This window comes from Erwinia sp. E_sp_B01_1 (assembly GCF_036865545.1).
In the GTDB taxonomy this organism is placed as follows: Bacteria; Pseudomonadota; Gammaproteobacteria; order Enterobacterales; family Enterobacteriaceae; genus Erwinia.
Genome location: NZ_CP142208.1, coordinates 1720982 through 1777739, shown reverse-complemented (window position 1 = coordinate 1777739; position 56758 = coordinate 1720982). Strand labels below are relative to the sequence as shown.

Below are 56758 nucleotides of genomic sequence, written 5' to 3'. Positions count from 1 at the left end.
TCACCGGCTTTCAGATAACCGCCGACATCGCTGGCATCAAAAGTTTCATCGGTAATCCCGTCGGCCACAATGCGCTCACGCACTTTCAGCCGCAGTACCCAGAATGATTTCCCGTCGTCATCCAGCGCGATATTCATGCGCAGGTTGTCCAGAGCCGGGTGGAAGGCATAGAGCATCGCCTTCATCGCTTCATACTGGCTGGCTGGCACGCTGATTTGGGCGTTGATCCCTTCGGTTGCAACATAGACGCGGCCAAAGACCTTGAGCTTAGTCAGCGCTACATAAAGCACATCCCTGAAGGCTTTAGGATCGTCGAGGGTAAAATATTTATAGAAAGAGACTGTAGTACGCGGTTCTGGCTCGGCCAGCATCTTCGCCTTCAGCTCTTCATTGGAAACAAGGTTATGTAACACTGGCATGGTGTACGTTCCTGCGTTCAAGAGAGAAATTTTGCGGGCGCTATCATACCTGAATGGTGATGAAATCAAACCGGGATCCGACAAAAAATAACCGGGAAGTCTGATTATTGCTGGAAAAACAAGCGCAAATTCCGGAAAAGCATGTGCTGACCATCTTCCCCCGAAAATCCGCCTATAGTTAGCCTTTGTACTTTGATATTTATAGCCGGAGAAAATACATGAGCCAGCTCTTCACCCCTGTTACGTTGGGGAAGTTGACCCTTGAGAACAGAATCGCAGTAGCCCCAATGTGCCAGTATTCCGCCGATCGGGGAAAAGCCACGGCCTGGCACCGTATCCATCTGGGACATCTGGCACTTTCAGGAGCAGGCTTGTTGATTATTGAAGCTGCGGCAGTAGAAGCTACCGGGCGCATCACTCCTCAGGATTTGGGCCTCTGGGACGAAGAGACCGCGCAGGCCCTAAGAGAAGTGCTGAAGGATGTGCGCACCTACTCCTCCATGCCAATGGGCATTCAGTTATCCCATGCCGGGCGCAAGGCCTCTACCGATACCCCCTGGCGTGGCGGCGGATTTTTACAGCCGGAACAGGGCGGCTGGCAGACCTCCGGCCCCTCAGCCGAGCCTTTTAATGACACGGATGGCACTCCTCTGGCGCTGACTAAAGATCGTATCAATGAGATCAAACAGGCGTTTGTTGACAGTGCTGTTCGCGCCGATGCCCTGGGTCTGGACCTGGTTGAGGTCCATGCCGCTCACGGTTATCTGCTGCATCAGTTCCTCTCCCCGCTTTCAAACCACCGTGAGGATGAGTACGGCGGCTCGCTGGAAAACCGTATGCGCCTGACGCTGGAAATTTTCCGCGAAGTCCGCCGCGCCTTCCCGGCAGACAAGCCTGTTGGCGTGCGAATTTCGGCAACTGACTGGGTTGAAGGAGGCTGGGATCTGCAACAGTCCATCGCTTTGAGCAAGGCGCTCGCGGCGGAAGGCTGTGCTTATATTCACGTCTCCAGCGGCGGGCTTGCTCCACAGCAGAAAATCAAAGTCGGGCCGAACTATCAGGTGCCTTTCGCTGCCGCGATTAAAGAGGTTGTTGCTGTCCCGGTGATTGCTGTCGGCATGATTACCGAACCGGAACAGGCTGAGGCTTTACTGGTGGATCAGCAGGCGGATATGGTCGCTCTGGCCCGTGGCATGCTTTATAACCCTCGCTGGCCCTGGCATGCCGCCGCAAAACTCGGTGCAAAAGTGCAGGCCCCTGAACAGTACTGGCGTTGTGAGCCTCATGAAGTGAAGGGGCTGTTTAAGCAATAGTGCTGCATGTCGCGGATGAATTTTACGCAATCCGCGACAAAATCTTGCTTAATCACAACAGATATTTCAGGTTAGTAACTGAAAAATGGCACAATAGGCCATAAATAAAAAAACACGGGCAGCATAATGATGCCCCTTTTTTACGGTCTGGACACTCATGACTCAGTTGCCTCAATTTACGCGTGCATTATTGCATCCCCGTTATTGGTTTACCTGGTTGGGGATAGGATTTCTCTATCTTCTTGTCCTGCTCCCCTACCCGGTGCTTTATCACCTGGGCTGTGGACTGGGCCGTCTGTCGATGCGTTTTATTAAGCGACGGGTAGAGGTTGCGCGGCGCAATCTGGAGCTTTGTTTCCCGACAATGCCAGAAGCCGAGCGTGAGGCTATGGTCGTGCGTAACTTCGAATCCGTGGGCATGGGCCTGATTGAAACCGGCATGGCCTGGTTCTGGCCCGACTGGCGCATCAGCAAGTGGTTTCATGTCCAGGGGTTGGAGCATATCGACAAAGCACACCAGGATGGCAAAGGCGTGCTGCTGATCGGCATGCATTTTTTAACCCTGGAGCTGGGCGCACGTATTTTTGGCATTCACAACCCCGGCATTGGTGTGTACCGCCCCAATGACAATGCCCTGCTGAACTGGCTGCAAACCTGGGGGCGGATGCGCTCCAATAAAAGCATGCTGGATCGCAAAGATCTCAAAGGGATGATCCGTGCTTTGAAGAAAGGCGACATTATCTGGTACGCGCCCGATCATGATTACGGGCCCCGGAGCAGCGTGTTTGTGCCCTTTTTTGGCGTGGATAAAGCGGCTTCCACCAAAGGCAGCTATCTGCTTATCCGCAGTGGGCAGCCCGCGGTGATCCCTTTTGTGCCGCGCCGTTTGCCTCATGGCAGAGGATACGAAATGGTGATCCTGCCTGAGGAAAAAGAGATGCCGCTTGATGATGAAGCCGCCACGGCAGCCCGTATGAATAAGGTGGTGGAACACGGCGTGCTGATGGCGCCTGAGCAATATATGTGGCTGCACCGCCGGTTCAAAACTCGCCCCGCAGGCGAGCCTTCTCTTTACTGAATCTCACTGATGGCAGGCCGCTTACGCGCCTGCCACCCGCCTGAAGTCCCTGAACATTTTCTCAACACCCCGCTGTTCAGCGTGCGGTTTTGGGCGCATACTTAGCCTGCTAATAACCTCCTTCCCCACAGGTCACCCACTGCGCTATGGCTAATGCTGACGTTACGGTTACTTCGATCAACTGGCAAAAAAATCTGTTTGTGGCCTGGTGCGGCTGTTTTCTTACGGGTATTGCCTTCAGTCTGGTGATGCCGTTCCTGCCGCTGTATGTTGAACTGCTTGGCGTTACCGATCCTCAGTCACTGAATATGTGGTCAGGGCTGGTTTTCAGCATTACCTTCCTGTTTTCCGCCATTGCTTCACCGTTCTGGGGCGGTCTGGCCGACCGTAAAGGCCGGAAAATTATGCTGTTACGCTCCGCGCTGGGTATGGCCATTGTGATGATGCTGATGGGAGTGGCCACCTCAATCTGGCAATTTCTGGCGCTGCGGGCCGTGCTGGGGCTGCTGGGGGGATTTGTGCCCAACGCCAATGCGCTGATTGCTACTCAGGTGCCCCGCAATAAAAGCGGCTGGGCGCTGGGCTGGCTCTCTACCGGGGCGGTCAGCGGCGCGCTGATTGGCCCACTGATTGGTGGCCTGCTGGCGGACAGTTTCGGTCTGCGTCCTGTGTTCTTTATCACTGCTGGCGTGCTGTTTATCTGTTTTGTGATGACGCTGTTTGCGGTGCGGGAAGAGTTCATTCCGGTACAGAAAAAGGACATGCTTCGCGCCCATCAGGTGTTTGTCACGCTTAAGAAGCCAAAACTGGTGATGGCGCTCTTTGTCACCACGCTGATTATTCAGGTAGCCACAGGATCGATAGCCCCCATCCTGACGCTGTATGTCCGGGAGCTGGCGGGTGAGATCCAGAATCTGGCTTTTGTCAGCGGGCTGATCGCCTCCGTGCCCGGCGTGGCTGCGTTGATGAGTGCTCCCCGGCTGGGAAAACTGGGCGACCGTATCGGGCCAGAACGTATTCTTATCGCCATGCTGCTGGTTTCCGTGCTGCTGCTGATCCCGATGTCCTTTGTGCAGAATCCTCTGCAGCTGGGTATTCTGCGTTTTCTGCTTGGGGCCGCTGATGGCGCCCTGCTTCCGGCGGTGCAGACTCTGCTGATTTATAACGCCAGCAATCAGGTGGCGGGCAGAATATTCAGCTATAACCAGTCCTTCAGGGATATTGGCAACGTTACCGGCCCGTTGATGGGTGCCGCTGTCTCTGCCCACTGGGGATTCCGTGCCGTTTTCATCGTCACCGCCTGCGTGGTGTTCTGCAATTTTATCTATAGCTGGACGACCCTGCGCCGTCGGCCGCCTCCTCAGTAACTTACTGAAACGCCTTTATAAACTTGTTTTCATCTTTTTTAGCTGCCGGGCTTTATCATGGCGGATCTTCGACTATCCTTTTTAAATCTGAAAATGTTGTAAGGAGATACCCATGAGCATGTTTGCGACCCTGGAAGAAGCGATTGATGCCGCGCGTGAAGAGTTCCTGGCTGCTAACCCGGAGATGGAAGAATCGGAAGCGTCCGTGGGCCAGTTCAATCTGCAAAAGTACGTGATGCAGGATGGCGATATTATGTGGCAGGCGGAGTTCTTTGCCGAGGAAGGGGATGAAGGCGAATGCCTGTCGCTGCGTGGTGGTCTGGCCGCTCAGGCTATTTTTGATGACGATTTCGATGAAATTGAGTTACGTCAGGAGTGGCTGCCAGAGAATACGCTGCATGAGTGGGATGAGGGCGAATTCCAGCTTGAGCCACCGACGGATACCGAAGAGGGTAAAGCTGCCGCTGACGAATGGGAAGATGATAACAGTGACTCCGATCGCTACCAGTAAATTCTGAGGCGTGCGTGGCGGGTTCAGCCCCATCGTCCTGAAAGAGACTGTACTGCCCGGAAAGCAGCACCCTGGCTTTCCTGTCCGGCACAACAGTTTCGCATTTTACTCCAGCCCGGTTTCAGCCGGGCTGCTCATTCATAAGGCCCGTGATTCGCATCCACCGGCAGTAACAATGTATCGACCACCAGCGACAGCGGCAGATCGATAATGGTCAGAAAACGCCAGGGCGTATCCCTGACATCCCACTGTACGCCCGGATAATACTGATTCCCATGCCCCTGCCCTGGAAAGGTGCGACTGATAATGCTGCCACAGCCGCTAAGCAGCATCACCACCAGACCGGCCATCACACCCCGTAAAATCATCTTAATCATCATTTACCAGTCAATATCATAAATCGAGCCATTGTAGAGTAACTGTCCGCTGCCCGTGTGGCAAAGAAAGCAAAATTTTCGTAAGGATTCAGCAAAGCCGCGTTTATTACAGGCAAAAAAAACCGGGAGACTGTAGTTCCCCCGGTCTTGTGCGGTTCAGCCTGAATGTCAGATTCAGGCATTCCCCTGGTTAATTTCCCACGGGCTTAGCTTTGAAGTTTGCCTTTCTGAATCGCCTGAGGATTCATATTCAGCGACTTATAATAGTCAAACCAGTCGTGGTACTTGTCGGCATGTTGCCACAGGCGGTAATGCATCCTGGACAGGGTGACCGGGTCACTCATCAGCGCCAGGCGGCGATCGCGATCCAGCTTCGCTGGAGACTCACTCAGCGCCTGATCAACCATACGGTCGCGGGCAAACTCCAGCACATCACTTTTCAGGTGGCGGGAGGTAGCCATAGCACTGGCCAGGGCGTTGAAGGAGGGATTAAACACGGCATGCATAAAGCCATCTTTCAGCGCGCGCTCACGGTTCAGCGCCACATAGCGGTCGGTATCGACCAGCTCTTTCGGCGGCTCAAACTCTTCCGGGATCAGGAACAGCTTAGCGCGCTTGGAAGCATTACCCATAGTTGAGCGGCTTGAGAAGACCGAGACAAAAGGCGACAGGATCAGTGAGAAGACGATCGGAGCCAGCCACCACAGGAAGTTCAGGTCAAGCCAGCCCATGCCCACAGCCCAGACGATACCCAGCGCCATCTGTGAACCATGACGCTTGAAAGCCTCGCTCCACGGCGTGGCATCATCGTCACGCTGAGGTGAATTCCAGACCACTTCCCAGCCCAGGAACGCGCTGACCACAAACACGGTGTGGAACAGCATACGGACCGGTGCCAGCAGCACTGAGAACAGCATCTCCAGGAACAGGGAAACCGTTACCCGCACGAAGCCACCGTAAGGTTTGGCTCCCTTAAACCAGATCAGCATGATGCTGAGCAGTTTTGGCAGGAACAGCAGTACCATGGTGGTGGAGAAAAGCGCTATCGCCAGTTCAGGACGCCATTGCGGCCAGACCGGGAACAGCTGCCGGGGCTGCAGGAAGTATTGCGGCTCCATCAGCGTATGCACCACCTGCAACGCCGTCGACAGGGCCAGGAACATAAACCACAGCGGCGCAGAGAGATAGGACATCACGCCGGTCAGGAACACGGCACGGTGAACCGGGTGCATTCCTTTGACCAGGAACAGACGGAAGTTCATCAGGTTACCGTGACACCAGCGGCGGTCGCGTTTCAGCTCATCCAGCAGGTTAGGTGGCAACTCTTCATAGGAGCCCGGCAAGTCATAGGCAATCCATACGCCCCAGCCCGCACGACGCATCAGCGCAGCTTCCACGAAGTCGTGGGAGAGAATGGAACCGGCAAACGACCCTTCACCTGGCAGCGGTGCTAAAGCACAGTGCTCGATAAAAGGTGCCACGCGGATGATGGCGTTATGCCCCCAGTAGTGGGATTCACCCAACTGCCAGAAGTGCAGGCCTGCGGTAAACAATGGCCCGTAGACGCGGGTCGCAAACTGCTGACAGCGGGCATACAGCGTATCCATACCAGACGCTTTAGGCGAAGACTGGATAATACCGGCGTTAGGGTTGGCTTCCATCATGCGCACCAGACCGGTCAGACACTCACCGCTCATCACGCTGTCTGCATCCAGCACTACCATGTAGCTGTACTGGCTGCCCCAGCGGCGGCAGAAGTCATCAATATTACCGCTTTTACGCTTCACGCGGCGACGACGACGACGATAGAAAATGCGCCCTTCCCCGCCTACATCACGAACCAGCTCCATCCAGGCTTTCTGTTCCGCTAACGCAATGTCAGGGTTGTAACTGTCGCTGAGGATATAGACGTCAAAGTTTTGCTGTTCACCCGTTCTTACCACGGATTCCCAGGTTGCACGCAGGCCGGCAAAGACGCGTTCCACATCTTCATTACAGATTGGCATAATCAGCGCAGTACGGTGCTCCGGATTGATCGGCTCGTCGCCGTTCAGACCATAGGAGATGCTGTACTTGTCTTTGCCGATCATCAGCTGCAGGAAGCCCATCAAGGCGGTCCAGAAGCCCGCCGAGACCCAGCAGAACAGCACCGCGAACAGGAACAGGATCCCTGTTTGCAGCACATAAGGCAGGATCTGCAGCACCGACTGCTGCCAGTTCTGGTTGATCATATCCATAGGATCGATCAGCGCCCAGCCCTGGTAAGGCAGAATGGTTTTCATGTACCACGTCGCCACGACCGTCTGGGCAATGGTCAGCAGCAACAGGATGTAGCGGCGAATCGAGCCAACATGACGCCACTTATCTTCCTGCCGCTGCTCTTCTGGATCGCTGTAGCGCGGCTTAGACTTACGGCCACGCAGAGAATCCCAGGCACGACCAACAGGGTTGGTGCGCCAGGCTTCCGGATACATGGAAGAGCGGGTGTGGCGAGGCATAGCCTTCAGCGTGGTACGGTCGAGTTCATCAGTGTCGAACTGCTCTCCCTCCGCCACGGAATCCGGCCAGCTCATTGCAATACGCGATTTGACCGACTCCAGCGGGGCATCGTCAGGGCGACACTCTACCGGGCCGCCGTCTGCCAGCGACTGGTGAAGCTGGCTGAAAGCCCGATCGGGCTCCGCAGGCAGCGACTCACGCAGCGCCCCTTTCCGCTCGGCGGGAAGGGGCAGCGCATCGATATAATCAGTGGGTATAACAGTAGGCTTATTCATTGGCAGGCAACTGATAGCTCCAGGTTTCTGTCAGCGTCTTGTCACCGTTCATCAGCGCAGCACGCATCTCGGTTGGCTGTTTGTTGTCTTTGACGCGTAAACGCATCACCAGACGCCAGCCTTTGGTCACTGGATTATAGCGCACGCTGTTCTCCACCAACTCACCGTTGTTGCCGATACTGACCTGAGGCGTGACCGGGGTGTTATCCGGCAGCTTGCTCATCTCTTTACCGGTGAAGTCAACCACAAAGGCTACCGTGCCGTCAGGCTGGCGCACCAGGTTGGACTGCTTCACATCGCCTGTGGAACGCAGCGTACTCTTAACATAGGCCATCTCTGGCGAATGCAGCTGATCTTCGTCACTGGTGAAGTGCAGACGATATTTAAAGTTCATCTCTTTGCCAGGATCTGGCAGGTTTTCCGGCGTCCAGAAGGCAACGATGTTGTCGTTGGTTTCGTCCGCAGTCGGGATTTCAACCAGCTCTATGCGGCCTTTACCCCAGTCACCCTGCGGTTCGATCCAGCCGCTTGGGCGGAGATCGTAACGATCGTCCAGATCCTGATACTGATCGAAGTCACGACCACGCTGCAGCAATCCAAAGCCTTTCGGATTCTCGACGGTGAAAGTGCTGACCGCCAGGTGTTTCGGATTGTTGAGCGGACGCCAGATCCATTCGCCGTTACCGGCATGGATAGAGAGACCGTTGGAATCATGTAACTGCGGACGGAAGTTGGTGTTTGGCGAAGGCTGGTTCGGCCCAAACAGGAACATGCTGGTCAATGGTGCCACGCCCAGCTTGCCAACTTTATCGCGCAGGTAAACTTTAGACTGCACGTCTACGGTGCTCTCTTTGCCCGGTGTAATAGTGAAACGGTAGGCGCCAGTGGCTCGCGGGGAATCCAGCAAAGCATAGATCACCAGATGCTTATCAGCAGGTTTTGGACGTTCAATCCAGAACTCTTTAAAGCGTGGGAACTCTTCACCTGAAGGCAGTGCGGTATCAATAGCCAGGCCACGAGAAGAGAGCCCATAGACCTGACCACCGCCGATAACACGGAAGTAGCTGGCGCCCAGGAAGCTGGAAATCTCGTCGTCTTTCTTGTTTTTGCTGTTCAGCGGGTAGAGCACTTTAAACCCGGCAAAGCCGAGGTTCTTAACCGTTTCCGGATCGTGCTTAACGTTGCCGAAGTTAAAATAGTCAGGCGAATATTTAATCTGTCGAACCGTTGATGCGGTGACTTCATTAATCTGCACCGGCGTGTCGAAGTACATCCCCTGATGATAGAACTCAAGTTTGAATGGGGTCTTCAGCTTACTCCAGTAAGCTTTGTCACGATTGAACTGAATCTGCTGATAATCAGCATATTTCATATCGCGCAATTGAGAAGGCAAATTGCTTTTCGGCGCTTCATATCCCTTCCCTGCCAAATCTTTAGCCTGCTTTGCCACATCATCAATGTTGAAAGCCCAGCTTGAGCTGGCATACATCGACAGCAAAACCGCCACGCTACACCAGCGCAATTTATTCAGTTCCGGCTTATTTTTCATTTTAGTCAGCACATCCCCCCTTTCGTGTGCTTAAATCAATTCGATCCATCTTAATGGATTATTCAGCATTCTGACAGTACGACCGTGATTTAGTTCTCAGTAATGAGGCCGCTTAGCGCCTGTTTCTCAAGCGTTTAGCCGATCCAGATTACCCTGATAGTAACCTTGTGATTTCTCACTTACAGTGAGCGCAAAGCTTTAGCGTGGCTCAGGGCGAGCCAAGGTAATAACGTGTTGAATACTGGATGAATATGACGACCAAAACACAGGAACGAGAGTATTTTTTTGATTCAATCAGGGCCTATTTAATGTTGTTGGGCGTTCCCTTCCACGTTTCCCTGATTTATTCCACACAGCCCTGGGCGGTAAACAGCCCGGCACCTTCAGAATGGCTGACGCTGTTTAATGATTTCATTCACGCCTTCCGTATGCAGGTGTTTTTTGTCATTTCCGGCTACTTTTCTTACATGCTTTATCTGCGCTATAACTCTCAGCACTGGCTTAAGGTCAGGGTGGAAAGGGTAGGTATTCCTATGCTGGCAGCGATTCCGCTGCTCACCGTACCGCAGTTCTTTATGATAAAAGCCTGGACCAATAAAATCGGTGACTGGCACACCTTCAGTTTCTATCAAAAATTTAATGCCCTTTCCTGGGATCTGATTTCTCATTTATGGTTCCTTCTGGTCCTGGTCGTGCTCACGGCTGCTGGCTTTTGGGTATTTAAGTGGCTGCGTGACGGCAAGGGATCAAAAACAGATTATTCCGAACTGACCTGGTTTAAATTAACCTTCGCTATTCTGCTTTGCAGCCTTGGCTGGGGAGCCGTTCGCCGTCTGTTGTTTATTTTTGCTCCGGAAGTGCTTAGCGATGGCCTGTTTAATTATGCCGTGATGCAGTCTCTGTTCTATCTGCCGTTTTTCGTACTGGGCGCAATGTCATGGAAATATCCGGCAATTAAAGCGCTGTTTATCAAGCCCGTTCCCTGGACATTCATTGGGTCGGTGCTGGCGTTTATCGCCTATGTGGCCAATCAGACCTGGAGCAAAGGCGAAGGCTGGCTGTATGAGATTGATGCCGTGGTGTCGATGATGATGGGGCTGTGGATGGTGAACGTGGTGTTCTCGCTGGGACATCGTCTGCTTAACTCACACTCTCCGCGCGTCACTTATCTGGTTAATGCCTCGCTGTTTATCTATCTGGTGCACCATCCTCTGACCATTCTCTTCGGGATTTTTCTGGTGCCAAAAATCAGCAATGATACTTTGGGCTTCTTTACCGGCCTGATGTTTGTATTTGGTATCGCCTTTATTCTCTACGAGATCCATCTGCGGATCCCTCTCCTGCGCTTCCTCTTCTCCGGTAAAACGCAGCGTAAGAGCTGAATATCTGCCCGCTCAGATTGCTGAGCGGGCGGTTTTTACCCTAGAGTAACCATTCAATCGGCAGTCGCCAGACCAGACGAACCAGCAGACGTTGCATAAAGCGGGTGCGGGGTTCATGTTTGTGAACAATCTCCTTTTCACCCTCTCCCGGATACTCAATCCAGTTTACCCTGCCCCATTTATCCAGACGCAGCGTCCAGGCGCGCTCCTGAATATGTTTAACAAAGCGTTGGTGGATGGTGGTGGCCAGAGATTCACTCTCAATAACGAAGCCCATTTCCGTGTTGAGCATTGCCGAGCGCGGATCAAAGTTAAAAGAGCCAATAAACACTTTTTCGTTATCCACACTGAAGGTTTTAGCATGCAAACTGGAGCCAGAATTACCGGTCAGGCCTCTGTCGTGTGGCGTTTCGCGGGTATCGTTATGGGGTTTCAGTTCATAAAGAGTGATGCCGTGCCGCAACAGTTTTTTCCGCCACTTGGCATAACCAGCATGCACAATTGAGACATCATTCGCCGCCAGTGAGTTGGTCAGAATAGCGATTTTAACCCCTTTCCTCACCAGCGACAGCAGCTGCGCCACCCCGGCTCGCGTGGGGACAAAATAGGCGGAAATGATATCAAACTGCGACTGCGGCCTGCCTATCACCTCCAGCATACGCTGGGGTAGTAAGGAACCGGCTCTGGCCCGGCCCAGACCTTTGCGGGGATCGTCACTCAGCAGGCGGGTTTTTGCCCATACCAGCGGCAGATCGCCAGCTTCAAGCTGATTCACAAAGGATGAGGCATGAATACGTTCGAGATAGCGTTTTACCTGGGGATTACTGTGCCAGGCTTCCGGCAGTGAGACGGCGGAATCCGCCAGGGCTTCATCCGCTTCCACCACTTTAGTGAAGGGCTCCACCGCCCGGCTTATCCAGTAGCGGTCAAAGTCTCTGGTTACCTCATCGACCACCGGGCCGAGGGCGAGGACATCCAGATCGGAAAACAGCGGCTCTTCTCCCGCGCCAAAATACTCATCGCCAACGTTCCTTCCGCCGACGATGGTGACCAGACCATCCACGGTAAAGCTTTTGTTGTGCATCCGCCGGTTGAGTCGCGCAAAGTCGGTGAGGTAGCCCAGCGCTCGCAGGGTCCGGAACGAAAAGGGATTAAACAGACGTATTTCAATATTGGGATGCGCGCTAAGCTGGCTCAGCGTCTCATCCAGCCCCATGGTGTTGTTGTCATCAAGCAGCAGGCGCACCTTTACACCTCGCCGTGCTGCCTGCAGTACCGCGCTGAACAGCAACCGGCCAGACATATCGTTCTGCCAGATGTAGTACTGAATATCGAGGCTGTGCTCCGCCATTGTCATCAGCAGATAACGGGCGGCAAAAGCATCCAGACCATCTTCCAGCGGATGAATGCCGCTGTGGTCGGGATGGTTTTGCACCAGTGGTGATACGGCGCGGGTCAGACGGTTCTGTGTAAAGGCCGGCTCTTCAGGTTCCGGGGTAAAGGCTTCGGCCATTCTTGATCCTTAGTTCGAAGAAAAGAGGCTACCGGATGCATTATCAGTCCAGTCGGGTCAGATTGTCATGCGACTGTTCTGAATGCGGCCGGCATGAGCAATTAGTCTAAACTTAGCCCAACGCGTTCGACTCTTTGCGATGAGGAAGATCCCATGAACAGCGAAACGCCGGACAACCCGGTGATGCGGCACACCCCCCAGTTGTTCAGAAGTTTTTATCAGGGCAGTTTTGCCTGCTCTACTGCCTGTCGTGGAGCAGGCAAGCGGCTGGATCTGGTGATCAACAGCGGGCACGATATTCTGCTGGAGAGAGATTATAGCCAACTGGCGCAGGAACGGATACTCACCGCCCGGGATGGCGCACGCTGGTATCTGATTGAGAAAACGCCCGGCGAGTATGACTGGTCAACTTTTCTGCCGATGTTGCAGGCGGCAAAAAATCAGGGGATGGAGATGATCTGGGAGCTGGCCCATTTTGGCTGGCCGGACGGGCTGGATATCTGGCAGCCAGCTTTTGTTGACCGCTTTACCGCCTTTGCCAGGGCTGCCGCCACCCTGATGCGTGATGAAGGAGAGACGGCCCCCTTCTTCACCCCGATGAACCAGATTTCATTCTGGTCATGGGCCGGGGCGGACGTGGCGTTTTTTAATCCCAACGTCACAGGCCGTGGCCGCGAGTTAAAACAGCAGCTGGTAAGGGCCTCGGTAGCGGCCATGCATGCCATTCGTGAGGTGCTGCCAGAGGCGAGGTTTGTGCTGACCGATCCTTTAGTCAATGTCGCGGGGCACGCGGAGTATCCAGCCAGCCGCCAGGAAGCGCGCGCTCAGCATGAGGCGCAGTTTGAAGCCTGGGATATGCTGGGTGGCCGTCTTAACCCGGAACTGGGTGGCGATCCGTCGCTGCTGGATATCATAGGGCTGACTTATTACCCGGATAACCAGTGGTTTGTTGATGGCGAGCCGCTTGCGGCCCATCAGCCTGAATACCGCCCTCTCTCGTCTCAGCTTGCCGAAGTCTGGCAGCGCTATCAACGGCCACTGCTGATTGCCGAAACCGGTGCAGAAGGCGAGATGCGTATTCCCTGGTTAAAAGGGGTGGCTGAGCAGGTGGGTGTAGCGATGGACAAGGGCGTGGCCGTAGAGGGCATTTCGCTGTTCCCGGCGGTGGATTACCCCTCCTGGGCCGACGATCGGCGCTCTCCCGGCGGCCTGTTTGGTTTGCCGGATGCCAACGGTAACCGGACGATTTATGAGCCCTACGCGCTGGAGATCAGGAGCCAGATAATCAAGTTGAAGCAGAAGGGATAACTGTCAGGTCATCCACAGCGTTACTGAAAGCACAAAGCCTATCAGCGTGAACGACGTCAGAGCCAGCACCACAATAGCAAACTGCGCGTCATCAAGGGGAAGACGGGGTTCTTTGGGGTAATCGTTTTCAGGGTGTGAGTTCATTTTTATCTTCTTTATTATGCTTTGACGCTTCCCTGTCATGCTTTCTGCCACGGGTGGCAGAAGGACTATACTATAGCACAGTAATGCCCTGGTAAAATGGTCAGTCGCATTTAAAGATCTTCTGTATCACTCCACTGTAAGCTGATCTTTCCACATCCGTTTACTTAAGCTAAACCCGCTGATTTTTATTCTGTTTCCGATATTAAAACGGACCACATAAGTGGCCCGCCTGAATTTAAAAACAAAGTGCAGGCTCAGGGAGCCTGTGCCTTTCACAAAGACGCCAAAAGCGCCATCCCTGGCAGCTCAGCACGGGCCGTCCGGATTAGAAATCGTAAGAGAGGGAGAGTTTCAACTCTCGCGGATCGCCCTGATAGATGTAAGTGCCATAGCTTTCCACCCCCGACCAGTATTTCTCATTGGTGACGTTCTCCACCGCCAGCCGCCAGGTCAGATCGTTCTGCTGCACTTTCATGCGGTAACGCATACCCAGATCGAGCGTGGTGTAACTGTCGAGTTTTTTGGTGTTAGCCTGGTCAGCATACTGTGAACCAGAGTGCGTAAGGCGAGCGGTAGCTGTCAGCCCATCCACCGGCTTGATGTCATATTCCGCACTCAGCACGCTATAAAAATTCGCCACGCCAATCGCGTCTTTACCATCGTAAGTCCCGTTTTCGGTTTTGCTCATCTTCGCATCCAGCCAGGTCGCACTGCCGTTCAGACGCAGGCCGTAGACAGGTTCACCAAAGATGTTCAGTTCCACTCCCCGGTTGCGCTGCTCGCCATTCAGACCAAACATGCCGGTTTGCTGATTGATGATGCCGGTAGGCTTTTTGATTTCAAACAGCGCCAGCGTACCGCCGACGTTGCCGTAATCTACTTTCATGCCCACTTCATTCTGTTTGGAAAGGGAAATGCCCGTGACCTGCCCTACGTTCAGCGCGCCCGTAGAGGCCGTTTCGCCAGGCTGTAATGCCTCAATGTGATTGGCATAGAAAGAGACAGTCTCCCAGGGTTTGACCACCAGGCCGTAGCCCGGCGTCCAGCGGGATTTGGTGAAGCGGGCATCGGTATCTTCGGCTGCCGTGCCGTAGGCATAGTTACGCACCACGACTTTCTGATGACGGGCACCCACGGTCAGTAAAATTTTGTCATCCACAAAGCCCAGCGTATCGGAAAGCAGCAGCCCCTCGGTACGGATGCGGCTGGTGGGACGCGGGTCATCCAGATCGCCACCAAAGTAGGTATTTTCAGGTGCTGCAACAGCAGTGGTGTCGTAGATATTGGTAGCCGATGAGGTCAGCGCCATGCCATAGGAGGTTTTTTCACGCTTAGTTTGCGCAGCATAGCCCAGGTTCACACTGTGGCTCACCACGCCGGTGTCAAATTTGCCCCGAACGCCAGCCTGGCCGCTAAAGGCATCGACAATTTTATTGGTGTCCATGCGCCCAATGGTGGCAGCCCCCTCTGCATCAGTGAGCTTTGGCGAGGCGTAAGCCCCCGTTTCATGCGAGTGCTGTCCGCCCATTGCGCCGTACAGCGTCCAGTCCGGCGCGATATCATATTCCGCTCTGGCCATGCCAAATTCGCTTTCCAGATCGCTGTAAACCCAGTCCTGACTGTAGTTGCTGGTGGCACGGGGCACTTCAGGAATGAAGTCCACGCCGCTGATGTTCACCCCCAGACGTCCGCCATGATAAGCCTGTTTCTGGTAGCCCAGATCCAGCGACGTCCGCAGATTGTCACCGCGATAATCCAGTCCCACAGAGGCGACAGTGGTCCGGCGTTTTTCATTATCCACCGCCGTTTCCCCTTCGCGGTGCAGCAGGTTTACCCTGGCCCCCCACTGATTCTCATCGCCAAAACGACGACCGGCATCCAGCGTAGTCCCCACCTGTGATGAAGAGGTGTAATCCACGCCAATGCGCGTCAGAGGGGTATCGTCAGCATGTTTGGGTTCGAGATTAATCATCCCACCCACGCCAGAAGAGGCTGAACCGTTGATCAGCGCATTCGAACCTTTGAACACTTCCACACGGTCAATCATCTGGGTGGAGACAACCTGACGTGGCATCACGCCAGGCAGACCACCCAGCGTCATATCATCGCCATCCAGATCAAACCCACGGATACGGTAAGTTTCCGCAAAGTTGCCATAACCCTGAACATTCTGCACGGAAGCGTCGTTGGCAACGACATCTTTCAGCGTGGTGGCCTGCTGATCCTGGATCATTTTGGCGGTATAGCCGATCACGTTGAAAGGAACGTTTTTAGCTTCCTGCTCGCCCAACATCCCCAGGCGTCCACCATTCGCTATCTGACCATCCAGATAAGCTGGCACCAGTTGATCGCCGCCAGCCTTAAAATTGTCATCCGGTTTTGCCACTACCGTCATAGTGTCGTCGGTTGCCGGGCTTTTTTTAGTGCTCTCTGCGGCAAAGGCTGGGGAAGTCACCGAACCTATAACTGCAGCCAGCAGAGTTAATCTGAAACGAGCGTGTGATGAAGAGAGAGAGGCCATTACGATTCCCTGACAATTAATGCGAGTGATAATAGTTATTATTCGGCTTGCGATTATCGTCAGAAGAATCTTAATTGCAAGCTGAAAATGTAGCCAGCAGAACTCAAGACTATTTTGGTACAGGCGGGTAAAATTCAGACAGTTATAGTTCAGATAGCGGACTATTAAAGAGAGGTTAAGTATGAGGGCGCGATCGGATGATGACAGAACTGAGACTGGGCTGGTAATCCCTGCGGATCCGGCAGCACCGCCTGACAGAGGTCAGCACCGACAGGGAGCTGACCTTTACGACAAATTTACGCCTGATCCTTCCAGCGACGGAATATCAACGAAGTATTGATGCCGCCAAAAGCAAAATTATTGGACTGGACGTAATCCGTGGTTATTTCGCGCGGCTGATGCATGATGTAATCCAGCTCGCCACACTCTTCAGAAGGCTCAGTCAGATTCAGCGTCGGCGCAAACCACCCTTCCCGCATCATCTCGATGCTCAGCCAGGCTTCCAGCGCCCCACAGGCTCCCAGCGTGTGACCGAAGTAACTTTTAAAGGATGAGATCGGCGTGCGCCTGCCAAAAATGGCCGCTGTGGCCTGGCTCTCCGCCACATCTCCCCGTTCCGTTGCCGTACCGTGCGCGTTGAGATAGCCAATATCTTCCGCTCTCAGCCCGGCCATTTTCAATGCGCCTTCAATACAGACCTGCATGGTCTCACGCTGGGGCTGGGTAATGTGCGCCGCATCGCAGTTAGTGTAAAACCCGACAATTTCGGCGTAGACAGTGGCACCGCGAGCCTTTGCGTGCTCCAGCTCTTCCAGCACCAGCGTGCCCGCACCTTCACCAATCACCAGCCCGTCACGCATTTTATCAAAGGGAGAAGGCGTGCTCTCTGGCGAATCGTTGCGCTGGCTGGTGGCAAACAGCGTGTCAAACACTGCGGCTTCTGACGGACACAACTCCTCTGCGCCGCCCGCCACCATCACCGTCTGATAACCATGACGGATAGCTTCCCACGCATACCCTATAGCCTGACTGCCGGAAGTGCAGGCGCTGGAGGTCGGGATTACCCTGCCCCGCAGCCCAAAGAACAGACCGGCATTCACCGCCGCCGTATGCGGCATCATCTGTACATAAGTGGTGCCGGTGATGTTATTGGTGTGCTTTTCGGTCAGCATCGTGGCGAACTCACTGACCGGCCCCGTGCTGCCGGTTGACGAGCCGTAGGCAATACCGGTTTCGCCACTGGTCAGCACCGGATTGCCCAGCAAGCCCGCCTGTTCCAGCGCCAGTTCACTGGCTCTGGTGGCCATCAGCGAGACTCTTCCCATCGAGCGGATACGCTTTCGGGTATAGTGCTCCGGCAGTGTGAAATCATCGACCGGTGCGCCCAGCAGCGTATTGAGCCCCTCGTACACCTGCCACTCCGGCATCTTACGCACCGCATTGCGGCCCGCCCTGATCCGTGCCGAAATCTCCGGCCAGCTGTTACCAAAAGCAGTGACGCCGCCCATACCGGTTACCACTACGCGGCGCATCACAGCATGCCACCGTTGATCGAAATTACCTGGCGGGTCACGTAACCGGCAATATCTGACATCAGATAGCTCGCCAGCCCCGCCACTTCTTCTGCCTGCCCCATGCGCTTCATCGGGATCATCTTCATCGCCTCTTCCACTGCCACTGGCTCCATCTGGATCATGCCGGTATCAATCAGGCCCGGGGCTATACAGTTAACGGTAATTTTGCGCTTCGCCAGCTCAATCGCCAGGGCTTTGGTCGCCCCAATGATCCCCGCTTTGGCCGCGCTGTAATTGACCTGCCCGCGATTGCCCATCAGCCCGGAAACAGAAGAAAGCGTAATGATACGCCCCCCTTTACGCAGCCCGATCATTGGCATAATGCACGGATGGATCACATTGTAAAAACTGTCCAGATTGGTATGAATAACGCTGTCCCAGTCATCTTCGCTCAGAGCCGGAAAAGCACCATCGCGCGTAATCCCGGCATTGCTGACCACGCCGTAATAGGCTCCGTGATCGGTAATGTCCTGCTCAATCAGCGTGCGACATTGCTCTCTGTTGGCAATATCAAATCCCAGACAGCGGCCATTGCCCCCCGCCTGTTGCAGTTGACTCAGGGTCTCTTCTGCCCCGGCGCGGTCGCTGTGATAATGCACAACGACGGTGAAACCTTCGGTGGCAAGGCGCAGAGCTATCGCCCTGCCAATGCCTTTACTGCCACCTGTGACCAGTACAGAACGCGTCATCCGTTATTACCCTGTTGCAAAAGTTGGTGTAGTTCATGGCGATCGGGCTGATAAGTGTTCAGCCTGCCGCTGGCATAAAGTTCGCCATCAAGGGTAATCAGCCCTTCGAAACTGCCAATTTTCTCATCGCGCATCAGCAGCGTTACCGTCACCTCAAGCGTGGCACCGGCCGGAAAAACAGCCGCCTTGCAGCGGTATCCACGGCCCCCCAGCAGCATTCCGGGTGCAGGTTTATTGTCGTGAAGCTGGCGGCCATGCCAGCCAGACCAGACACCGATAGTCTGGGCGATAATCTCAATGCCAAACCAGGCGGGAAGCGCCCCCTGCGGGTTAAGAAACGGGCTTAAGATGCCCTCTTCTATCTTAACCTGACAGCAGGCGCGCTCTTCGCTGACTGAAATCACCTTATCCACCAGCACCATTGGCGCTTCATGCGGCAGATACTCTGCCGCCGTGCTGTATTCAACCATCAGTCTTTCCTAAAATCAGGCAGGTATTGTTGCCGCCAAAGGCGAAAGAGTTACTCATCACCGCAGTACCTGTTAAAGGTTGCGGCTGCACTAACAGCCCACAATCTGCCAGCGTATCATCCTGCTCTGCCAGGGTGAAATCCTGCGGCGGCAATGAAATGGGCTGCGTCAGTAACAGCCAGCTCAGTGCCGCTTCACAGATACCGGCCGCGCCCAGCGTATGGCCGGTCAGATGTTTGGTCGAGCTGCAAGGTACGCTGTTACCAAAAATTTTGTTCACCACGTCCGCCTCAATCTGATCGTTCAGCCGGGTAGCGGTGCCATGCAGATTGATATATCCCAGCGCACCGGCAGGCAGCTGCGCCTGTTTCAGCGCCATCGTGATGGCCCGAATCGCCCCCTCGCCCTGAGGATGCGGAGCAGACATGTGCCAGGCATCTGAGGATTCTCCCGTGCCCAGCACGGCGATGGCCTGAGGCTCTTTTGTCAGCAGCATCAGCGCAGCGCCTTCACCGATAGTGATGCCGTCGCGCTGTTTGCTGAAAGGGGCGCAGCGTACCGGAGAGAGCGACTCCAGGCTGTCAAAGCCGTTGATCGGCATCCGGCTGAGGGTATCGGCACCGCCGACAATCGCCACATCGGCGAGGCCTGATTCTATCAATCGCTGCCCGCTGATTATCGCTCTGGCACTGGAAGAACAGGCGGTGGACAGAGTATAAGCCGGGCCGGTCAACGCCAGATGATAAGCCAGGAAGCGGGAAGGATCGCCAAGCTCCTGTTGAGAGTAGTGATAACCAGCAGCCTGCCCACTCACCAGCTTGTCCGATTCATCCAGTCCTGAGGTGCTGGTTCCCAACACCACAGCAACGCGCTCCCGGCCAAATTTCGCGACAGCTTCATCAACCTGAGGCTGAATCTGGCGCAGTGCGGCCAGCAGCAGCTGATTATTGCGGCTGCGGTGCGCGGCCAGTGAATCAGGGATGGCTGGCAACTCTGCGTCCACCCGTCCGGTCCAGCAGGGTTTACCGTGCAGAAGCCAGCCCTCGTCAGGCCGCATACCCGGCGCTACTCCACGGGCAAGATTTTCTGCCGTTGCTGCGAGATCCTTGCCCAGGGCGCTGAGCATACCAACCGCCGAAATGTAGATCATTGTGAGTCCAGATGTTGAATAAGTATCTGATAACCGAAAGCAAACTGCTGAATGCTGACCGGCTCACGTTGCGATCCGCGTTGCATATAGCGGATCTCAGCGATTAGCTGGCCTTTATTGTCGCGCAGCTGACGGCGATCGCCGCTCTCTTTTAACGTCCAGCCCGCGGGTAAATGCCCCTGCCATGCCGCAACCGGCCAGTGGCTGAGCATAATATCAGCCAGTACCTGGCTCGCCGGAGGCATTTCCGGCAGCACAATAGATTGCTCAGTATGGATGCCGGACTGATTGTAGGTCACTCTGAACAACCGGATCCCCAGCGACGACAGCCCGGCCAGCGTCAGTTGTTGATCATCAGCGCTTAACAGCACCAGCAGTGACTGCTTTTTACCTTTAAAGGTGCCGGTCAGTAACTGCTGCTGATTGAAGGCAGGATCGATGCCTGGTGCAGGCAACGTCACCTTCACGCCGGGCTTCAGCCAGGCCTCAGGCTTAGCCCTGTCGGGTTTGCTGGCACACCCGGCCAGCAGCAGAGCCAGTAAGGCCGCAACAATCACTCTCATCTTTTTTCCTTTTGGGCGGCATGGCCAGCGGTGCCAGCAGAAAAGCGGTAAATATGCCGCTGCACAGCACAATACCGAAGCTGGCAATAGCCTGTGTACTGCTGAATACCAGCATCCCGAGCGTCAGTAAGGTCGTGGCCATCGCCAGCGTGACCGCCAGTAAAGAGGTTATCGGCGTGCCACGGGGATTACTGAAGAACAACGTGTAATTAATGCCGATCCCCAGCACCAGCACCAGCGCCAGCAGAGAAAACAGGTTCAGCGAATGCCCGGAGAGGGCCAGGGCTGACAGCCCGCCTCCCAGAGAGAGAACGGAGGGGAGTACGCTGACTGCCCCCCGGCGCATGCCAAGCCGTACCATATAGCTCAGCGCAATTGCCACCAGCGCGGCGGCCAGCAGCCAGCCCAGCAGCGTCCGGTAGAAGGCAAACAGCTGGTCAAAAGTGGACTTACGGTCAATCCAGCTCACGCCCGGCAGTTTTTCCGCCACGCCGGCTAAAGCGGCGCTGTTACTCACCCCTTCTACCGGCACCAGCACACCGCTGCGGCCAGCCGAAACGGAGAGCCACAACAGACGCCAGCCCTCGCTGTTCGGGCTGGACAGCCACTGCTGTGGCGTCAACGTCATGGCAGACAAATCCGGATCGGCCACCTGAACGCCCGCCTCTTTTAACGCCTTCATCACCCCTGGTGCTGCACTCTGCAACAGCTTATGGTCACGCTGCTGTTGTGCCTGCGAAGCCAGCGGCAGCAGGCGATAATTTTTCAGCCAGTGATCATCTTTAGCCTTCGCCAGCTCAGGTGCCAGGGCTTCGAGGCGCTGCAACGTCTGCTCTGGGGTCGTGCCGTAAACCACCATCCAGGTCTGATCGGCACCCTGGCCGGTGAGGGCGGCAATCTGCTTTTCCTGGGCCAGCAAAGCGGGCGGCAGGGTCTGTAACTGCGAAATATCATCATCGACGTGCAGTTTTGCCAGGCCCGCGAGAGAGATTATTGCCACCAGCAGCGGCACACCGAAGCGAACTGCAGGGTTTCGCCGCCAGCCACCCAGCCAGCGCGCCATCAGAGGCATCAAGGGCACTGGCCGGACAGGCAGGCCTTTCACCAGCAGCGGATACCAGCAGATCACCGTCAGGCAGGAAGCCGTCAATCCCACAGCGGCAAATACCGCCAGCTGGCGGATGCCGGGGAACGGTGCCAGCACCATAATCAGCCAGGCAATTGCCGTGGTGCCAAGCGCCAGCAACAGCGCCCGAATCACTTTTTGCAGGCTTTGTGCAGGCGTGGCTTCCGCGCCATGCACCATCCGTTCGGTGAGATAATAGAGCGTATAGTCGGCAGAGATGCCGACAATGCTCAGGCTCATCACCAGCGTCATCAGGTGCAGTTCACCGAACACCAGCAGCGTGACGGTAATCCCAGCCAGCGCGCCAACGCCTACAGAAAGCGCGCACAGCACCAGTGGACGGGGGGAGCGGAATACGGAGAACACCAGCAGCAGCACACCGATAACAGTCGCCACCCCCAGCGTGGAGACATCATGTTTCGCCTGCTGGCTGGCAAAATCGCTGAAATACACCGTGCCGCGGGACAACAGTTGCGCGTCGGGATACCTGGCATGTAATTCAGCCTTCAGTTCAGCAAGCTGCGCCACCACCGCATGGCTTTGCTGCATATCAAATGAGTTGCCCTTAAGCTCAGCATGCAGGAAGTACCAGACCCTGCCCTGCGGATCGGTAGTGGTCAGCCAGCCCTGGCTGAGTCCCAGCCGCCCGCTGTTTTGCTGCATCGCCAGTTGCGCACCCCGCACCAGCAGTAACGGATCGTGCGTTAACTCCTGACCGCTGACGCCAGCGAAAGCAGAATAGAGCTGCCCCAACACCCATTCCCCCTGAGCCTGCCCTCCCTGCTGTAACCGGGCACGGGTCGCGGGATCGATCGTCGCGTTGCGGTGCTGCCAGGCAAATTTCCCCCAAGCCTGCTGACGATCGGCAGCCATTGGCCCCTGCACCGAGTGCAGCGAGGGCATGGCCTGCAACTGCTGAAGCAGCCAGTTCGCCACTTGCGGATCGGGCCGATCGCCTGCACTGACCAGCCAGACCAGTTGACGATCGAGCCGCTGCATAAAGCCCTGTTGCAGATCGGCAGGAATATCGCCCATGGTCTGCTCCGGCAGTAAAGCCAGCACGCTGCTGTTGAGGGTCGCTCTGGGCAGTAAGGCCACCAGTGCCGCAATCAGCAGCAAACAGACAGCCAGCCAGCCGAGCGCCAGGCGCTTAGGTGCATCAGAAAACAAAACGTTGCTGCTCTTCGTCAGTCAGGCGGGCAGGTGTGAGGCGCTGATTGCTCAGGGTGATATCGGTAGTGTCACCCTGACGATCGTTGAGCTGTATGGCATCCAGATAGTCAGCGCCCTGAAGGGTGATGGTGTTGAACAGCTTATCCAGCGGCGAGGTTTTCGGCGTCAGGATCAGCTGCCATTTCTGCTGGCCCAGATCCTGGAAATCCAGGGTGAAATTTTGCTCAAGCACTTTCCTGTCCGCCTGGAACAGGGCGCGCAACAGATGGTTGAACTGGAACATCTGCGGGTTAGTCTCTGCGGTAACGATTTGCGGCGCCTGGCCGTTCATCACCTGCACCATCCGTTTATCATCCAGCACCAGCGTCAGCGGAAAGGGTTTCGCCTGATGCCACCACAGCCCTTTATCCCGGGCAATCAGCAGCTCACCGCTGGATTTCAGCGGTTGCGGCATACCTTTAATCTGCCGGAGCTGGGTGAAATCAGCGCGCACAACCGGCTGGCTGGCAAAGCGCTGCTGCAACGCCTCCAGCGTCACCGCCTGAGTGGCGGCGCTGAACAGCATCAATCCGGCGAGCAGGAATTTGATCATGGTTGCACTCCCAGGCGTTCAAATAAAACGGGCGGTGAGACGAAACTCAGCTCCTGACTGCCCTCTTCCACCGCGACCTGAATGGTGTAACCGGTAGTGAGACGCTTGCCGCTGAGGGTATCGAAAATCTGATAGCCAATCCGCAGGCGGTTTTCCACCTCTTCTAAAGTGGCGCGCACGCGAACAGTTTGCTCAAAAGTCAGCGCTCCACGGTATTTCACCCGCGTATCAACCACCGGCCACAGATAGCCAGAGGCTTTCATCTCACGGTAGCCGTAGTTGAATTTGCCCAGCAGCTTTTCCCGCGCGACTTCAAAATAGCGGAAATAGTTACCGTGCCAGACAACGCCCATGGCATCCACATCATGAAATGGAATGGTCAGCTCAACTTCAACAGAAAAACGGGGATCGTTCAGCACTGTTATTCCTCTTTCTCTTGAGTGTGCGGGGATTCCGGCAACTGCCAGAAATCAAAAAAGTTAAACCAGTCCAGCGGCGCAAGCAGCGCATGGTGCTCCAGCCTCGCGGCATAGCGATCAACAGCTTGCTGTAAAGCCTGCTGGCGGGTTGGACGCGGCAACAGCAGCGGATCGGCAAAGGGTTCACAGTGCACGCGCAGCATGCTGTTTTCGCGCAGGGCAAACATCAGCAGTACCGGGCAACGTAACGCCGCGGCCAGCACAAACGGCCCCTGAGGGAAAGGCGCAGGCTTACCCAGGAAACGACTCCAGATGACCCTTCTTACGCCACCGCGCTGCCGGTTTACCGCGGTGCGATCGCCAACGATGGCGATCCATTCACCGGCATCCAGCTTCTGTTGCAGCAGGATGGCGGTGTCCGGCCCGATCTCCGTCACCGGGATCAGATGCTGGCTGGCCTGCGGGGCAATCTCTTCCATCACCTGACGAAAACGTTGGGCATTATCGGTAAACACCAGCGCGTTGATCACCAGGCCACTCACCTGCTGAGCCAGGGCACGGCAGGCTTCGATATCGCCCAGATGCGAAGCCAGAATCAGCTTGCCGCCCGGTTTACCCTCAGCTATAGCCTGTTCAGCCCCCGGTGCGAAGTCGATCTCTTTCCCCCAGCGCAGATCGCCGCGCCAGCTGGCCGGTTTATCCAGCATCGATTCGCCGAAGCGCAGAAAGTGCCTGAAGCTGTTCAGCTTACCTGGCAGAGCAATACTATGCTCGCTGGCATAATCGCTGATGGTCTTTAACCACTGACGCGAAGCCTCGCGCTGCGCCCCACCACTTAACCAGTAGAAGCCCGTGACCGGCCAAAGCAGCAGCGTGAACAGGCCGCGGCCAAAAGTACGGTAAACCCATAGCATGAATTTCAGTCCGGCCAGGCCTTTACGCTCCTGAACGCCTGCCCAGTGCCGATCCCGCCGCTTTTTCAGCAGCGAAGGGATTCGGGGCAGCATGCCGAAGAACAGACGGGTGTGCATCCAGGAAATCCGCAGGTTGTCATGCAGCGCATCGAAATGAGAGAGGCCATCCAGTGGATAGGTGACGCGGGTGGGAATAAAACGGCTGGGCGTCCCCCGCCAGTAGAGGCGGACCATGATCTCAGTATCAAAATCCATGCGCTGCCCAATGGGGTGCCTCAGCGCCTGCACTGGTGCCAGCGGGTAGACCCTGAAGCCACACATGCTGTCTTTGATCGACAGAGAAAGGGTTTCTATCCAGACCCAGAAATGGGTGATATAGCGGCCATACAGACGTGATTTAGGGATCGAGTCATCATACAAAGGCTGGCCCGATATCAGGCATTCCGGATGAAGACGGGCCTCGGCCAGCAGTTTCGGGCTGTCCTCAATCTGATGCTGTCCATCGGCATCTACCTGCAGGGCATGGCTGAATCCGGCGGCAGTGGCGGCCTGTAATCCACGCATCACGGCGGCACCTTTGCCCTGATTTTCAGACAGGCGGATCAGGGTAATCTGCTCCGTCAGTAAGGGAGCAAGCTGAGCACGGGTGATTTCATCGCTGCCATCGTCGACGATAATAACCGGTAGACCCAAAGGCGACAGGCGTGACAGCACGGAAGCCATCATTGCCCCGTGGTTGTAACAGGGGATCACCACGCAGGGTTTGAACTCTGCGGTCAGCACAGGGAAATTTTCCCGCTGCTGGCGCGCAGTGCCTGCTCACCGTTCAATATTTCGTAATCGAACACCAGCCGGTTTTTCTCCGCCTGCCAGTTCAGCGTCAGGCGCAGGGTGTTACCCGGCAGAATGGGCTGCTGAAATTTGATGTTTTCGATAGCGGAGAAGTGTTTGCCGGGGGCCAGCAGCTCCACACCATAGTGCATCACCCAGTCCGTCTGGGCGACGCCGGGCAGGATCGGCTGGCCGGGAAAGTGGCCACGGAACCAGAACAGGTCGGGCTCCACTCGCAGTATCAGCACGGCGCTGTCAGCGAGTTGCTGGCAGGAAATTTCAACGGGCAGCATAAAATAACTCCTGAATTTGGGGCCATGCGCGCTTACTCTGGCTGTTATGCGGGATCGCTTTGACAATCCGCCAGTAACGGGGCATCGCGACCGGCTCCAGCCAGCGGTGCAGTTCGTGACGCCACTGGCGTTTCAATTCCGCCAGCGCTTTTTCACCATAGTCGGCATCCAGCACCAGCACCACGCCAATCCCACTGCGCTCAGGGCGGCTTACCGACAGCGCGACGGCATCAGTGACCTGCGGCAAGGCCAGTAACCGGCGCTCGATTTCACTGAGTGACACACGTTTGTCTTCGATTTTCACTATGCGATCGTAACGGCCACACAGACGGAATTTTCCCGCGTTAAATTCGAGCTTATCATCCAGCCGCAACCCCTGTTCTTCCGGGATCAGCGGGGATCGTGCCCACCAGCGCTGCTGTTGATCCTGGCTTAAGATCACCCGGCTGAACGGCTGCCACAGCTCGCTTTCACAGGTGCGGGTTCGGGTTGCCAGCACCCCCGTTTCGGTACTGCCATAAATTTCATCAACCGGCTGCTGAAGCCACTCCCGGACCTGTCGGGCAGCAGACCCTGTCAGTTCGCCACCGGCGGAGACAATAAAGCGGCAGTCCGGTGCGGCAAGGGAGCGATCGAGCCGGCGTAAAAATGCCGGACTGCTGATCAGCGCCAGACGCAGGCTGGCATCCTGAGCCGAAAGCTGTTCGCTGTAGAATACCTGGCGACTGTCAAAAACCAGCCCAAGCGCCAGCGGCAGGATGATTCGGAAAGTTAAGCCATAGAGATGCTGATGAGTGACCGAGGCGATAACCGTACAGCCTTGCAGGCGCTGGCCCCAGCGTTCGGCCAGCCAGCGAGCCTCTTCATCCAGGCAACTTACGGGTTTGACGATCTGGCGCGGCGCGCCAGTAGAGCCGGAAGTAAAGAGAACGATAAAGGCGTGGGGACTTATAGCAGGCAACGACGGTAACCGCGCCGGGCGGGAATCAGCCTGAGTTGAAGATACCTTACCGATATCGCCAGCAAGCTCAGCCTCACCTGTAGGGTTAACGTCAGCAACGTCAGAGAATGTTGCGCATGCTAAAGCGTCAGCACCAGCGTCATCAGCAAGTCCAGCCTCCGGCCCGGCGGCAGTCAGCGTGATAATGTGACAGTCTAAAGTTAACGCGATATCGGTCAGCACAGCGTCAAATTCGCTGCTCTGTTCCTGGAGCAGTGACTCCCGACAGTGGCCCGGGATCACGGGGATTTTCCCCGCGTGCAGCGTTGCCATCAGCGCGACGCTGAACAGATAACTCTCTTCAAAACAGAGCGCCCATCGCTGCTGAGAGTGCGAAAGCAGACGTTGGCCCAGCGAAACAATGTCCCGCTGCCATTGCTGGCGGGTAAACAGTTGTTCTCCCCGACGGGCCACAATGCCCTGGGCATCGCAGGTCAGCCATTGCCCCACAGGCCTGGCCTGCGTGCTCATCCCTGTTTTCTCATGCGCTGGCGCAACAGCCATTCCCCTGCCATCAGCAGCCCCATCAACAGATAACTGACCAGCCCGTTCCACACTGTCCACCAGAAAAGATTGTTCATCAGGCAGGTAGCCAGGGCGATGCTGCCATTAAATATAAAAAACAGGCACCAGACCTGAGTCACCTGCCGGGTCCACCGGATGGCTTTGGGCGGCAATTCTGGCTCACGCAGCCGGGCCAGACGCTCTACCAGCGGCATTCTGCTGAACAGCGAACTGCCAAACAGCGCCAGCATCAGCCCATTCACCATCACCGGATACCAGAGCAGCAAATGTTGCTCACGCAGAAACAGGCTGCTGAGACTCAGCCCTGCCCCGGCCAGCGCCAGCCATTTCCCTACCAGCGGTAACGCACCCCGTTGTCCACGCAGGGCGAGCCAGCGCAGGAGAAACAGGGCCGCTGCCACCGGCAGTAACCACCGCCATTCAGGGTGCGTCAGCGAGAGCCAGACCATAAAAGGCCAGATCGCCATCATCAGCCCACTGATGACCTGTAACAGCCTGTGCATAACGGCGGCGTTACGCTTCGCGGATCAGTTGATCAACAGCGTCGACCACATCCTGCACGGTACGCACAGCTTTAAACATTTCCGGCTTAATTTTTCGTCCGATGCGTTTTTGCAGGTGAACCACCATGTCCACAGCGTCAATACTGTCCAGTTCCAGATCTTCATACAGCCTTGATTCAGGCTTGATCTCATCCGCATCAAGTTCAAAAAGTTTTACCAGCAGGCCGGTAACTTCCTGATAAATTTCATTCTTTTGCATAAATAACTCGCGATGTTTGGTCAGGCACCCAGCTTGCGCTGAGTCAGGATGAAAGCCGCCAGCGTGGAGACGGAGTAAAAATGCTGTCGCATCTCTTCGCTTTCCGCAGAGAGCACCACGCCATAGCGATTTTTCACCGCCAGCCCCAGCTCCAGCGCATCAATAGAGTCCAGCCCCAGGCCGTCACCGAACAACGGGGCTTCACTCTCTATCTCTTCCGCGGCAATCTCTTCCAGATTGAGGGTGTCGATAATCATCTGTTTTATTTCAAGCGCCAGCTGTTCCATACCTGTTTCCGAATAATTATTCATGTTCTGGGGTTAATGCCTGTTGTAAAAATTGGGTCAAATGACGGGCTGCCAGCGGCTGCGCATCTTCGTTCCCTGCCATAAATTGTTGACTCTCGATCCGCTCGCCTACGGTGACGGTAAACCGGGGTTTTTCGGGCGGCACCTGATACCAGCGGCTCTGTTTATCCAGCATACGCTGGCTGCAACGGATGTGCACAATACGCAAATCACAGCCACAGCGCACGGCAATATTTGCCGCGCCGCGCTGGAGCTTTAGCGGCTCGCCGTAGCGGGTACGGGTTCCTTCCGGAAAGATCATGATTGCCTCCCCGTTATCCAGCCGCTGCTGGCAGTCGGGCAACAGCGTCTCTGACTGGCTGTTCACCAGATATTCCGCCGCACGGATCACCCCGCTGATAAAAGGATTACGCTGCAATCCGGCCTTTACCAGACAGTCCACATCCGGCATCACCGAGGCCAGCATCACGTAGTCGATCAGGGAAGGATGATTTGCGACGATCAGGCAGCGACGATCGCGGCGCAGTAATTCGGCCCCGTCAATACGGTAATCCAGCACGCCAAGAAAGGTCATGGTTCGCATAAAAAAGCGGAAGCTGAACGAGATGCTGCGGCGAGCCAGCCTGCGGCGGCGCAGGGGATCGCGCTGAACCAGCAGCAGCAAATTAAACCACACCACCGACAGCGCTAATCCTCCCAGGCCAAACAATGCAAAGCAGACGCCGGTCATTATGATGCGCCAGAGCCTGTTCAGCATGGCACGCACCGCCCGGTAACCTTCAGCGTCACGCATAACGGCACTGCCACTGCCAGTCTAGCCGGTCGCCTCTGAGCATAAAAGCAGGGGTTTGCGCCAGGTAAGCATGTAAAAACTGCAGGCTTTGCGGTAATTCACCCGCTTCTTTATTGGCCGCTGGCTGCGAAACGCACTGGCACTTCTCGCCTGCGGCCAGCAACAGACCCACGGCCCAGGGGCAATGAAGAAGCTCAGAAGGCAGATAAGGATGATAAAAGTCCGGGATTGCGCCGTCGAAATCCACCAGCAATACCTGCTGATAGCCCGCAGAATGCAGTGCGGTGACCTCAACCAGACCCTGCTGAAAAGTGTCGACGCCAGCGGCCAGCGAGGTAGTGACCAGCGGTGCCGAAGCGGCAATCGTCAGGCTTCCCACCGCAGCATTGTGGACTGACATCGCAAAATCCGTCGGCGAAAGGCTCTCCTGCCGGGCCAGTGAAGTCAGAATACGCAGATTTCGCTCAAGCTCACCGTGGCGGCTGGTAAACACTATGGCATCCACGCGCTGGCGGTTCAGCAGGGCCAGACCACTTTCCACGGCAGCACGGCTTCCACCCGTCAGGCGTCGGGCCGTCATCATCGGCAGAAAATGCGTTTTGGCCATCGGTTGGGAAGCGTCAATCTGCGCAGAACGGCTTGCCCACTGTTGCCAGTCAGCCTGCTCATTCAGTCCGGGGGCGCTGGCCTGCCAGTCGAGGAGTGTAAAAGCTAATTTCATACGTAAAATCTTCTTAAAGCATTTTTACAGCCTGGCTGGATCGGTGCATTAAAGCATAGCGCCTGCCTGAGCGACTTAGCACCAGGATTTACCCGCATTTGCTGGTGCAGCCCGGTGGAGTCTGGCAAAGAGGCATAAAGAGGTTGTCGGCAGACAACCCGCTAATCTTTAGATGTTTTTGCATTTTTTTAAGTAACAGAAACCGGATACTTAATCAGCATGCAAAGAAGCCAGGCCATCAGACTTTGCTGGCAAGGCTGGCGTTCCAGCAAAATAATGGGCCGCATAGTAGCACTCGTTGCTAAAAATCCGAAGCCCATTAAGCAGCCGTTATGGCTTCCAGCCCCCTCCCAACGCCCGGTAAAGGTCGATTTGCGCCAGCAGAAGATTATTCTTCACCTGTACAACGTTCAGCTGCGTGCTGAAAAGCGTACGCTGGGCATCCAGCTCATCCAGAAAGGAAGCATAACCATTCTGGTAACGGTTACGGGAAATACGCAGCGCTTCCTGCACCACCCGCTCCTGCTTCTGCAACTCGGTGAGCTGCTGCTTATAGCGTTCAATTGCATCAAGATCGTTATTCACTTCACTGAACGCGTTACGCACCACTTTCTCATAGCTGTATAAGGCCTGATTGCGCGCAGCCATGGAGACATCGACCTGTGCGGTCAGCGCTTCCCTGTTCAGTAAAGGCGCCAGCACGCTTCCCCCCACGCTCCACAAGCGGAAAGGATTCTCCAGTAGCTGGTGCAGTGCTGAACTTTGCAGCGTACCGGTCGCGGTGAGATTCAGTGATGGCAATAATCTGGCGCGTGAAGTCTGCAAAGAATCATCTGCTGCCAGTAGCAGACGCTCTGCCTGAACGATGTCCGGTCTGCGTTGCAGGAGTTCAGAAGGCAACACAGACGGCAGGCTTTGTGGCGAAACGGGCTGGCTTTGTCGGGCAATTTCCCTTGGGTTCATGCCGACCAGGATGCTCAGGGCATTTTCCTGTTGGGCAATCTGATGCTGCAGTACCGGGATCTGCGCCTTCGCCGTCTGATACTCCGATTCGGACTGAACCCACTCCAGCTTCGAGCTGTAGCCCGTTTCATACTGCCTTTGCGCCAGCTTCAGCGAGTTCTCGCGGGAGGAAAGTGTGGCTTCAGTGACCTTTAACTGCTCATCAAGAGAGACCAGCGTCATGTAGCCGGAGGCCACTGAACTGGCCACCGTGAGTTCTGCGGCGGTAGCGGCGGCCTGCTGCGCGGCCAGCGTGGCTTTAGCCGCATCAATACTGCTGCTGCGCGCGCCCCACAGATCCACCTCATAGTTGGCCTGCAGTAATCCCTGGAAAACCGCGGACTCATAAGGCTGCCCGGTGACTGAGGAGAGAGCACGGGCATGAGAAGCCGCTACGCCAGCATCCAGCGTGGGGAAATTATCACCCATCGCGCCCCTTAATTCGGCACGATACTGATCGACGCGTGAGCGGGCAGTCAGAATATCAAGGTTATTACGCAGCGCCTGATCAACCAGCCGGTTGAGGCTGGCATCGCCAAAGGCGTGCCACCACGCCTGCTCCACTGCCGAGGCTGGCCCTACCTGATTACGCCATTGCTGAGGGATGGGCAGCGAACCGGGGGCTTTATCCACTTCCGTTGCGCAGCCGGTAAGCACGGCAGCAATTGTTACCGCCAGAAGCGAGGCAGACCAGCGCATTATTGCTTCTCCCCGGCTTCGCCAGCGCTGGAGGTATCAATATTCACCTCTACCGACATGCCGGGACGCAGCAGGCCACTATTCGCGCTGGTGATTTTGATGCGCACAGGAATACGCTGAGCAATCTTCACAAAGTTACCGGTGGCATTGTCGGGCGAGATGGCGCTGAATTCGGAACCGGCAGCGGGTGAAATATATTCCACCTCTCCCTCGAAGTGTTGCCCGTCCAGCGCATCCACTCTGAACCGCACCGGCAGGCCAGGCTTAACCCGTGCCATCTGCGTCTCTTTCATGTTAGCCACCACCCAGAGCTGTTTGGGTACTACCGAGGTCAGACGCGTACCTGCGGTAACGTAAGCGCCCTGACGCACGGCAATCTGGCCCAGCTGGCCGTCCCGCGGTGCAATAATTCTGGTGTTATCCAGGTCGATTTGCGCCAGCTCAAGGGCGGCCTCCGCGCTGGCCACATCGGCTTCCAGGGACGCACGATTCACCACCACGGTTTGCAGATCCTGACGGGAGACATCCAGCGTGGCTTTGGCCTGTTGCACATCGGCAACGGTCTGGCTGTGGCTGGCGCGGGAGGCATCCCCCTCACGGATTGACAGAGATCCATCGGAAACGAGATTTTCCACACGTTTCAGGTCCAGATTGCTTTTAACCGCCTGGGCTTTGGCATTTTCCAGCGCGGCCTGGTTGCGCTCAATGACCGCCTGAGCGCTGCGCCGCTGCTGGATATTGTTTGCCAGCGCGGCCTTTTTCATCTCCAGCTGCGCCTGGGCCTGGTGCACCTTCTGCTTATAAATACGGTCGTCGATGGTCATCATCACGTCCCCCTGATGAACGGGCTGATAGTCCAGCACCTCCACCGAGGTGAGATAGCCGCTGACCTGCGGGCTGATAAAGGTTACCTGTCCGCGCACATAGGCGTTTTCGGTGGACTGAATCTGGCTGGTAAACGGGGGAAGCTGCCAGGCATAGAGGATCACCAGCACGCCCACTAAGGCGATTCCAGCGCCAAAGGCGATCGATAAAATGCGCAGTTTGTTGGTTCTTTCACGTTCAGAAATCTGGCTCTGTTCCTGCTGACTCATTATTGCCCCGTGCTAATCGAAGAGGTGGGTTGTTGCATGGCCCGCTGTTCAGCTTCTGCGTCCCGCTTTGCCTGGAGCCAGTTGAGATAACGCAGGCGGGAGAGCCGCCACAGCACCCAGACCAGGGTGATAAAGGCCATGCCCGCCGTAAGAAGATAGGTGTCGTTATAGGCCAGTACGTTGGCCTGCAGTGTGGCTACAGTTTGTAACTGCACCGTGCCCTCTGCACTGCGCAATGCGGTGTCACCAATAAAGCTGTTAAAAAGGTTAGTGTACTGCGTGAGCCTCTCCGTGACGTTGGGATCGAGATAGGAGAGCCGATCGCCCAGCAGGCTGGAGTGATATTTTTCACGCCAGGTCTGGAACGTCCCCAGCAGCGCAGAGCCCATCAGCCCACCGATGTTCTGGCTCATGCCAAACAGAACCACCAGACTGACCAGATTTTTCGGTTGGGTCACCACGCTACCAATGTTCAGCAACAGCGCCGGAGCAATAAAGAAGGTGCTGCTGAAGCCCAGTAAGAACTGACTGAAATACATATTATTGGCGCGGGTCAGCGGGCTGGACTGCGCATCCATCAACGAGGCCACTATGATCAGAATCAGCGACATCACTATTGGCCAGCTCAGATGTTTGACGTTAATGGTCAGCGCGCTGACGATAATGCCGGAGACCACGCCCGCGAGAATGGCCAGCGCGAGATGTTGCATCTGATCGTTGAGCAGACCGACCTGTTGCAGATAGCCAATTGCGCCGGTGTTTTGTTCTGCCAGCGTCACCCGCAGCATGATCATAACAATCCCAAGGCGGAAAATGGCCCCGGTTCGCAGCCAGCGCGTATTGATCAGCGGATTGCTGCGGTTATGTTCAAGCACCACGGCGGCGACCACCAGCACCAGCCCCAGCGCGAGACAGATCCCCAGCCAGGGCGTACTCGTCCACCATTCAATGCGTCCCAGCGACAGCACGCCACAAAACAGCGCCATACCCGGCGCCATCAGCAGGAAGGTCAGAAAATCCTTTTTCTCAAAGACTTTAATACGGTCGCCAGGCGGGAGTTTCAGCACCAGCACCGCGCCGAGGCAGACCAACGCCAGCCCCAGTTCGAAAAGGTAAAGGCCCCGCCACTCATCCAGCTGGAGAAGTTCGGTGGAAAACAGCCTGGCAAGCGGGATGGCCAGCTGGGAAGCGCCTAACCCGATAGTCAGCGCTTTCAGTCGGTGTTTCGCCGGCCAGGCCTGCACCTGATAATAAATCCCCAGCGAACTTAATGCCGCGCCCACCATACCGTGTGCTGTACGGACAATAATTGCCGAACTGAGATCGTTCACCAGCAGGTGGAAAAAGGAGACCAGCACATAGAGCACCAGAAAGGCCTCGGTAAAAGCCCGCAGGCCGAACTGCTGGCGGAATTTCACCAGCAGCAGGTTGATCGAGATATTTCCCATCACATACACCGCAGGCAGCCAGGCAATTTCATTGCTGTAGGCGCCAAATACGCCCTGCAGATTAGTGAGATTCGCCGTGACCAGCGCATTGCTCAGCGCGCCGGTGATCGAGATCAGCAGGCCGATGATGCCAAAAGCGATGCGCTTAGGGGTGGGATGCAGCGGCGTGGAAGGGGAACCCGGCAGCATCGGCTTTTCGCCTGGTGCCCATTCGCGTGGGGCGAAAGGATCCGGTCGGGTGCCGCGCATCTTATTTCGCCTCGGTGGCTGTGAGTAGCCGCTGGAGCACGCGCTGGGTAATCGCCAGTTCTTCAGGGTTGATATCGGCGAGCAGTTCGTTGCGCAGGCTGTCCGCCTCCACTTTCAGCGTTTGATAGAGGGAATTGCCCTGAGCAGTAACGTGCAGCAGTCGCTTGCGGCGGTCCTCCTCCGGCTGAATACGCTGGACCAGCTGCTGTTTTACCAGCCGGTCAATCAGAGGCACCACGCTGGCATCTTCCAGCCCCAGCGCCTGGGCTAGCTGCTTCTGGCTGATCGGTTCTTCCTGAATAGCTATGGTTGCCACGGCCATCCAGCTGCTCATGCTCAGCCCTTTGTCTTTCATCCGCCGATCGATAGCCTGGCGCCAGGCATGAGCCGTCAGATGCAATAAGCGCGAGAAGTTGAGTTCCTGAGCATTCAAAATGTAGAGGCCTGATGATTAGATATCTAACTAAATGGGTCGGCAATTATAATCAAGGATCATAGCCGTCAGGAAGAGGAAGCAAGAACAAATATTTAAAAAAAACAAAAATAGTGACCTGCCTGCCGCGCTCAGGGGTTCGCGCCCGCTAACAACATATTGCGCAGGTCTTAACAGGGCTATAACCTGATAACAGGATCAACGATGCGGGGCCAGAGTGATGAACAAGCCGGGTTGGGTGCAACTGACCAGAGATAACGATCTGCCGGTGGAAGCCATCCGCGCGCATTTCACCGGACATGCTTACGATCCTCACTGGCACGATACCTGGCTGATTGGCGTGACTGAACAAGGAGTACAGCAATTTCACTCCCGCCGTAAGAAACATCAGAGCCATCCGGGAACGGTGTTTATGCTGGAGCCGGGTGAATTGCATGATGGCGATGCCATAGATGAAAAAGGCTTCACTTATCGGATGCTCTATGTGGATGCTGATTTTATGCACCAGCAGCTGAGAACCATTTTTGGCAATGTCCCCGACAGCTTTGAACTGAATTTTGCCCGCACGCTTTCCGGCGATCGACGGCTGGCTTATGCAACCTTTCAGGCTTTCCAGTGCCTGCACGACAGGGAGCTGAAGATTGTGAAAGAGACGGCCATGCAACAACTGTTCGCCGCCCTTACCCAGCATCAGCACTGGCGAAAATCGGTGGTGATCCCCCATGAGGAAAAGGCGCTGGCGCTGAAGGCCAGAAGCTGGCTGCACGATCATCTGCATGAAAATATCGGACTCAGCGATATGGCCCAGGCGCTGGGGGTGGATCGGTTCCGTCTGTCGCGCGAGTTTCAGGCCCGGTTCGGTCTGCCGCCCCATGCCTGGCTTATTCAGTTGCGGCTGACCCATGCCCGGCAAATGCTTTCAGGGGGTATGCCGCCAGCGGAGGTCGCCGCCCATCTGGGATTTGCCGATCAGAGCCACCTTGGGCGCTGGTTCCGCCGCGCCTATCAGCTGACGCCGGCTTACTATCAGCAACGCTGCACAAATCTTCCAGACTGAATCCCGCCGCTGCCCTACTCTGCTCTTTTTAGCTGATGGAGAAGAGCGGATGAACGATCTGCGCTGTGTAGTTATCCTCAATAACGATCTGCCCGTGGGCAAAGCAACCAATGCGGCCGCCGTTATTTCATTGACGCTGGGGCAGCGCCACCCTGGTTTTGTAGGCTCTCCACTGGTTGATGGCAGTGGTCAGGCCCATCCGGGATTGATCCCTGTGGGCATCCCGATTCTGGCAGCCACCAACGAACAGCTCGGTTCGCTGACGGGTCAGTGTCAGGAGAGGGGTTTTGATCTGGTTCTGTTCCCGGTTGAGGGGCAAATGACCGTGGACTACGCCGCCTTTAGTGAGGCGGTCAGCCATATTCCAACCGACAGCCTGCAACACCTTGGATTAGGCATAGTTGGCGAGAAAAAAGCGCTGAGAAAACTCACGGCTAAGCTGAAGCTGTTTGACTGACCCCAGGCTCACTCAGGCGCATAAACGCTGACGGCCGCCTTTCGCAGGCTGAACACTGCGGGCGTTGTCCCGACAATTTCACCGTCGGCATTGATATTATGGGGTCGCCTGGTAGTCACTGTCAGACTGGTTGCAGGAAAAGCCCGGACTTTTTGCCAGTTGCCGTGCGTGCCGCGTCGCAGCCAGGGCATCAGAGCCAGCATTTCCCACCAGTGGTCCAGCTCCAGGCTGTAAACATCAAGCTGTCCGTCATCAGGACGGGCCGCTTGCTCTACCGTCATCCCACCACCATAAAAGCGTCCGTTACCTACCGATAGCTGGATGGTTTTGACTTTTTCCACTGTTCCCTCGTGGGTAATTTCCACGGTGAAGGGACGGCTCTGACGAAATAATTTTCCGGCTGCCAGGGCATAACCCACAACTCCCCAGCGTTTTTTTGATTCTGCGGTCAGGTTTTTTGCCAGCGAGGCAGAAAATCCAATGCTGGCCACATTAAAGAAAGGATGCCCGTTCACGTCACCCAGATCCAACTGGCGAAGGTGCCCACGGGCAATAATGGCCACGGCCTGAGGCAAAGAACGGGGGATAGCAAGCGTGCGGGCCAGGTCATTCGCCGTCCCTAAAGGAAGGATGCCCAGAGGAAGCCCGGTTTCACAAAGAGAATCAGCCACTGCATTAAGCGATCCATCCCCTCCCCCCACAATAACTTTGTCTACCTCCCCCGCATAATGCCGTACGGCATCCGAAAGACTCAGCTCTTTGTCAGGGCGAATAATTTCCACTCCCTGCTGTGCAAATAACCCGCAGATAGCATCCGGCGACTGCTGCCCTTTTCTGGCTTTAGGGTTTACCAGTAATAGTGCACGACCTGACATAAAAAACTCCGGAAGATATTTAAGGTTTTTTATTAGAACGTTCAGTCGTTTAGCGCTCAACCACGCTTAAGCTCTATTACATTCCATGACAAAAAGTGACAGAGAGGCCAGCGACTTCAGTGGCTGTGCCAGGTTCGGCTTAAGCCCTGGTGCACTGATTTTGTCATTTTGTTGTCATTTCCTCGTCAGCAGTTTGTGGGAGCCAGCTAAGTAAAGTGGCTCTACACCCTGTTGAATCCTGAGGATAGATCATGAAATTACGTTATCTCTCTGCAATAGCTTCCCTGGCTCTGGCTGGAATGAACATCTCAGTTGCCCGCGCTGATGCCGCTCCGCAGGAAGTTAAAAATATTGTTCTGGTCCATGGGCTGTTCGCCGACGGCTCAAGCTGGGGCAAAGTGATTCCCCTGTTGCAGGCTAAAGGTCTGCACGTTACGGCAGTGCAAAACCCTACCACCTCCCTGGATGATGACGTTGCTGCGGTGAAGCGGACGCTGGCACAACAAAAGGGCCCGGTGATCCTGGTCGCCCACTCTTATGGCGGCATGGCAATCAGTCAGGCTGGCGATATCCCGGAAGTGAAAGGTCTGGTCTATATTGCGGCCCGGGCACCTGAAGCGGGCGAAGATTATCCTGCACTGACGAAAAAATTTCCTGCGGCTCCCGCCTCCGCAGGTCTGAAATGGAATGACGATGGTTACGGTGCGCTGACCGAATCGGCTTTTATCCATGACTTTGCGGGCGATCTACCGGCAAGCGAAGCCAGGGCTTATTACGCCGTTCAGCAGCCAATGGGTAAAGCCATCACCACGGCAAAAACCACCGTCGCCGCCTGGCATGACAAACCCTCCTGGTACGCGGTCTCCACTGAAGATCGCACTATCAATCCAGACCTGGAACGCTTCATGGCTAAACGTATGAACGCACACACCATTGAGCTGAAATCCAGCCATGTTTCGCTGATTTCTCAGCCACAGGCGGTCGCCAATCTGATTATGAAAGCGGCGCACGTACCTGGCTACTGAAGTGCACCGATCTTATAATGACCAGGATGGGGCGCATTCAGCGCCCCTGACTGCTGACGAAACCCGAAGCGATGGGAGTCTGCACTTTGTCAGTAACCTCAGGCGCTCCGGGAGCGCCCTTTTCTCCTGTTAAAGGGATGCTGGCGCTTGAAAATACTGATTGTTGAAGACGAAGCTAAAACCGCAGCCTACCTGGTCAACGGGCTTCAGGAAGCGGGCTACACCGCTGACTGGGCAGCCAACGGTATTGATGGGCTGCACTGTGCGCGGGAAGAGACTTACGATTTGATCCTGCTGGATGTGATGTTGCCAGAGATTAGCGGCTGGACGGTGATGGAGCGATTGCGCGCCCACAGCCAGACGCCGGTGCTGTTCCTCAGCGCGCGCGGCACGCTGGAAGATCGTCTGCGGGGGTTAGGTCTTGGAGCCGATGACTATCTGGTAAAGCCCTTCTCATTTGCTGAGCTTCTGGCGCGTATCCGCATTATTTTGCGCCGGGGGCATCCTACGGCCGAACAGGATGAGATACTGACGCTTGCTGACCTGAAAGTCGATGTGACCAGGGTCCGTTGCGAACGAGATGGCAAACGTATCACCCTGACCAATAAAGAGTTTCGGCTTTTAGTCTGTTTCCTGCAGCATCCTGGCCAGGTCCTGTCACGGACTTATCTGGCTTCCCGCATCTGGGATATGAATTTCGACAGTGACACCAACGTGATTGATGTTGCCGTACGCCGGCTGCGGCAGAAAATTGACGATCCCTTTCAGGTACGCCTGATTCATACGGTATACGGTGTCGGCTACCGTTGCGAAACCGAATCATGAAACGTGCTTCGCTGACTTTACGGCTGGCGCTGCTGCTGGCGGCATTCTCCTTTGTGGCCTTCACGCTGATGGGCGGTGTTCTCTATTACGCATTGAGCCAGCAGTTATCCCTGCGTGATGATGCGGCGCTGGTTGCCCGCGTCGACCAAATCAGTACCCTGCTGAAGGATCTTAATGCCCGTCAGCTAATCCATGAAAAACCCGGCCTTTTTGCCAATATGCTGGGGAATACTGAATCGCTGCTGGTGATCCGCTATGTAGGCGGAAATACGCTGTTGGAAGTTAACCCTGCACAGCGTGATATTCCCTCCGTCACGCCGGTTGATACCGGCCAGCCTCTGAAATTGAGCGCGGTACATCATGCAAAAATCGCTGACGGAACCCCGATGGTTTATATGGCGGCCATAAGTCCTTCGGCAAATGCTTTGCCGCCGCTGGAAATTCTGTCGGCAAGGGTATTAAGCGATCGAACCCGTATTCTTGAAACCTACCGCAACAAAATACTCCTTTTCGCCTCAGTGATGGCAGCCATCTCCGTGGTGCTGGCGTTTATCGCCGCTCATTATGGCGTCTCTCCTTTACGCTCGCTCGCTGAGCGTACAGCCCGAATCAGTACCAGAACGCTCTCCTCAAGATTGAATAAGGAGGAGGCCCCAAGAGAGCTGGATACTCTGATTGATCAGATCAACGCCATGCTGGAAAGACTTGAACGCGGATACCAGCAATTGAAACAGGTCAGTGCAGATATGGCCCACGATTTGCGCACCCCGATCACCACCCTGCTCGGTCAGACAGAAGTGGGACTGAGTGCGCCACGCGACAGCACTTACTATCAGCAACTGCTTGGTTCTAATTTTGAAGAGCTACAGCGTATGTCACGAATGATCGACAATATGCTTTTTCTGGCACAGGCGGAGCAGCCTGACCAGGAGATTCAGCGTACCCGTCTTGATATCAGCGGTGAGATGGCCAGGGTGTGTGACTATTTTGAGGATGTCGCCGCTGACCAGAACCAGACAATCCACACAAGCGGTAGCGGAACGGTATTTGCAGATGCCCTGTTGCTGCGCAGAGCGCTGGCAAACCTGCTCTCTAATGCCGTGCGCTACGCCAGCCCGGCAAGCCAGATTGAAATAATTGCACAACCTAGGGCGCAGGGTATGAGTATCCGGATTGTGAACCGTGGTGAAACCATAGCCCCGGTGCATCAGGAGCGAATTTTCGATCGTTTCTATCGCGCCGATCCATCCCGCCATGATTCCGGACAATCCAGCGGACTGGGGTTATCAATTGTGAACTCAATTATGCAACTGCATCAGGGAAGATGCTGGGTTGAGAGCCATGACGGCGTGACCAGCTTTGGTTTGCTGTTTCCGGATTTGGATTTGGATTTGGATTTGGAACTTAGTTGAGCTGAATGCGGTGCAAACCGGCGGCTTATCTTTTTCAGAGAAGTGAATACTTATTCAACGCGCAAAAATCATGTCAGGCGGGGAATTGCAGGCACAAAAAAACCTCCCGTGGGAGGTTCGACGACATTGCACAAAGTGCTTGTTTTTATTCGTTATAAATCGGTAGAAAATAATGGTGCCCGGGGCGGGACTTGAACCCGCACAGCCATAAACCGAGGGATTTTAAAAACTAACTATCAGCCTTATAAATCATAAAATTATGAGCTATAAGGCTTTTTAAATTGCGTCTATCTGCGTATTTAGGCTTATGGCGTGATTTCATCGCCATCAGGATCACCAGTCGCTGGGACTCTCATCATAGATTTTTCGTACAGCGAACTTAAAAATGTAGTAGCCCAGTATCATCCCCACTACGGTTAAAGCAGCCAGGTAGTATCTGTACTCGCTGAATGAGAAAAACACGAACCATACCATACAGACTAGTGATAATCCGCATACACCCATTCCAATCCCCTGAATGATGCGTGAAAATGATGCCAGCAGTAATTTCTTCATATTTAAACTTTCTCGAAAAAGTAACAGCAAGTCTGGTGAAATTTATCGCGATCTGTGAACCATAGCGCAGCGGCGTCTTCAAAAGGCCTGGTTTTCTCTTCAACCATGAAATACAGAAGATCCAGATCTCCCAGCCGCCGAAGCATGTTGTAGGCATTGGAATTGCGGCGCTGTAACTCCCTTGAAACATATACTGAACGAGACATTGCCGCCCCTAACGACAGGATGCTCCCTATTGTCATTCCTGTGACCATTCTGGGGATTAATTTGGATGAAAAGACGTACCCCATATTCGCAGTGGCTAACTGGTTGAATGTCATTTTTCCCAGAAAATTCCCACCGCCTTTAGCAGAAAGCTCTTTCAATTTATTAAAATCGACATGCTGGAAAAAATTATCCATAAACAGGTGCAGGACTTTTTCCAGGTTCCGCCTTGAGGCCATCCCATGCTTCACCATCCTGACTATTCTTTCTTTGTCATGCGAATTGATAGCTCTGTGGTCTGTATCAAGGTAATCCCGGCCAAGATAATAAATATCAACGGGCCAGTTCACGAACCCCTTTAGAAATCCACGGAAAAATTTCCATCAACGTGGATCGCATCAGCCATTTCATCAGCTAATTTTCTGGCACTAATCATCAAGTTTCTTCCTTGTTCACTAAATTTTGCAAAGAGGGTGCGGGTTTTCGTCGCGCTGGCGGTGAACTGTGCGGCCTGCTGGCTCTGGCCGGTATCGGGGTGCGTATGGCTGGCGGTCAGCGTTGCCAGTTCGTTGACCACATCAAGCGTGTCGGTCAGCAGGATAAGCAGGTTTATTTCACCGTTACCCAGTATCACAACCGGTGCGATCAGTTGCTGGGCTGCCGCCGTGCTGCGACGGATGTCCACTATTTTTTCAGTCAGCGCCGCGCCCACCACAAGCGTGGCGTTCCGGCCAACACAGACAGATGCATCTTTGCTGCTAATATTCAGGAGGTACGCTCATTTTGCACCAGATCACCTTGATGCAGCCATCACCCTTAATCCTTTTGATAACCTGACAACAGATGACTAGGCAGCAGCTTAAATGCTGCGTCGCCATTTCATCGCCACTGCCAAATTGCAGGCACAAAAAAACCGCCCTTGGGCGGTTCGACGACATTGCACAAAGTGCTTGTTTTTATTCGTTTTAAATCGGTAGAAAATAATGGTGCCCGGGGCGGGACTTGAACCCGCACAGCCATAAGCCGAGGGATTTTAAATCCCTTGTGTCTACCGATTTCACCACCCGGGCATGGGTGTAAAGTGGAGGCGCGTCCCGGAGTCGAACCGAGGTTCACGGATTTGCAATCCGCTGCATGGCCACTCTGCCAACGCGCCTTAATCTTGCTGTATCACCAGACAGTCTGATGATTAAAATCTGGAGCGGGAAACGAGACTCGAACTCGCGACCCCGACCTTGGCAAGGTCGTGCTCTACCAACTGAGCTATTCCCGCATTCAACAGTACTGACTCGCAGAAGCTGCTGATTTACTTTATCTTCTGGCAGGCTTGCTGCCTTTCGATGCGTTGCATTCTACTGTTCTGGAGAAATGAGTCAACACAATTATCCGCACATTCCTTCCGTTTGCTGCTTTTTGAATCGCATCGATCACCGTTCGAACAAATCACCGCGCGCTGCGTTCAGATACTGGAACATTGACCAGAACGTGAGAACCGCCGCAATGTATAAAGCCACCACACCGACACCCACAACGGTGCTGTCCGGACGCCATAACAGAGCAAACAGCGATAACATCTGCGCAGTGGTTTTTACTTTGCCAATCCAGGAGACGGCCACGCTGCTGCGTTTTCCAATCTCTGCCATCCACTCGCGCAGTGCAGAGATGATGATTTCGCGGGCAATCATGGTTGCTGCAGGCAGCGTAATCCACCAGGAGTGAAAATATTCCGCCACCAGCACCAGCGCCATAGCCACCATCACTTTATCGGCCACCGGGTCAAGGAAGGCACCAAAACGGGTGGTCTGCTTCCAGCGACGAGCCAGGTAGCCATCAAACCAGTCAGTGATCGCGGCAAAGATAAAGATTAGCGCACAAGCCAGAGGAGCCCATACAAATGGCAGATAGAAAGCCAGCACAAAGAACGGGATTAAAACAACACGAAACAGGGTAAGTAACGTTGGAATGTTAAAATGCATAGGTACGCTAACTGTTTGGGCAGAGTAGGATTTGTCCCTATGTTCCTACATTGCCCCTGGGGTTGCAATGCTTAGTGTTTCAGCGAATAAAAGATTTTCTCCGCCAGCACGCGGGAAATGCCAGGAACTTTTGCTAACTCATCGACCGAGGCATTCATAAGCGGTTGCAGGCCTCCCATGTACTTGAGCAGCATCTGACGTCGTTTTGGTCCTATCCCTTCTATCGTCTCCAGCGCGCTGGTGTTCTTGACTTTGGCGCGCTTATTACGGTGACCGGTTATTGCATGATTGTGAGAGTCATCACGAATATGCTGGATCACATGCAGAGCCGGTGAGTCAGATGGCAGGGAAAAGCCTTCGCCTTCTGGTTCAAAGAACAGCGTTTCCAGCCCGGCTTTACGGTCGGCCCCTTTCGCTACGCCTAACAGAATGGGCCGGTCTTTATCCCAGGGAACATCCAGTTCTGCAAACACCGTTTTTGCCTGCGAAAGCTGGCCTTTGCCGCCATCGATCAGTATCACATCCGGGATTTTGCTCTCTTCGAGTGCCTTACCGTAACGACGACGCAACACCTGATTCATCGCGGCATAGTCATCGCCGGGCGTGATGCCAGTGATGTTGTAGCGGCGATATTCGGAACGCAGCGGGCCATTGGCATCAAATACCACGCACGATGCCACGGTTTGCTCGCCCATTGTATGGCTGATGTCGAAACACTCCATCCGGTTGATCTCAGGCAGCTCAAGCACTTCGCTTAGCGCCCTGAGACGTTGATGAATGGTGGACTGCTGTGACAGACGGCTGACCAGCGCGGTGCTGGCATTAGTGCGGGCCAGCTTCAGGTAACGTGCGCGATCGCCACGAGGCTTGCTTTGGATCGAGACTTTCCGCCCCGCCAGCCCGGTCAGGGAGTCGGCCAGCAGATCTTTTTCCGGCAGAATAAAATCCAACAGAATATCCGACGGCAGAGTGCGAGCCTCGCTCCCCTGTAGATAAAATTGTCCGACAAACGTCTGAACAACTTCAGCCAGGTCGGTATCGTTGGGCACTTTAGGAAAGTAACTGCGGCTGCCCAGCACCTTGCCCTGCCGGATAAAGAGAACGTGAAGGCAGGCCATCCCGGAATCGAATGCCACGCCAATCACATCCAGATCGTCGCCGTTATTTGAAACAAACTGACGTTCTGTTACCCGGCGCACGGCCTGAATCTGATCGCGCAGCCGTCCGGCTTCTTCAAACTTCAGGTCACGGCTGGCATTTTCCATCCTTGAGACCAGCTGATTGACCACCTGATCATCTTTTCCGGAAAGAAACAGCCTGACATATTCAATCTGCTGAGCGTACTCTTCCTCACTGACCAGCCCCTCAACACAAGGGCCAAGGCAGCGGCCAATCTGGTATTGCAGGCAGGGCCGTGACCGGTTGCGATAAACATTGTTTTCACACTGCCGCACCGGGAACACTTTCTGCAGCAATGATAAAGTTTCACGAACAGCATAGCCGTTAGGGAAAGGTCCGAAATACTCTCCTTTAGCCTGTTTGGCGCCACGATGGCTGGCGAGGCGGGGATGCGTATCGGCACTCAGGAAGATAAATGGATAAGATTTGTCATCGCGCAGCAGCACGTTGTAACGCGGCTGATACAGCTTGATGTAGTTGTGCTCAAGCAGCAGTGCCTCAGTTTCCGTATGGGTTACAGTGACATCGATTTGAGCAATATTGGCCACCAGCGCTTCCGTTTTCCGGCTTGCAAGGTTGCCGCGAAAGTAACTGGTCAGACGTTTCTTTAAATCTTTGGCTTTACCGACATAGATTACCGTGCCACCCGCATCATACATGCGATAAACGCCTGGCTGGCTGGTAACAGATTTCAGGAAGGATTTGGCATCAAACTGTTCATTCACTACTGATTAACGACTCCGCATTGAACAGGCCATGACGGATGGCCAGGTGTGTTAACTCAACGTCACCGCTGATGTTGAGCTTGCTGAACATGCGGTAGCGATAGCTGTTAACGGTTTTAGGGCTGAGGTTCAACTGCCCGGAAATCTCCGCGACTTTCTGCCCCTTAGTAATCATCAGCATAATCTGCAATTCACGTTCCGACAAACTCTCGAAGGGAGAATCTGTTTTTTGCGGTTCAATCTGGCTCAGTGCCATCTGCTGCGCAATATCTGAAGCGATGTAACGCTGGCCGGAGTTAACCTGGCGTATCGCATTCACCACTTCCTGAGGCGCAGCCCCTTTGCTGAGATAGCCGGAAGCGCCAGCCTGCATGACCCTGGCGGGTAAGGGATTTTCTGTATGAATGGTCAGCATGATGATTTTGATGTCAGGATTGTAACGCACAATTTTGCGTGTAGCTTCCAGGCCACCAATACCGGGCATGCTCATATCCATCAGCACCACGTCCGGAGAGTTGGCACGACACCATTTTACTGCGTCTTCACCGCAGTTAGCCTCACCGGTTACCTGGAAACCTTTGATCTCTTCCAGTATGCGGCGGATGCCAGCACGTACCAGTTCATGGTCATCAACAAGAAAAACGCTAATCAAGCAGGTCTCTCCAAGTGGGTTTACCGGAGTGTTTCAGACGGTATGAGAAGGGGCGATCTTACCACTCTTTTGATCGGCGTTAGAAATGAAATAATGGCAAGTTTACCTGAGCGCTGTTCATCTGCCTCACAGTGCTGCTGGCCTCGCCCCGAGGGTTATGTGATACACTCAGTTATGCATTACTTTTTCAGCGGCGCCAGGCGGAGCCGTTGAACGGACGAGGACAATAAGGAGAAATCATGAGCAACACTGACTTTTCAACCAGCGAAGAGACGAAAACGTTGTCAGAAGAGATGGCCTGTATGAAAGCCCTGGTCACCTTCATGTTAAAAGGTATGGGACAGGCAGACGCCGGGAAAGTCATTATTAACATGGAACGCTATATTGACCAGCTGACCGACCAGCAACAGGCAGATGTGTTCAGCAGCACCATCAAACAGATTAAACAGGCTTATCGCCAGTAATTCTGACCGCAATGCCAAAGCCCATTGATTTTCCTCCCCTGTTGTAACATGGTTAGGTTTTCCTTTTAGCTGAATGGAACAATGGGCTTACTTTTCAAAGCAGTTCTGGGCGCGCTGGTAGTGGTACTGATCGGCATGCTCTCCAAAACGCGAAACTATTATATTGCCGGCCTTCTGCCACTCTTCCCCACTTTCGCTCTGATAGCACATTACATTGTCGCCAGCGATCGCGGTATCGAAGCGTTACGCACCACAATTATCTTCGGCATGTGGGCCATCATTCCCTATTTTATCTACCTGCTTTCGCTCTGGTATTTTATCGGAATGATGCGATTGCCCTTCGCGCTGGCCAGTGCAGTTGCCTGCTGGTGTCTGGCCGCATGGTTGTTGATCACGCTATGGGCAAGATGGCAGAGCTAGCGTCCTCTGGCGCCCCAGCTCACTGACACGCCCAGGGTTGGCAACACCTCTTCCGGACTGAACCGGCGTGCACCCTTGAACTTTTCAGCGAGGCCTGGCTGACTCACCGGGATTCGGACAGCAAACAGATTATCTTCAGACTGAATGACACCAGCCGTTAAGGGTTCATAAACCACCTGGTGCTGTTCAAACATCTGCTCCAGCATTGGCGTCGCTGCGCTGTACAGGTAGTCAATACCGGATTGCTCAGCCAGCTGCACGCTGTGCCACAAAATGCTCAGCGGCAATTCAGCATCGATATCCAGCTTGGCGGAGAAGCGTGACATCTCCCACACCGGATCCGGCTTTTTATCGCGGCCTTCTGAAATCGAGCCTGTCTCGGGATCCTGCCACTGCATCAGCCTTGCGCAGCCACAGATCCCGTGCTGTGCTTTCCAGGCAATCAGCCAGATAACATCAGAGCGATCGAAACGATCGTATTCCTGGCCTGGCGTACTCAATCGGGAGGGGATAGACCACCCTTCCCCGCGGGCAAACACGTTATAGCGATAACTTCCCAATTCTGCCAACAAAGAGGATGGCATGTCCTTAAGCTTGGTCTGGATAATTTTCATCATTGATCCCCTCTCGCATTCCCTCGTGAACGCCGCTCCTGACGGCACGATCAGGGTTGTTACCCTGGGCGCAGGGTAGACAACCGATAAGTAATTCGAAACTACCAGATTTGGTAGTTGCATCTCCCCTAAAGTAAACCGATTGCGGCTGCGTATGAGGCCACCTGAGTTTTATTCGGCGCATTGAACCTTTTTTGCATATTTTTTTGGTGAAAATTAACCGTATTCTCTGAAATTGAAAGAATCAGAGATATTTCTGCGGAGGTTTTCCCTTCCGCGGTCCATTTCAGGATTTCCAACTCACGCTGGCTTAATTCCATATCCATCACCGACATGGAAATATCTTTAACACGTTGTAACGCTTCAAGAGAAAGTACCAATAAATACTGAAGTTTAAGCTGCATAACTGGCGTTAACTCAATCTTTTCGAAAGTTTTACCAGAGGCCATAGATAATATACCAATGGCTCTATTTTTAGCCATCGCCGAGCAGGAAAATCCGGAATAAATACCGTGTTCTTTAGCGGCCTCAAACACTTTACGACCACTGCGACTCAAAGGCTCGTCCCACAACAATATTTTACCTGGTACCTGGCAATTTGCGATAACAGGGTCTATGGCAGCAAAGCCCTCTTTCTGGTACGTCCGTACCCATCTCTCAGGATAACTGCTGTAAATGAAAATTTTCGGTCTGGTAAAAGGCACAGGATGACGAATATACAGCGCATAAAAATCTAATCCCAGCGCAATCGTCTGGTGTTCGATAAGCGTTGTTATATCAGATGCAACAAAAATTTGATTGAAAGCCAACTCGATTTCATTTCGCCAATTCAAATACCTGTCTGCCGTCATTTATCCCTCTCCGGGATGAAGCACCAGCCGCATCCAGTTTATAATTTTTCATTTAGTGGGGAAAATGAATGAAACTAGAAAGATTATTAATGTGTTATGTCTCTGCCCAGGATTAATAATAACCAATAACAGTTTTATAGCCATCTGAAGCAGTATAAAAAAAGAGCAATCTAAAAATAACCTCCTCTAAATTACCCGGGAAAAAATAGCTCAGAAAGGAGAAAACCCCGAAAAAAGAGAAAATTTTTTAGCCGATTTGTCTGTTTACCTTGCCTGATTAGAATAGGATTTTTCCTGGAAACATTCAATATTTTTGACCCGCGAGAGGCATTTTTAAGTAACTGAATTTTTACTTGATGCGCAGCCAGCCATCGGCACTGCTCCTGAGTATTACCATGACAAAATATTAGTAAGATTATGATTCTAATGTTTTTATTATTTTATTTTACGGGGATTTGCTTTTAATGAAAGCTTAAGCACAAGCCCATAACCTCATTAATAACCCCTTATAAAGTAAGTGTATAAGCTTATTTTTTGGCGTTAACAACATGAACCTGTGAATTAAGCTGGAAGTTTGCGTTCACTCTGCCACGCCACTGCTTAACCGGAAAGAAACATATAACCACTTGTTTTACATGATAATTAATTTATCAAAGTGATCGAATTTTGTTTCAGAGTGGATAGTTTCAATAATAAACTAAATTTTCTTCATGGTTCGGGGACTTCAGTTAATTGTTTTTGAATTTCCGCTTATTCTTCGGCTGGCTGGTGGCGTTTATGGTGATGAGCTTCTTTAAAAGTGCAGGCATTGCCAGGCTTTCTGATGAAAAAACGCACACAACATTTCTGGCTGATTATTAATCTGACTGGGGGTGTTATCCGCTGGTTGCCACTCCGCGTGATTTTCAGAATCAGTTGCCTCAGCACCTGCTCTCTTCAGAAGCCCTGCTGATAAGGCAATGTTATCCGGCTTTGTTTCAACTGATCTGCAAACAAAATAATGCTGCTCCAAAACTCAAACGTGGTGTTAGCGACAGACGCCAAATCCACGCATCCCAAGATGAAAATGGTTGGCATGGGCGGCGTTGTAATCAGGGCCAATCGAGTTGCCGTAAAACTGACAACTCTGCTGGAATACCTGGTGCAGCCAGTGAGACTCTTTTTCCTGACGGGGCCATACTTTAAGCACACTAATCGATTTGCCATTAGCCAGCCTGAACCCTGCGATGTCCAGCGCATCCGCTGTGGCATGTTCGCTCAGGCGTCCTTCAGCACGGTGATAGATATTTCTGCAGGCATAACTCCCGAGGTGATCGATACGTGCCAGCGGGGAACCCAATTCTGCCGCCGCCAGCGGTTTTGCCGTTTGTGTAACAAACATCGTGGTGCTCAGCGCCAGGGAACAGCTTGCCAGAAAGCTCGAGCTCAGCCTGACGTCGCCAAAACTTTGCACTCTCACCGGTGCTGGCAGAGGGCAATTGCCGCTGGACGGCGGGGGCTGGCTGAAGCGGATATAGCCCTGCTGCTGAGCTTTTTGCAGGGCCGCAAGGCAGCCTGCAACATTGCCTGAAAGGCGTTTGATTTTATAACGGGTAATAAAGGTGGGCGGATCGGTGACCTCAAGCGGCGTGAAGGGGTTCCAGCCCGGCGGCAAATTTTTCTCAAACCAGGGCGCTATAGCCAGTAGCAGTAGCATAACGCCTGCAAGAGCCAACGCTCCTTTCATCAACCCCATCTCTTCCCTCTCGCTTTAGCCCGTATTGGGCAGGCCTTCAGCCCACGGTTAGCTGAAGTAAAAGTGTAGCGGCGTTTTTGTGCAATCAGTCTGGTTATACCGAACTTTACCTGCCTTCCGGGGGCTTTTACGTTAAGCTTTGCGCCGTAAAAGCCTTCAGAGCTTACATAACATCACATACAGGACAGGAAAAAACTCCGTTATGGTTGACCAAATAAAAGAGTCGCAGCTCAGCGAAGAGGCACCGGTTGAGCTACGGCGCACTCTGCATAATCGTCATATCCAGCTCATCGCGATCGGTGGTGCTATCGGCACCGGCCTGTTTATGGGGTCTGGAAAAACCATCAGTCTGGCCGGGCCGTCGATCATTTTCGTTTATATGATCATCGGTTTCATGCTGTTTTTCGTGATGCGGGCCATGGGCGAACTGCTGCTTTCCAACCTTGAATACAAGTCGTTCAGCGATTTCGCAGCGGACCTGCTTGGCCCCTGGGCTGGCTATTTCACCGGCTGGACCTACTGGTTCTGCTGGGTTGTGACCGGGATTGCCGATGTGGTGGCCATCAGTTCCTACTTTCAGCTCTGGTTCCCGGACTTCTCAATCTGGATGAGCGCTCTGCTCTGTATCTTCGTGTTCCTGTCGCTGAATATCGCGACGGTGAAGCTGTTCGGAGAGATGGAGTTCTGGTTTGCGATCATCAAAATCGTCGCCATTGTGGCGCTGATTGCCACCGGGATCGTGCTGGTGGCCATGCATTATCCTTCTCCGGGCGGGGGCACTGCTGCCATCAGTAATATCTGGGATCATGGTGGCATGTTCCCTAAAGGGCTGAGTGGCTTCTTTGCCGGCTTCCAGATAGCGGTATTTGCTTTTGTAGGGATTGAACTGGTAGGGACCGCTGCCGCAGAAACGCATGACCCGAAAAAAGTGCTGCCACGGGCGATCAACGCCATTCCGCTGCGCATCATTATGTTTTACGTGCTGGCCCTGCTGGTGATCATGGCGGTAACGCCGTGGAACAGCGTGGTTGCTGACCGCAGCCCGTTCGTTGAGATGTTTATGCTGATTGGCCTGCCGGCTGCTGCAAGTATCGTCAACTTTGTGGTGCTGACCTCGGCGGCCTCTTCTGCTAACAGCGGCATCTTCTCCACCAGCCGGATGCTCTATGGTCTGGCACAGCAGGGCGTGGCGCATCGCCGTTTTGGTCTGCTTTCGCGTCGTGCCGTGCCTACCACCGGCTTGTTCTTCTCCTGCCTGTGCCTTCTGGGCGGCGTGGCTCTGATCTATTTAATCCCGAACGTGATGCAGGTGTTTACGCTGGTGACCACCGTTTCCGCCATCCTGTTTATGTTTGTCTGGACGATTATTCTCTGTTCATACCTGGCATACCGTAAGAAGCGTCCGGAGCTGCACGCTGAGTCCAGCTATAAGATGCCGATGGGCAGGTTCATGTGCTGGGTCTGCATCGCGTTCTTTGCCTTTGTGCTGGTGCTGCTGACGCTGCAGGAGGATACCCGTCAGGCGCTGATGGTGACCCCGTTGTGGTTTGTTATGCTGGGCATCGGCTGGTGGTTGCGCAAAAGAAAACAGGCTTAAAAAGCAATTCGACGGGCCGTTCTGGCCCGTTTTTTAACGAACCCGGATCCCTTCAATCACCATTCGCTGCACGTTCTCTAACGTCTGGTTGAAAAATCCCTGGTCGCTCAGCGTCTGACCGGTTACGGCTTCCACCTGGGTGGAGAAGTCTGCGTAGTGCTGCGTGGTCGCCCAGAGCATAAAAATCAGATGATGAGGCTCCACAGCAGCCAGTTTGCCCTGGGTTATCCAGCCCTCAATCACGGCTGACTTCTCATCCACCAGCCCTTTTAAATCGCCTTCCAGCTCACCTTTAAGCAAAGGTGCCCCCTGCAGCATTTCCATGCAAAACAGTCGGGAAGCCTGCGGATGATCGCGCGATACCTCCAGCTTGAGCCTGATGTAATCGCGGATTGCCTCGAGAGGCTGCTGATCTTCTCTTAACGCGCGCAGCGGTGCCAGCCACACATCCAGAATATCTTTCAGCACGGCAATATAGAGCGCTTCTTTGGAGGGAAAATAATAGAGGAGATTGGTTTTGGAGACATCGGCCGCTTCCGCAACTTTATCCAGGCTGGTGCCATGCACGCCGAATTGCGAAAACAATGCCAGCGCCGCATTGAGGATCGCCGTTCGTTTCGCAGCAACCGCACGTGAGCGACGCGTGGGCGCCTTCGCCGGTAACTTATCTGTAGAATTCACTGAGACCTCATGATCCATGTGGGTTGCCAGGATGATAACAAATCTCACACCGCAGGCCTAATGCACTCAAATTGAACAGCGCCGCCTGATTTCTGTGCACATATTTTTTACCAAATGGTCCATTTCAGACCATTTGCTCCACATGATTTTAACACCAATCAGCCAACAAACTGAAAAATATAGCTATTTATAAACTGGCACAGCCTTTGCAACTTCCCTGCCGAGCGCCGCATCAGGGAGAGTGCAGGAAGCACGGCAGCGCGGGAATCGACCCTAACGCAGACCCGGAGGTATCCCAATGAAAATCGGTGTGTTTATCCCAATTGGCAATAATGGCTGGTTGATCTCGACCAATGCTCCTCAGTACATGCCCTCTTTTGAACTCAATAAAGCTATCGTGCTGAAGGCCGAGCATTATCATTTCGATTTTGCGCTGTCGATGATTAAGCTGCGCGGTTTTGGCGGTAAAACTGAATTCTGGGATCACAATCTGGAGTCCTTCACGCTGATGGCTGGCCTGGCTGCCGTCACCTCCCGTATCGAAATTTATGCCACTGCGGCTACCCTGACGTTGCCACCCGCTATCGTGGCGCGCATGGCCTCTACGGTAGATTCCATCTCCGGTGGTCGTTTCGGCGTTAACCTGGTAACAGGCTGGCAGAAGCCCGAATACGATCAGATGGGCATCTGGCCCGGCGATGAGTATTTCTCCCGTCGCTATGACTATCTGACCGAGTATGTCTCAGTGCTGCGCGATCTGTGGGGCACGGGAAAATCTGACCTCAAAGGTGAGTTCTTCACCATGAACGACTGCCGCCTCAGCCCACAGCCGCAAAAGCCAATGAAAGTGATTTGCGCCGGGCAAAGCGATGCCGGTATGGCCTTCTCGGCAAAACACGCGGACTACAACTTCTGTTTCGGTAAGGGCGTCAATACCCCAACCGCCTTCGCACCAACGGCGATCCGTATGAAAGCGGCTGCCGATGAAGCGGGCCGCGATGTCGGATCCTATGTGCTGTTTATGATCATTGCGGATGAGACCGACGAAGCTGCCCGTGCAAAGTGGGAGCACTATAAAGAAGGCGCCGATGAAGAGGCTCTCTCGTGGCTCACCACCCAAAGTCAGCAGGATAAGCGCTCCGGCAGCGATACCAATGTTCGTCAGATGGCCGATCCCACCTCTGCGGTGAATATCAATATGGGCACGCTTGTCGGCTCTTATGCCAACGTAGCCCGTATGCTGGATGAGGTGGCTACCGTAGAGGGCACCCAGGGCGTGCTGCTGACTTTTGATGACTTTTTGCAGGGCATCGAAAACTTTGGCGAACGCATCCAGCCCCTGATGCAGTGCCGTATCGAATCCATTGAAGCCGCGAAGGAGGTTGCGTAATGAGCAGCAAAGAGACCGTAATCTGTACCACTGCTTCCAGCAAAAACAGACTTACTTTACCTGCACGTCCGGAAGCGATCGCTTTTCCTCCGGAGCAAACGGCGCTGATCGTGGTGGATATGCAGAATGCTTATGCCACTCCCGGTGGGTATCTGGATCTTGCAGGCTTTGATGTCTCGACGACGCTGCCGGTGATTGAAAAAATCAACATAGCGGTGAAAGCCGCGCGCGAAGCAGGCATTCAGATTATCTGGTTCCAGAACGGCTGGGATCAAGAGTACGTGGAAGCCGGGGGCCCTGGCTCGCCAAACTGGCATAAATCCAACGCGCTGAAGACCATGCGGAAAAACCCGGAACTGGAAGGCAAGCTGCTGGCGAAAGGCGGCTGGGATTATGATCTCGTGGATCAGTTACAGCCTCAGCCTGGCGATATTGTGCTGCCAAAACCCCGATACAGCGGCTTTTTCAATACCCCGCTGGACAGCATGTTACGCAGCCGGGGCATCCGCCATCTGGTATTTACCGGCATCGCCACCAACGTCTGTGTTGAATCCACCCTGCGTGATGGCTTCTTCCTGGAATATTTCGGCATCGTGCTGGAGGACGCCACATATCAGGCTGGCCCCCTTTTCGCTCAGCAGGCGGCCATTTTCAATATTGAGACCTTCTTCGGCTGGGTCTCTGATGTCACGACGTTCTGCTCTGCGCTACAGACAGCGTCCGCACCACAGACCCAGACGGCCTGATTCTGGCTGATCCACCGGAGAAAATGCAATGCCAAAAACCATTATCACCCCACCAGGAACTTCGGTTCCGATTGCGCCTTTTGTACCGGGTACCCTGGCCGATGGCGTGGTTTACGTTTCAGGCACGCTGCCGTTCGATAAAGAGAATAACGTGGTGCACGTAGGGGATGCTGCCGCGCAGACCCGCCACGTTCTGGAAACCATCAAGAGCGTGATTGAAACCGCCGGTGGCACGATGGACGACGTGACGTTCAACTCCATTTTTCTCACTGACTGGAGCAACTATGCGGCGATTAACGCCGTCTACGCCGAATATTTCCCTGGTGAAAAACCGGCTCGTTTCTGCATTCAGTGCGGTCTGGTAAAACCTGACGCGCTGGTGGAAATCGCCAGCGTCGCCCACATCGGCAAATAGCGGAGGACGCTATGCATATTGAAGTGTCAGGTTTGACCCATCCCCAGGCAGCCACGCTGGTGCTGTCGGCTGGTTTAGGCGGGCTGGGCAATTTCTGGCTGCCGCAGTTAAATGAACTTCGTCTGAAATACCGCGTGGTGGTCTATGACCAGCGCGGGACGGGACGGAGTCCGGACGCCCTGCCGGAAGGGTACAGCATGAAGGATATGGCTGCCGAACTGGCTGATGAACTCGCCTCAAGGGAGATTGAACGCTATATCGTGATCGGTCATGCGTTAGGGGGCATGGTGGCGATGCAGTTGGCGATCGACTACCCGCAACGGGTAGACGGACTGGTTATTGTCAATGGCTGGCTGCGGCTCAATGCTCATACCCGGCGCTGTTTCACCGTGCGCCAGGAGCTGTTGTTGCATGTTGGCGTGGAATCTTATGTCCGGGCGCAGCCCCTGTTTCTCTATCCTGCTGACTGGCTTGCTGACAATCAGGCACGTATTGAAGCTGAAGATGCCCTGCATACCGCACATTTTCAAGGCCGCGACAATTTACTCCGACGCCTGAAAGCGCTGATGGCCTGCGATTTCACCGAACAGGCCAGTTCAGTGACCCAACCCGTTCTGCTGGTGTGTTCGCAGGACGATCTGCTGGTGCCCTGGACCTGTTCACAAACGCTCTGTGAGGCGCTGCCTCATGCCACCCTGAAAAAGATGGCCTGGGGTGGACACGCGATGAGCGTTACCGACAGTAAGACCTTTAACCCTTTGTTACTGAACTGGCTGGACGAAATTACGCCAGCCTCCTCCCCAGCTGAACCGGAGCCGTTATGGCAGAAGCCCTGAATTCCCTGGCGTTAGAGACATTATTCACCGCAGCACGCACCCACAACGGCTGGCAGAACCGGCCAGTGACCGATCAACAGATTCAGGCGCTGTATGACCTGGTAAAAATGGGGCCTACTTCAGCCAACTGTAGCCCGGCCCGATTTTGCTTTGTCCGCAGTGAAGAGGGGAAAGCCAGACTGAAGCCCACCTTATCCAGCGGCAATCTTGAAAAGACCATGACCGCTCCGGTGACCGCCATCGTGGCCTGGGATCCCGCTTTCTTTGATCAATTGCCGCAGCTCTTTCCCCATGCCGATGCCAGAGCCTGGTTTACCAGCAGCCCGGCTCTGGCGGAAGAGACGGCATTTCGTAACAGCTCCCTGCAGGCGGCTTATCTGATTGCGGCCTGCCGCGCTATCGGGCTGGATACCGGACCGATGTCGGGCTTTGATCGCGCTGCGGTTGATGCCGCATTCTTTGCTGACAACGGCTGGAAAAGCAATTTGCTGATTAACATTGGCTACGGCGATGCCAGCAAGGTTTATGCACGCCTGCCCCGCCTTTCATTTACCGATGCCGCTATCCTGGCGTAAGGAGCAAACAATGTCTCTGGCAACCCTTTCGCCCGCGCTGAAGCCGGGCGTTGAAAAACAGGAGTTTCGTAACGCGATGGCGCGCCTTGGCGCTGCCGTCAATATCATCACCACCGATGGTCCGGCTGGACGAGCCGGGTTTACCGCTTCGGCGGTTTGCAGCGTTACCGATTCCCCGCCAACGCTGCTGGTCTGTCTTAATCGCTCTGCGTCAGTGTACGAGGTGTTCAAAACCAATCAGCAACTGTGCGTGAACACGCTGGCAGCCGGCCACGAATCCCTGTCGGCTTTGTTTGGCGGCAAGACCCCCATGGCAGAGCGTTTTATTGCTGCAGAATGGTCAAAGCTGGTGACCGGCTCCCCGATTCTGGCCGGTGCGGTGGCCTCCTTCGACTGCAGGGTCACGCA

Annotated in this window: 57 protein-coding genes, 3 tRNA genes and 1 pseudogene (2 of these 61 cut by a window edge); 21 read left to right on the top strand and 40 right to left on the bottom strand. The window is 54.5% G+C overall.

The window, feature by feature from the left end; translation table 11 throughout:
* Positions 1 to 419, bottom strand: the start of a protein-coding gene (locus VRC33_RS08610; protein ID WP_338562824.1) for a rhodanese-related sulfurtransferase. Its footprint begins 631 nt before the window's first position; 419 of the gene's 1050 nt are visible here — the first part of the coding sequence; the start codon lies at positions 417 to 419; its stop codon lies beyond the left edge, outside the window.
* Positions 420 to 637: 218 nt separating this feature from the next.
* Between VRC33_RS08610 and VRC33_RS08605 the strand changes: the two genes are divergently transcribed.
* From VRC33_RS08605 to VRC33_RS08590, 4 genes are all read left to right on the top strand, one after another.
* Positions 638 to 1732 carry an NADH:flavin oxidoreductase/NADH oxidase gene (locus VRC33_RS08605; protein WP_338562822.1) on the top strand — a complete coding sequence of 365 codons (1095 nt, stop codon included), beginning with the start codon at positions 638 to 640 and terminating at the stop codon, positions 1730 to 1732.
* A 157-nt stretch (positions 1733 to 1889) separates the two neighbouring features.
* A complete protein-coding gene (locus tag VRC33_RS08600; RefSeq protein ID WP_338562820.1) occupies positions 1890 to 2810 on the top strand; it encodes a Kdo(2)-lipid IV(A) acyltransferase in 921 nt (306 codons plus the stop codon).
* Positions 2811 to 2956: 146 nt separating this feature from the next.
* Positions 2957 to 4177, top strand: coding sequence for a multidrug efflux MFS transporter MdtG (gene mdtG / locus VRC33_RS08595; RefSeq protein ID WP_338562818.1), 1221 nt, complete (start codon positions 2957 to 2959; stop codon positions 4175 to 4177).
* A gap of 112 nt (positions 4178 to 4289) precedes the next feature.
* On the top strand, positions 4290 to 4688 hold the full coding sequence (locus tag VRC33_RS08590) for a MysB family protein (RefSeq protein ID WP_338562816.1): 399 nt from the start codon (positions 4290 to 4292) through the stop codon (positions 4686 to 4688).
* A 134-nt stretch (positions 4689 to 4822) separates the two neighbouring features.
* Here the strand turns inward: VRC33_RS08590 and VRC33_RS08585 are convergent, their stop codons facing one another.
* The 3 genes from VRC33_RS08585 to VRC33_RS08575 all read right to left on the bottom strand — a co-directional run bounded on the left by VRC33_RS08585 (position 4823) and on the right by VRC33_RS08575 (position 9370).
* Entirely contained in the window at positions 4823 to 5065 is a 243-nt protein-coding gene (locus VRC33_RS08585) for a YceK/YidQ family lipoprotein (RefSeq protein ID WP_338564183.1), read from the bottom strand.
* A 206-nt stretch (positions 5066 to 5271) separates the two neighbouring features.
* Positions 5272 to 7839, bottom strand: coding sequence for a glucans biosynthesis glucosyltransferase MdoH (gene mdoH / locus VRC33_RS08580; protein ID WP_338562813.1), 2568 nt, complete (start codon positions 7837 to 7839; stop codon positions 5272 to 5274).
* Positions 7832 to 9370, bottom strand: a complete 1539-nt coding sequence (locus VRC33_RS08575) for a glucan biosynthesis protein G (protein ID WP_338564181.1) — start codon at positions 9368 to 9370, stop codon at positions 7832 to 7834. The genes mdoH and VRC33_RS08575 overlap by 8 nt, the downstream gene beginning before the upstream one ends.
* Before the next feature lie 269 nt (positions 9371 to 9639).
* Here VRC33_RS08575 and mdoC point away from each other — a divergent pair, with 269 nt between their 5' ends.
* Complete coding sequence (mdoC, locus tag VRC33_RS08570; RefSeq protein ID WP_338562811.1) at positions 9640 to 10770, top strand: glucans biosynthesis protein MdoC; 1131 nt, start codon at positions 9640 to 9642, stop codon at positions 10768 to 10770.
* A gap of 40 nt (positions 10771 to 10810) precedes the next feature.
* Here the strand turns inward: mdoC and VRC33_RS08565 are convergent, their stop codons facing one another.
* The gene (locus VRC33_RS08565) at positions 10811 to 12283 is read right to left on the bottom strand and encodes a phospholipase D family protein (protein ID WP_338562808.1); all 1473 of its coding nucleotides are present in this window, start codon (positions 12281 to 12283) and stop codon (positions 10811 to 10813) included.
* 153 nt (positions 12284 to 12436) lie between these two features.
* Here VRC33_RS08565 and VRC33_RS08560 point away from each other — a divergent pair, with 153 nt between their 5' ends.
* Complete coding sequence (locus VRC33_RS08560; RefSeq protein ID WP_338562807.1) at positions 12437 to 13591, top strand: beta-glucosidase; 1155 nt, start codon at positions 12437 to 12439, stop codon at positions 13589 to 13591.
* A gap of 3 nt (positions 13592 to 13594) precedes the next feature.
* Here VRC33_RS08560 and VRC33_RS08555 read toward each other — a convergent pair whose 3' ends face one another.
* The 22 genes from VRC33_RS08555 to VRC33_RS08450 all read right to left on the bottom strand — a co-directional run bounded on the left by VRC33_RS08555 (position 13595) and on the right by VRC33_RS08450 (position 35084).
* A complete protein-coding gene (locus VRC33_RS08555) occupies positions 13595 to 13735 on the bottom strand; it encodes a hypothetical protein (protein ID WP_338562806.1) in 141 nt (46 codons plus the stop codon).
* A 325-nt stretch (positions 13736 to 14060) separates the two neighbouring features.
* Positions 14061 to 16256 (bottom strand): TonB-dependent siderophore receptor, encoded by a 2196-nt coding sequence (locus VRC33_RS08550; protein WP_338562805.1) that lies wholly within the window; start codon positions 16254 to 16256, stop codon positions 14061 to 14063.
* Between the two features lie 296 nt (positions 16257 to 16552).
* The gene (locus tag VRC33_RS08545) at positions 16553 to 17788 is read right to left on the bottom strand and encodes a beta-ketoacyl-ACP synthase (RefSeq protein WP_338564178.1); all 1236 of its coding nucleotides are present in this window, start codon (positions 17786 to 17788) and stop codon (positions 16553 to 16555) included.
* A complete protein-coding gene (locus tag VRC33_RS08540; RefSeq protein ID WP_338562804.1) occupies positions 17788 to 18519 on the bottom strand; it encodes a 3-ketoacyl-ACP reductase FabG2 in 732 nt (243 codons plus the stop codon). Before VRC33_RS08540 ends, VRC33_RS08545 begins: the two co-directional genes overlap by 1 nt.
* On the bottom strand, positions 18516 to 18989 hold the full coding sequence (locus tag VRC33_RS08535; protein ID WP_338562803.1) for a hotdog family protein: 474 nt from the start codon (positions 18987 to 18989) through the stop codon (positions 18516 to 18518). Before VRC33_RS08535 ends, VRC33_RS08540 begins: the two co-directional genes overlap by 4 nt.
* Entirely contained in the window at positions 18982 to 20139 is a 1158-nt protein-coding gene (locus VRC33_RS08530; RefSeq protein ID WP_338562801.1) for a beta-ketoacyl-[acyl-carrier-protein] synthase family protein, read from the bottom strand. Before VRC33_RS08530 ends, VRC33_RS08535 begins: the two co-directional genes overlap by 8 nt.
* Positions 20136 to 20702, bottom strand: coding sequence for a DUF3261 domain-containing protein (locus VRC33_RS08525; RefSeq protein WP_338562800.1), 567 nt, complete (start codon positions 20700 to 20702; stop codon positions 20136 to 20138). Before VRC33_RS08525 ends, VRC33_RS08530 begins: the two co-directional genes overlap by 4 nt.
* Complete coding sequence (locus tag VRC33_RS08520; RefSeq protein WP_338576970.1) at positions 20632 to 22998, bottom strand: MMPL family transporter; 2367 nt, start codon at positions 22996 to 22998, stop codon at positions 20632 to 20634. The genes VRC33_RS08525 and VRC33_RS08520 overlap by 71 nt, the downstream gene beginning before the upstream one ends.
* A complete protein-coding gene (locus VRC33_RS08515; RefSeq protein ID WP_338562799.1) occupies positions 22988 to 23593 on the bottom strand; it encodes an outer membrane lipoprotein carrier protein LolA in 606 nt (201 codons plus the stop codon). The genes VRC33_RS08520 and VRC33_RS08515 overlap by 11 nt, the downstream gene beginning before the upstream one ends.
* Positions 23590 to 24012 carry a thioesterase family protein gene (locus tag VRC33_RS08510; protein ID WP_338562798.1) on the bottom strand — a complete coding sequence of 141 codons (423 nt, stop codon included), beginning with the start codon at positions 24010 to 24012 and terminating at the stop codon, positions 23590 to 23592. Before VRC33_RS08510 ends, VRC33_RS08515 begins: the two co-directional genes overlap by 4 nt.
* 2 nt (positions 24013 to 24014) lie before the next feature.
* Complete coding sequence (locus VRC33_RS08505; RefSeq protein WP_338562797.1) at positions 24015 to 25709, bottom strand: glycosyltransferase; 1695 nt, start codon at positions 25707 to 25709, stop codon at positions 24015 to 24017.
* Complete coding sequence (locus tag VRC33_RS08500) at positions 25703 to 26050, bottom strand: hydroxymyristoyl-ACP dehydratase (RefSeq protein WP_338562796.1); 348 nt, start codon at positions 26048 to 26050, stop codon at positions 25703 to 25705. The genes VRC33_RS08505 and VRC33_RS08500 overlap by 7 nt, the downstream gene beginning before the upstream one ends.
* Entirely contained in the window at positions 26037 to 27554 is a 1518-nt protein-coding gene (locus VRC33_RS08495) for an AMP-binding protein (protein WP_338562794.1), read from the bottom strand. Before VRC33_RS08495 ends, VRC33_RS08500 begins: the two co-directional genes overlap by 14 nt.
* Entirely contained in the window at positions 27518 to 28078 is a 561-nt protein-coding gene (locus tag VRC33_RS08490; protein WP_338562793.1) for a hypothetical protein, read from the bottom strand. The genes VRC33_RS08495 and VRC33_RS08490 overlap by 37 nt, the downstream gene beginning before the upstream one ends.
* Before the next feature lie 10 nt (positions 28079 to 28088).
* A complete protein-coding gene (locus tag VRC33_RS08485; protein WP_338562791.1) occupies positions 28089 to 28337 on the bottom strand; it encodes an acyl carrier protein in 249 nt (82 codons plus the stop codon).
* A gap of 20 nt (positions 28338 to 28357) precedes the next feature.
* A complete protein-coding gene (locus VRC33_RS08480) occupies positions 28358 to 28624 on the bottom strand; it encodes a phosphopantetheine-binding protein (protein ID WP_338564175.1) in 267 nt (88 codons plus the stop codon).
* A gap of 16 nt (positions 28625 to 28640) precedes the next feature.
* Positions 28641 to 29438 carry a lysophospholipid acyltransferase family protein gene (locus VRC33_RS08475; RefSeq protein ID WP_338562789.1) on the bottom strand — a complete coding sequence of 266 codons (798 nt, stop codon included), beginning with the start codon at positions 29436 to 29438 and terminating at the stop codon, positions 28641 to 28643.
* Complete coding sequence (locus VRC33_RS08470; protein ID WP_338562787.1) at positions 29431 to 30159, bottom strand: beta-ketoacyl synthase chain length factor; 729 nt, start codon at positions 30157 to 30159, stop codon at positions 29431 to 29433. Before VRC33_RS08470 ends, VRC33_RS08475 begins: the two co-directional genes overlap by 8 nt.
* A 330-nt stretch (positions 30160 to 30489) precedes the next feature.
* Complete coding sequence (locus VRC33_RS08465; RefSeq protein ID WP_338562785.1) at positions 30490 to 31860, bottom strand: efflux transporter outer membrane subunit; 1371 nt, start codon at positions 31858 to 31860, stop codon at positions 30490 to 30492.
* Entirely contained in the window at positions 31860 to 32954 is a 1095-nt protein-coding gene (locus tag VRC33_RS08460; protein WP_338562782.1) for an HlyD family secretion protein, read from the bottom strand. Before VRC33_RS08460 ends, VRC33_RS08465 begins: the two co-directional genes overlap by 1 nt.
* A complete protein-coding gene (locus tag VRC33_RS08455; RefSeq protein WP_338562780.1) occupies positions 32954 to 34651 on the bottom strand; it encodes an MFS transporter in 1698 nt (565 codons plus the stop codon). The genes VRC33_RS08460 and VRC33_RS08455 overlap by 1 nt, the downstream gene beginning before the upstream one ends.
* Position 34652: 1 nt before the next feature.
* Entirely contained in the window at positions 34653 to 35084 is a 432-nt protein-coding gene (locus VRC33_RS08450; protein ID WP_338562777.1) for a MarR family transcriptional regulator, read from the bottom strand.
* A gap of 220 nt (positions 35085 to 35304) precedes the next feature.
* Between VRC33_RS08450 and VRC33_RS08445 the strand changes: the two genes are divergently transcribed.
* Both VRC33_RS08445 and VRC33_RS08440 read left to right on the top strand, forming a co-directional pair.
* Entirely contained in the window at positions 35305 to 36141 is an 837-nt protein-coding gene (locus VRC33_RS08445) for an AraC family transcriptional regulator (RefSeq protein WP_338564173.1), read from the top strand.
* 49 nt (positions 36142 to 36190) lie between these two features.
* Positions 36191 to 36598 (top strand): DUF2000 domain-containing protein, encoded by a 408-nt coding sequence (locus VRC33_RS08440; protein ID WP_338562774.1) that lies wholly within the window; start codon positions 36191 to 36193, stop codon positions 36596 to 36598.
* A gap of 8 nt (positions 36599 to 36606) precedes the next feature.
* Here VRC33_RS08440 and VRC33_RS08435 read toward each other — a convergent pair whose 3' ends face one another.
* Positions 36607 to 37473, bottom strand: a complete 867-nt coding sequence (locus VRC33_RS08435; protein ID WP_338562772.1) for a lipid kinase — start codon at positions 37471 to 37473, stop codon at positions 36607 to 36609.
* A 251-nt stretch (positions 37474 to 37724) separates the two neighbouring features.
* On the opposite strand from VRC33_RS08435, the gene VRC33_RS08430 reads away from it, so the two are divergent.
* From VRC33_RS08430 to VRC33_RS08420, 3 genes are all read left to right on the top strand, one after another.
* Positions 37725 to 38498 carry an alpha/beta hydrolase gene (locus tag VRC33_RS08430; protein WP_338562771.1) on the top strand — a complete coding sequence of 258 codons (774 nt, stop codon included), beginning with the start codon at positions 37725 to 37727 and terminating at the stop codon, positions 38496 to 38498.
* A gap of 147 nt (positions 38499 to 38645) precedes the next feature.
* A complete protein-coding gene (locus tag VRC33_RS08425; RefSeq protein WP_338562769.1) occupies positions 38646 to 39323 on the top strand; it encodes a heavy metal response regulator transcription factor in 678 nt (225 codons plus the stop codon).
* A complete protein-coding gene (locus VRC33_RS08420) occupies positions 39320 to 40735 on the top strand; it encodes a heavy metal sensor histidine kinase (RefSeq protein ID WP_338562767.1) in 1416 nt (471 codons plus the stop codon). Before VRC33_RS08425 ends, VRC33_RS08420 begins: the two co-directional genes overlap by 4 nt.
* A 557-nt stretch (positions 40736 to 41292) precedes the next feature.
* Here the strand turns inward: VRC33_RS08420 and VRC33_RS08415 are convergent.
* Positions 41293 to 41844 (bottom strand): hypothetical protein, encoded by a 552-nt coding sequence (locus VRC33_RS08415; RefSeq protein ID WP_338562764.1) that lies wholly within the window; start codon positions 41842 to 41844, stop codon positions 41293 to 41295.
* Between the two features lie 8 nt (positions 41845 to 41852).
* Positions 41853 to 42206, bottom strand: a complete 354-nt coding sequence (locus VRC33_RS08410) for a hypothetical protein (RefSeq protein ID WP_338562761.1) — start codon at positions 42204 to 42206, stop codon at positions 41853 to 41855.
* Positions 42207 to 42264: 58 nt separating this feature from the next.
* Here VRC33_RS08410 and VRC33_RS08405 point away from each other — a divergent pair.
* Positions 42265 to 42345, top strand: a pseudogene (locus VRC33_RS08405) (integrase); the annotation flags it as partial.
* Positions 42346 to 42478: 133 nt separating this feature from the next.
* Here VRC33_RS08405 and VRC33_RS08400 read toward each other — a convergent pair.
* The 6 genes from VRC33_RS08400 to uvrY all read right to left on the bottom strand — a co-directional run bounded on the left by VRC33_RS08400 (position 42479) and on the right by uvrY (position 46026).
* Positions 42479 to 42564: transfer RNA gene (locus tag VRC33_RS08400), tRNA-Leu, on the bottom strand.
* Positions 42565 to 42576: 12 nt separating this feature from the next.
* Positions 42577 to 42650: transfer RNA gene (locus VRC33_RS08395), tRNA-Cys, on the bottom strand.
* A 41-nt stretch (positions 42651 to 42691) separates the two neighbouring features.
* Positions 42692 to 42767, bottom strand: a tRNA-Gly gene (locus VRC33_RS08390).
* A 154-nt stretch (positions 42768 to 42921) separates the two neighbouring features.
* Positions 42922 to 43470, bottom strand: coding sequence for a CDP-diacylglycerol--glycerol-3-phosphate 3-phosphatidyltransferase (gene pgsA, locus VRC33_RS08385; RefSeq protein ID WP_338562758.1), 549 nt, complete (start codon positions 43468 to 43470; stop codon positions 42922 to 42924).
* 71 nt (positions 43471 to 43541) lie between these two features.
* Positions 43542 to 45374 (bottom strand): excinuclease ABC subunit UvrC, encoded by a 1833-nt coding sequence (gene uvrC, locus VRC33_RS08380; protein ID WP_338562755.1) that lies wholly within the window; start codon positions 45372 to 45374, stop codon positions 43542 to 43544.
* Entirely contained in the window at positions 45367 to 46026 is a 660-nt protein-coding gene (uvrY, locus tag VRC33_RS08375; RefSeq protein ID WP_338562753.1) for a UvrY/SirA/GacA family response regulator transcription factor, read from the bottom strand. The genes uvrC and uvrY overlap by 8 nt, the downstream gene beginning before the upstream one ends.
* Positions 46027 to 46265: 239 nt before the next feature.
* Between uvrY and VRC33_RS08370 the strand changes: the two genes are divergently transcribed.
* Positions 46266 to 46490 (top strand): DUF2594 family protein, encoded by a 225-nt coding sequence (locus VRC33_RS08370; protein ID WP_053145695.1) that lies wholly within the window; start codon positions 46266 to 46268, stop codon positions 46488 to 46490.
* 81 nt (positions 46491 to 46571) lie between these two features.
* A complete protein-coding gene (locus tag VRC33_RS08365; RefSeq protein ID WP_338562751.1) occupies positions 46572 to 46910 on the top strand; it encodes a GlpM family protein in 339 nt (112 codons plus the stop codon).
* On the opposite strand, the gene VRC33_RS08360 is transcribed toward VRC33_RS08365, so the two are convergent.
* The 3 genes from VRC33_RS08360 to VRC33_RS08350 all read right to left on the bottom strand — a co-directional run bounded on the left by VRC33_RS08360 (position 46907) and on the right by VRC33_RS08350 (position 50101).
* Positions 46907 to 47524: an autoinducer synthase gene (locus VRC33_RS08360; protein WP_338564170.1), complete on the bottom strand. Its 618-nt coding sequence runs from the start codon at positions 47522 to 47524 to the stop codon at positions 46907 to 46909. The two genes, VRC33_RS08365 and VRC33_RS08360, sit on opposite strands and share 4 nt — an antisense overlap.
* A 128-nt stretch (positions 47525 to 47652) precedes the next feature.
* Positions 47653 to 48375: a transcriptional regulator SdiA gene (gene sdiA, locus VRC33_RS08355; RefSeq protein ID WP_338562749.1), complete on the bottom strand. Its 723-nt coding sequence runs from the start codon at positions 48373 to 48375 to the stop codon at positions 47653 to 47655.
* Positions 48376 to 49402: 1027 nt separating this feature from the next.
* A complete protein-coding gene (locus VRC33_RS08350) occupies positions 49403 to 50101 on the bottom strand; it encodes an extensin family protein (RefSeq protein ID WP_338562747.1) in 699 nt (232 codons plus the stop codon).
* Between the two features lie 211 nt (positions 50102 to 50312).
* Between VRC33_RS08350 and cycA the strand changes: the two genes are divergently transcribed.
* Positions 50313 to 51707, top strand: coding sequence for a D-serine/D-alanine/glycine transporter (gene cycA / locus VRC33_RS08345; protein ID WP_338562746.1), 1395 nt, complete (start codon positions 50313 to 50315; stop codon positions 51705 to 51707).
* Between the two features lie 33 nt (positions 51708 to 51740).
* Here the strand turns inward: cycA and rutR are convergent, their stop codons facing one another.
* Positions 51741 to 52406, bottom strand: coding sequence for an HTH-type transcriptional regulator RutR (gene rutR, locus VRC33_RS08340; RefSeq protein ID WP_338562745.1), 666 nt, complete (start codon positions 52404 to 52406; stop codon positions 51741 to 51743).
* 280 nt (positions 52407 to 52686) lie between these two features.
* Here rutR and rutA point away from each other — a divergent pair, with 280 nt between their 5' ends.
* The 6 genes in view from rutA to rutF are tightly spaced (at most 28 nt apart) and all read left to right on the top strand, a layout consistent with a single transcriptional unit that may run on beyond the window.
* Positions 52687 to 53778 (top strand): pyrimidine utilization protein A, encoded by a 1092-nt coding sequence (rutA, locus tag VRC33_RS08335; RefSeq protein WP_338562743.1) that lies wholly within the window; start codon positions 52687 to 52689, stop codon positions 53776 to 53778.
* Positions 53778 to 54524 carry a pyrimidine utilization protein B gene (gene rutB, locus VRC33_RS08330; RefSeq protein WP_338562741.1) on the top strand — a complete coding sequence of 249 codons (747 nt, stop codon included), beginning with the start codon at positions 53778 to 53780 and terminating at the stop codon, positions 54522 to 54524. Before rutA ends, rutB begins: the two co-directional genes overlap by 1 nt.
* A 28-nt stretch (positions 54525 to 54552) precedes the next feature.
* Complete coding sequence (gene rutC / locus VRC33_RS08325; RefSeq protein ID WP_338562738.1) at positions 54553 to 54939, top strand: pyrimidine utilization protein C; 387 nt, start codon at positions 54553 to 54555, stop codon at positions 54937 to 54939.
* A gap of 11 nt (positions 54940 to 54950) precedes the next feature.
* Positions 54951 to 55775: a pyrimidine utilization protein D gene (gene rutD / locus VRC33_RS08320; protein ID WP_338562735.1), complete on the top strand. Its 825-nt coding sequence runs from the start codon at positions 54951 to 54953 to the stop codon at positions 55773 to 55775.
* Entirely contained in the window at positions 55760 to 56350 is a 591-nt protein-coding gene (locus tag VRC33_RS08315; protein WP_338562733.1) for a malonic semialdehyde reductase, read from the top strand. Before rutD ends, VRC33_RS08315 begins: the two co-directional genes overlap by 16 nt.
* Positions 56351 to 56360: 10 nt before the next feature.
* Positions 56361 to 56758, top strand: partial view of an NADH-dependent FMN reductase RutF gene (gene rutF / locus VRC33_RS08310; RefSeq protein WP_338562731.1) — the 5' portion only. The gene runs 127 nt beyond the window's last position; only the first 398 of its 525 coding nucleotides appear in the window; its start codon is at positions 56361 to 56363; its stop codon lies off the right edge, out of view.

Excerpts from the sequence above, each read along its gene's own strand:
- VRC33_RS08465 (WP_338562785.1), bottom strand. The coding sequence starts at position 31,860 with ATGCGCTGGTCTGCCTCGCTTCTGGCGGTAACAATTGCTGCCGTGCTT.
- VRC33_RS08445 (WP_338564173.1), top strand. The coding sequence starts at position 35,305 with ATGAACAAGCCGGGTTGGGTGCAACTGACCAGAGATAACGATCTGCCG.
- VRC33_RS08515 (WP_338562799.1), bottom strand. The coding sequence starts at position 23,593 with ATGATCAAATTCCTGCTCGCCGGATTGATGCTGTTCAGCGCCGCCACT.
- VRC33_RS08525 (WP_338562800.1), bottom strand. The coding sequence starts at position 20,702 with ATGAGAGTGATTGTTGCGGCCTTACTGGCTCTGCTGCTGGCCGGGTGT.
- VRC33_RS08560 (WP_338562807.1), top strand. The coding sequence starts at position 12,437 with ATGAACAGCGAAACGCCGGACAACCCGGTGATGCGGCACACCCCCCAG.
- pgsA (WP_338562758.1), bottom strand. The coding sequence starts at position 43,470 with ATGCATTTTAACATTCCAACGTTACTTACCCTGTTTCGTGTTGTTTTA.
- sdiA (WP_338562749.1), bottom strand. The coding sequence starts at position 48,375 with ATGACGGCAGACAGGTATTTGAATTGGCGAAATGAAATCGAGTTGGCT.
- VRC33_RS08495 (WP_338562794.1), bottom strand. The coding sequence starts at position 27,554 with ATGGCTGTTGCGCCAGCGCATGAGAAAACAGGGATGAGCACGCAGGCC.
- cycA (WP_338562746.1), top strand. The coding sequence starts at position 50,313 with ATGGTTGACCAAATAAAAGAGTCGCAGCTCAGCGAAGAGGCACCGGTT.
- VRC33_RS08455 (WP_338562780.1), bottom strand. The coding sequence starts at position 34,651 with ATGCGCGGCACCCGACCGGATCCTTTCGCCCCACGCGAATGGGCACCA.
- VRC33_RS08545 (WP_338564178.1), bottom strand. The coding sequence starts at position 17,788 with ATGCGCCGCGTAGTGGTAACCGGTATGGGCGGCGTCACTGCTTTTGGT.
- rutR (WP_338562745.1), bottom strand. The coding sequence starts at position 52,406 with ATGGATCATGAGGTCTCAGTGAATTCTACAGATAAGTTACCGGCGAAG.
- VRC33_RS08480 (WP_338564175.1), bottom strand. The coding sequence starts at position 28,624 with ATGGAACAGCTGGCGCTTGAAATAAAACAGATGATTATCGACACCCTC.
- VRC33_RS08420 (WP_338562767.1), top strand. The coding sequence starts at position 39,320 with ATGAAACGTGCTTCGCTGACTTTACGGCTGGCGCTGCTGCTGGCGGCA.
- VRC33_RS08590 (WP_338562816.1), top strand. The coding sequence starts at position 4,290 with ATGAGCATGTTTGCGACCCTGGAAGAAGCGATTGATGCCGCGCGTGAA.
- rutA (WP_338562743.1), top strand. The coding sequence starts at position 52,687 with ATGAAAATCGGTGTGTTTATCCCAATTGGCAATAATGGCTGGTTGATC.
- VRC33_RS08530 (WP_338562801.1), bottom strand. The coding sequence starts at position 20,139 with ATGATCTACATTTCGGCGGTTGGTATGCTCAGCGCCCTGGGCAAGGAT.
- VRC33_RS08500 (WP_338562796.1), bottom strand. The coding sequence starts at position 26,050 with ATGCTGCCCGTTGAAATTTCCTGCCAGCAACTCGCTGACAGCGCCGTG.
- VRC33_RS08370 (WP_053145695.1), top strand. The coding sequence starts at position 46,266 with ATGAGCAACACTGACTTTTCAACCAGCGAAGAGACGAAAACGTTGTCA.
- VRC33_RS08430 (WP_338562771.1), top strand. The coding sequence starts at position 37,725 with ATGAAATTACGTTATCTCTCTGCAATAGCTTCCCTGGCTCTGGCTGGA.
- VRC33_RS08475 (WP_338562789.1), bottom strand. The coding sequence starts at position 29,438 with ATGCGTGACGCTGAAGGTTACCGGGCGGTGCGTGCCATGCTGAACAGG.
- VRC33_RS08555 (WP_338562806.1), bottom strand. The coding sequence starts at position 13,735 with ATGAACTCACACCCTGAAAACGATTACCCCAAAGAACCCCGTCTTCCC.
- VRC33_RS08565 (WP_338562808.1), bottom strand. The coding sequence starts at position 12,283 with ATGGCCGAAGCCTTTACCCCGGAACCTGAAGAGCCGGCCTTTACACAG.
- VRC33_RS08440 (WP_338562774.1), top strand. The coding sequence starts at position 36,191 with ATGAACGATCTGCGCTGTGTAGTTATCCTCAATAACGATCTGCCCGTG.
- VRC33_RS08360 (WP_338564170.1), bottom strand. The coding sequence starts at position 47,524 with ATGAAAATTATCCAGACCAAGCTTAAGGACATGCCATCCTCTTTGTTG.
- VRC33_RS08585 (WP_338564183.1), bottom strand. The coding sequence starts at position 5,065 with ATGATTAAGATGATTTTACGGGGTGTGATGGCCGGTCTGGTGGTGATG.
- VRC33_RS08490 (WP_338562793.1), bottom strand. The coding sequence starts at position 28,078 with ATGCACAGGCTGTTACAGGTCATCAGTGGGCTGATGATGGCGATCTGG.
- VRC33_RS08485 (WP_338562791.1), bottom strand. The coding sequence starts at position 28,337 with ATGCAAAAGAATGAAATTTATCAGGAAGTTACCGGCCTGCTGGTAAAA.
- VRC33_RS08435 (WP_338562772.1), bottom strand. The coding sequence starts at position 37,473 with ATGTCAGGTCGTGCACTATTACTGGTAAACCCTAAAGCCAGAAAAGGG.
- VRC33_RS08550 (WP_338562805.1), bottom strand. The coding sequence starts at position 16,256 with ATGGCCTCTCTCTCTTCATCACACGCTCGTTTCAGATTAACTCTGCTG.
- VRC33_RS08540 (WP_338562804.1), bottom strand. The coding sequence starts at position 18,519 with ATGACGCGTTCTGTACTGGTCACAGGTGGCAGTAAAGGCATTGGCAGG.
- VRC33_RS08605 (WP_338562822.1), top strand. The coding sequence starts at position 638 with ATGAGCCAGCTCTTCACCCCTGTTACGTTGGGGAAGTTGACCCTTGAG.
- VRC33_RS08350 (WP_338562747.1), bottom strand. The coding sequence starts at position 50,101 with ATGAAAGGAGCGTTGGCTCTTGCAGGCGTTATGCTACTGCTACTGGCT.
- VRC33_RS08470 (WP_338562787.1), bottom strand. The coding sequence starts at position 30,159 with ATGAAATTAGCTTTTACACTCCTCGACTGGCAGGCCAGCGCCCCCGGA.
- VRC33_RS08315 (WP_338562733.1), top strand. The coding sequence starts at position 55,760 with ATGGCAGAAGCCCTGAATTCCCTGGCGTTAGAGACATTATTCACCGCA.
- rutD (WP_338562735.1), top strand. The coding sequence starts at position 54,951 with ATGCATATTGAAGTGTCAGGTTTGACCCATCCCCAGGCAGCCACGCTG.
- mdtG (WP_338562818.1), top strand. The coding sequence starts at position 2,957 with ATGGCTAATGCTGACGTTACGGTTACTTCGATCAACTGGCAAAAAAAT.
- rutC (WP_338562738.1), top strand. The coding sequence starts at position 54,553 with ATGCCAAAAACCATTATCACCCCACCAGGAACTTCGGTTCCGATTGCG.
- VRC33_RS08460 (WP_338562782.1), bottom strand. The coding sequence starts at position 32,954 with ATGAGTCAGCAGGAACAGAGCCAGATTTCTGAACGTGAAAGAACCAAC.
- VRC33_RS08600 (WP_338562820.1), top strand. The coding sequence starts at position 1,890 with ATGACTCAGTTGCCTCAATTTACGCGTGCATTATTGCATCCCCGTTAT.
- VRC33_RS08365 (WP_338562751.1), top strand. The coding sequence starts at position 46,572 with ATGGGCTTACTTTTCAAAGCAGTTCTGGGCGCGCTGGTAGTGGTACTG.
- VRC33_RS08535 (WP_338562803.1), bottom strand. The coding sequence starts at position 18,989 with ATGGTTGAATACAGCACGGCGGCAGAGTATCTGCCGCATGAAGCGCCA.
- mdoC (WP_338562811.1), top strand. The coding sequence starts at position 9,640 with ATGACGACCAAAACACAGGAACGAGAGTATTTTTTTGATTCAATCAGG.
- mdoH (WP_338562813.1), bottom strand. The coding sequence starts at position 7,839 with ATGAATAAGCCTACTGTTATACCCACTGATTATATCGATGCGCTGCCC.
- rutB (WP_338562741.1), top strand. The coding sequence starts at position 53,778 with ATGAGCAGCAAAGAGACCGTAATCTGTACCACTGCTTCCAGCAAAAAC.